Genomic DNA, 57671 nt, shown 5'->3' on the forward strand with positions numbered 1-57671 from the left:
GAAGACGCTCGAATTGTGAATCCGATAGCCAAAAGTGATGAGTGCTCATCAGAACCTCCTTGTTCATGGAAGGTCTGAATCAGATTTGCAGCGCCAAGGGAACCCAGTTTATGGGTCCTGAGCCTAGATAACTTCATTCTCTTTTAGACATACATTTTCTCTTCAGTTTCGTGCGTAACAACGCGCATTTGCTGTCAGGTTTTTAATGTCATGGTGACATTCTAGCGATTGCCGGTGAGAAAAGATCACCCTAGCCTGCTTACCGACGAGAACCATTGGTAAGGGAGATGGCCATGCAAATCGCGGTGCTGACATTTGATGGCTTCAATGAATTGGATTCATTCATCGCGGCTGGCATATTGAACCGGATGCGACCACAGGGGTGGAAAGCTTTTATCACCTGCCCTTCAGAAACCGTCACCTCGATGAATGGCGTCACTATTCAAGCGGAAAAGCCGCTGGAATTTGCTGCACAGGCCGATGCGGTCCTGATCGGCAGCGGCATGAAAACCCGCGACATCGCAAAAGACGCCGCCCTGTTGGCGCAAATCCAGCTGGACCCGACCCGTCAGTTGATTGGCGCACAATGCTCGGGAACGCTGCTGTTATCGAAATTAGGATTGTTGGGGGGCCGGCCCGCTTGCACCGACCTGACCACCAAGCCTTGGGTGATCGAGGCCGGCGTAGAGGTTCTGGATCAACCTTTCTATGCCGATGGTAACATCGCGACAGCGGGGGGATGCCTGGCATCCCAGTATCTGGCGACCTGGATTCTGATGCGGGGCGCTGGAACCGACGCTGCGAAAGCGGCGATCCACTATGTCGCGCCCGTTGGACAGAAAGAAGACTATGTGGCGCGCGCCATCACAGCGGTCCAGCCTTTCCTGCCTGTTCAACAGGCTGCCGCTACTCATTGAAGACTTTCTGGGCGGTGCGGAAACATTCCAGGGCCTGGGGAACGCCGCAATAAATGCCAACAACATGAATGATGGCCCGGATTTCTTCCTTTGAGACACCATTGGTGATCGCGCCCCGGCAATGGATTTCCCATTCGTGCATTTTGCCAAGCGCCCCGATCATCGCCAGGTTCATCATAGAACGGGTCTTGGCGTCGATCACCTCATCACCCCAGCCAAAGCCCCAGCACCAGGCGGTCATCGCCTCCTGAAACGGGCGGGTAAAATCATCTGCGGCGGCCAGGTTCTTATCAACATAATCCGCCCCCAGCGTCGCGCGACGTTTTTCCAGTCCCTTTTTGAACAGGTCTTCATCCATGGTCTTTCCTCCTTACCGTACTTCCGCCAACAGATCGTCAGCGCCCTGGACCAACAGTTTTAAATCCATCCCGCAGGCAACAAACAGGAAGCCCCAGTCGATATAGCGCTTCGCATCTACCGCAGTCGTCGCCAGAATACCAGGGGCCTTGCCAGCGGCGCGGATTTTTTGTGCGGCTTGTTTTATGACCTCCTGCACCTCTGGATGACCGGGATTGCCCAGATATCCCATAGAAGCGGACAGATCCGCAGGCCCGATAAACACACCATCCACACCCTCGACCGAAGCGATCTCTGATATCTGCCCCATTGCCTCCATGGTTTCGACCTGAACCAGGATACAGATTTGATCATTGGCATTCTGGGCATAGTTCTGAATGCGACCATACGCACTGGCGCGATGCATCCCGCCGACACCGCGAATACCGTGCGGGGGATAGCGACAGGCACGCACCGCGCTCTGCGCCTCTTCAGGTGTTTGGACAAAGGGCAGCAACACAGATTGCGCACCGATATCCAAAACCCGCTTGATCATCACAGGGTCATTCCAAGCGGGCCGCACCACAGACGTTGCCGTACCCGCTGCAGCGGCCTGCAGCAAGGGTTGCTGATCGGCAATTTCAGACGGGGCGTGTTCACCATCAAATAATATCCAGTCAAAACCGGACCGGGATAGTATTTCAGCGACAATCGGGCTGCACAGGCTGCTCCACAAGCCACGCTGCAATTGTCCTGCCGCAAGGGCTGCCTTAAACTTATTTTTCTGAATGTCCATTGTCTTTCCTCCCCGATCTCAGCCCCAGCATCCCTGTCAGGCCGTTACAAAAGTTGTGCCGCTAACGCCATTGATCCAGGCTTGGACCCTGCGTAGAGTTATTCGCAGCGGCGATAAACGTCGCATCGGGACACAATGATGCCTGTAATAGAAGATCGCACGCTAATTTGTTCACATAGCGTGAACATATTGGCCAAAACAAGCAGCCAAATCGGGAGAGAGAGTCATGCCTGACCTAGGAACACGCACATCGATTTATCAACCGGAACAACCCGGTCGTATTTTTCCGGAAGAACCTAAATTCAACTCCCCCGAAGAATTGCGTATGGATCGCAAGAAACGGCTTGTCGCTGCCTGTCATGCCTTTGCCGAACACGGGCTGGATTATGGGTTTGCCGGTCATCTGACCGTGCGCGACCCGGAACACCCGGAGCTTTATTGGACAAATCCAATGGCGGTCCATTTTGCCCAGGTATCCATGTCCAACCTGATCCTGGTCGATCATGACGGAATGGTTATCGAAGGTGATTATGCGGTCAACCGGGCGGGCTTTGTCCTGCATGCTGCGATCCATGCCGCCCATCCCGATATTCTGGCAATGTGCCATGCCCATTCAATCTATGGCACTGCCTTCGCGGCCCTGGGTCGCCCGCTGGAGCCGATCACACAGGATGCCTGTGCCTTTTTTGAAGACCACGCGGTGGTTCTGGAAGAGGCCGGACAGGTGGCCGTCGAGGCCGATGCCGGGGCCAATTTTGCCAAGGCCTTTACCGGTGTGAAGGCCGCGATCCACCAGAATCATGGCCTGCTGACCGCCAGCCGCCACAGCATCGATTCCGCCGCCTTCTGGTTCATCGCACTAGAGCGGTGCTGCCAACAGCAATTGCTGATCGAAGCGACCGGCCATAAGCCCATTCATATCCCGGAAGACCGCGCCCGCTATAGCCGCGAACATGTCGGCAGTGAATATATCGGCTGGCTGCACTTCCAACCCCTTTACGAAAACATCCTGGCCACGAAACCGGAAATGTTCAACTGACCCGGCAGGCCATTGCTTAAGGAGACATAAATGCGTGGCGGCGTTATTGGTGTGGCCCAAATGGGCCCGATTGCTAAAAGTGAATCCCGCCCGCAGGTGGTCAAGCGACTGATCGAAATGCTGAAAGAGGCGAAGGGGCGCAATTGCCGCTTCCTCGTCTTTCCGGAACTGGCGCTGACAACCTTTTTCCCCCGCTGGGTCTATCAATTGGGCGACCCGGAACTGGAAGCCTTTTTTGAAGCGGAAATGCCCGGCCCGGAAACAAAACCCCTGTTTGAAACGGCCGCGGAATTGGGGATCGGATTCTATCTGGGCTATGCAGAGAAGACCAAGGGAAAGCACTATAACACAGCCATCCTGACCGATGGGACCGGTAAGATCATTGGCAAGTATCGCAAGGTTCATCTGCCGGGCCATGTTGAGCCGGACCCCAGCCGCAAAGGGGAGCATCTGGAAAAGCGCTATTTTGATATCGGCAATCTGGGCTTCCCGGTCTATGAGGCCCTGGAGGGGCGCGTTGGCATGGCGATCTGTAATGACCGTCGCTGGCCGGAAACCTATCGCGTCATGGGCCTGCAAGGGGCCGAGTTAATTACTCTTGGCTATAACACCCCGGTCGGATTGGGGGAGCCGTTTCAGGCTGAGGCCCTGGCTAATTTCCACAATTCCCTGACCATGCAGGCCGGGGCCTATCACAATGCCTGCTGGGTTGCCGCTGCTGCGAAATGTGGCAATGAAGAAGGCTTTGAGATGATTGGCCAGAGCATGATCATTGCCCCGACTGGCGAGGTTGTAGCGCAATGTTCCAGCCTGGAAGATGAGGTGATCAGCGCCCGCTGTGACTTCGACCAGGCACAATATTTCAAGCGGGAGATTTTCAATTTCGCCCGCCATCGCCGCCCGGAAGCCTATGGATTGATTACAGAGCGGGTCGGGGCCGGCGACCCTTTGCCACCCATCGAAAGTTTCTAAGGGGATATCATGCCACGCACAGTTTACATCAACGGCAGCTATTGCGCGCCGGAAGACGCCACGGTGTCCATCTTTGATCGGGGCCTGTTGTTTGCCGATGCGATCTATGAAGTCGCTGGGGTCATCAATGGCAAGCTGCTGGATTTCGCGTCCCATATGCAGCGGCTGGATCGGTCCCTGGATGAAATGCGGATGCCTGCCCCCCTGACCCATGACGATATTCTGGGCGTAATGCGCGAATTGGTGAAACGTGATCAGGTGGAGGAAGGCCTCGTCTATATGCAGATCAGCCGAGGCTCCACCGGGGATAGGGATTTCCTGCCACCGGAAGGCATGAAACCCACGGTTTTCATGTTTGCGCAGCACAAGAGCGACGTCACCCGCCAGGAATTCCAGGACGGCATCAAAATGATCAGCGCGCCTGATATCCGCTGGGGCCGCCGCGATATCAAAACCGTTGGCCTGATGGGCAGCGTCTTTGCAAAATGGACAGCAAAAGAAGCGGGCGGTGCGGAGGTCCTGATGCATCAGGATGGCTATGTAACCGAAGGCGGCGCGACCAGCTTCTATATTATCAAGGACAACACCATCATCACCCGCCCCCTATCGAACGACATTCTGCATGGCTGTACCCGCAAGGCACTGCTGAAAATCCTGGAAGACGGGGATATCGGACTGGATGAGCGGCTGTACACACTCGACGAGGCACATAGTGCCGATGAAGCCTTTATCACTGGGGCTTCCACCTTTGTCTGCCCGGTGGTGCAGATTGATGAGGCGGTTCTGGGCACCGGCAAACCCGGCCCGGTCACGCGCCGCCTGCAAGACATCTATATGGATTTCATCCACAAGGACGCGATCTAAGAACAAGGTGTCTTTCACTAGTGTGGTGCGCGGTTATTTGGGATCGACCAGGACGCTGTTTGCGGTGCTCCGGTTAGGAGCGTTTCGCGAACCGATGCGGGGCATCGCAAGCGGAAGGCGACGCGGCCCGGAGCGCCGCAAACAGCGCCTTTGGTCCCTTTATCGGCCCGTCGGACGGCGTCGAGAGCGTTTGACCATGAACCACATCGCCTGCACGCTCTCTTCTAGCCGACAGGCCGATAAAGAGATCCTGGTGATTCCAAATAATCGCGCACCACACTAATGTCTTGAGAATGATAATTTACACCGCTTTTCTTATGGATTGCGATTGCGGAACTGTCAGTGTGTCGTCTGTTTTCTCTAACGCTCTCAACCGTCACCATATGAGGGTTCCTTGGCCTCACATTCCTCCGATTACGATTACATTATCATCGGGGCTGGATCAGCTGGATGCGTCCTGGCAGACCGCCTGTCAGCAGATGGTCGCTATACTGTCTGCCTGTTGGAAGCGGGGGGTACAGACCGGCGATTTTGGGTCACCGTCCCTCTGGGCTATGGCAAGCTGTTCTATAACAAGGCCGTAAATTGGTGCTACACGACCGAACCCAGCAAAGGCCTGGGTGGGCGTCCTGATTTCTGGCCGCGCGGGAAATTACTGGGCGGGTCCAGTTCGATCAACGCCATGGTCTATATCCGCGGCCAACAGCAGGATTTCGATGGTTGGGCAGAGGCTGGCAATCCCGGTTGGGATTGGGACAGTGTGTTGCCCATCTTCAAGGAAATGGAAACCTATGATGGGGGGTCCAATCACTTTCGCGGGGACAAGGGGCCTTTGCATGTATCCCGCGCCGATCGGGATGCCCATCCATTATGCGCCGCCTATTTCGAGGCCGGTCAGGCGTTGGGCCTGCCCCTGAATGAGGACTTTAACGGACCCAGCCAGGAAGGCGTCGGCTTCTATCAGGTAACGACCCGAAAAGGCCGCCGCCATTCCTCAGCAAAGGCCTTCCTGCGTCCCGCCATGGGTCGCAAGAATTTGACCGTACTGACCGGGGCTCAGGCGAAACGCATCCTGTTTGACGGCAAACGAGCGACCGGCGTGGTGTTTCAACAGGGTGGGCAGGAAAAGACCCTGCATGCCGGGCGGGAAGTTATTGTTTCCGCCGGGGCGATCAACTCCCCCCAATTGCTGCAATTGTCTGGTGTCGGGCCAGCGGATTTGTTGCGCAAGCATGGCATAGACCCCGTGCTGGACCAGCCGCAGGTCGGGGCAAATCTGCAGGATCATCAGGGACTGAACATCACCTTTAAGGCCCGCATCCCGACCTTGAACACAATCCTGCGGCCCTGGTGGGGTAAGCTATGGGTTGGCATGCGCTATCTGCTGACGCGGTCTGGCCCGTTGAGCCGAAGCATCAATCAGGCGGGGGGATTCTTTCGCACTAATCCCAGCCGCAACCGCCCGAATATGCAACTGTATCTGCAGGCCTTCTCGACGCTTCAGCCCCGGCTGGGGGAGCGGCCATTACTGACGCCAGATCCGTTTCCAGGGTTTTCGCTGGGCCTGTCAAACTGTCATCCGCGCAGCCGGGGATATCTGGAAATCACGTCCAATGATCCCTTTGCCCCGCCGCGCATTGTCGCCAATCCCTTCGAGGATGAGGAAGACATGCAGGAAATGCTGCAAGGCGTGAAATTCGTGCGTCAACTGGCCCAACATCCCGCCCTGGCCGCCCTGATTGAGGATGAAATTGTCCCCGGCCCACAGTGCCAAAGCGATGAGGACCTGATCGAAGATATCCGCCAGCGCGGCGGCACGGTCTTCCATCCCAGCGGCACCTGTCGCATGGGTCCCGACCCCGCCGCCGCCGTTGTGGATTCGCGGCTGCGAGTCCATGGATTGCAGGGATTGCGGGTCATCGACCTGTCCATCTATCCGACAATCATTTCCGGCAATACAAATGCGTCTGCGATGATGATCGGCGCAAAAGGAGCGTCAATGATTCTGGAAGACGCACAAGGATAACGTCCGGGACGATCAGTCTTGAACCAGTGAACAGAAGGGATGGAATTCTCCGGTCAGTCCCTTTGGTGCTATTTTCCGGATATCGCTGACGATCCCAATACTGGCGCGGGCGTCTTTCAAGGTGAAGCCATTCCCAGCAAAGACTTCTTCATAGCTTCTGGTATGCAGATCCACGAAGCCTTCTGAAAATTCAATCTCTTTGCCTTCAAGGGTCAGGGATCTGTGGGTGGTTCGTCCCGCTGCCTTGGCAGTATCCGGTAGGTATTTGGAATTGATCGACAGGAACCAACGGACCCGCGCCCGTTCAAATTCCAGATAGCCTGCCGCGACATCGCCTGAATGGATATGCACGTCATTCTTCGTCACATCGCCAAACACCCAGGCCAGCATGTCAAAGAAATGAACGCCAATATTGGCCGCAATGCCGCCTGATTTATTGTCCTGACCCTTCCAGGAGGTAAAGTACCAATGCCCACGCGACGTGATGTAGCTGAGATCGACATCAAAGATCTGATCTTTTGGGGCCGCCGCAATTTGTGCTTTCAACGCCTGAATCTGCGGGTGCAGGCGCAGTTGTAAGATACAATTGGCCGTGCTGTTAAACTCACTTTCAATATCGATCAGCGCTTCCAGGTTCCAGGGGTTCAGCACAACCGGCTTTTCACAGATCGCATTCGCCCCATTGCGCAGCGCGAATCGAATATGGGCGTCATGCAGATAGTTGGGCGAGCAGATTGAGACATATTCAATACGCTTACCGTTGCGGCGCAGCTTGTCAAAGCCCCGGTCGAACCGCTCAAACTCGACGAAGAAATCTGCATTCGGGAAATAGGAATCGATGACGCCAACACTGTCATTGGGATCCAGGGCGATCAACAAATTGTTCCCCGTCTCCTTGATCGCGCGCATATGGCGGGGCGCGACATAACCAGCCGCCCCAATCAACGCAAAATTCTTAGCCTCGGAACTCATTTAGGCCTACCCTTCCACAAAATACTGACAATACCCAACCCTGCCACAATAGAGAGGAGCATCACATATCCTCTCTAACCGGTCATGAGCATCGATACGAGAAAATCCGTTGTCTGTGCCTGCCCCTGTTTTCATACAAGGGTCAGTCACTCCTATATCAAATCCTGAACCGGTAGCTCAAACCCTAAGCGTCGAGCGTAAACCAGCTTTGGCAAGATATCACGGTAAGAGAGGTCGTCTTAAAAATTCCGGTTGGCACTGCCGCCGTCGATTGTGACGATTGTGCCGCTGATATAGCGGGCGCGGTCAGAGGCCAGGAAAGTGACAAGATCTGCCACTTCTTCAGGCTTTGCCATGCGCCCGAAAGGCAGGTTCATGTCGGCCAGGATCTCCGCCCCCCGATCGGGCGTGCCAAACCGGGTCTGGCTGTAGGATCGCACCATGGTTTCCGCCCGTTCTGTGGCGGTGACACCGGGATTTACGCCTAGAACGCGCACCCCAAAATCGGGTGACTTTGCGCCCAATGCCTTGGTCATGGCCATCAGGGCCGCATTGCCGCTGCTGCCCATGATGTAATTCGGATTCACGCGCTCGCCAGAATTGCCGATCACATTGACGATGACGCCCGATCCCCGACGTTGCAGAGCGGTCAAATACAAACGACACAGATTGATATAGCCATAAACCTTCAGGTCCCAGGCGCGTCGCCATTGATCCTCATCCGCCGCGTCTAATGACCCCGCCGGTATCGCCCCGGCATTGTTCACCAGGACGTCGATTTCCTCGTGGGTTTCATGCAGTTTATCCTGATCGGCAGATTGGGACAGATCCCCGCTGAATACAGTGACAGAACAGGAAAATCGCCGCAGCAATTCAGCCTTAAGGGTGTTCAATGCCACCCCATCCCGTGCCACCAGGATCAGATCACAGCCTTCCTGAGCCAAAGCCACAGCAATGGCACGACCGATCCCTTTGCTGGCCCCCGTGATCAAGGCCGTCTTACCCGCCAGGTTAAGATCCATCTCCGTCCCCTAATGCAGTCAGCCTTAAGACGCGGTGCAATCCAGCACGACCATCTTTTCGATCTGGGTCGCCATGAATGTCTTCATCGCGACATGATTGGGGTCGATCTGATAGGCATCATGATGGGCTTCGCTTTCAAACCGCGCCAGAATGGCATAATCGTACCCTTGGGATCGGGTCGCCTTGTTCGTCGCATAATCATAAGACAGCACGCCGGCGCAGGCCTCTTGTATGGCCTGGCAATACTCCTGAACCTTTTCATGAAAGGCCGCATCCGCACCGTCGCGATATTTCATCATAACGACGTGATAAAAGACTGACATAGGAATTCCCACCTCTAGAGACTGTTAATTGAAGCCAATGCGTTTCCGGATGCGACCCAATAGACCCACAATGCCATCCCGGAAGACCAGGACACACAGAACAAACACCACCCCCTGGATGATGAAGACCCAGGATCCAAACGGTGCCAGATAGTTCTGTAACGCGACATAAGTGAACGCGCCAACCACGGGTCCCATAGCCGTCCCAATGCCACCCAAAAGGGTCATCAGCACCACCTCTCCCGAGGCATGCCAATGCACATCCGACAGGGATGCGATCTGAAACACGATGGCCTTCAATGCCCCGGCCAGTCCTGACAGGCCCGCGGATAGGGTAAAGGCCAGCAATTTGTAATTATCAACCTGATACCCCAATGACACCGCCCGGGGTTCATTATCGCGAATGGCGCGCAGCACTTCCCCAAAGGGGGAGGATACAATCCGCTGCATCATGAAGAAACAGACCAGGAAAATCGCCAGCACGACATAGTACAGAACCAGGCTGTCCGACAGATCAAACAGGCCGAACAGGACACCGCGCGGAATGGCCTGCAAACCATCCTCTCCACCGGTCTGGGGTGCCTGCAAGGCAACGAAATAGACCACCTGTGACAAGGCCAGGGTTATCATTGCGAAATAGATGCCTTGGCGTCGAATGGCCAGCCAGCCGACAATCGTGCCCAGAAAAGCCGAAGACAGGGTGGCGATCACTAAGGCCAGTTCAATGGGCAGGCCCCAGACCTTCAACGCATGCCCCACGATATAAGCCGCCGCCCCGAAAAAGGCCGCATGACCAAAAGATAGCAGCCCCACATAGCCAATCAGCAGATTGAAGGCCATGGCGAACAGGGCAAAGCACAACCCCTTCATCAGGAAGGTCGGGTACAGCACTGCAGGTGCCAGACAGGCCAGCAGGATCAAAGCGCCTGTAAACACTGTCCGCTGCATCGTGCCACGACGTGGATTTGCCGCCGGGCTGGAGAGATTGACCTGGTTCATTGCTTCCTCCCAAACAGTCCAGCGGGCCGGATCAGCAGAATGGCCGCCATGAATATAAAGATCACCAGTTGCGAGGCCGGCGGGTAGAAGACCTTGGTCAGTCCCTCTACAACCCCGAGCGCAAAGCCGCTGACGATGGCGCCCATGATCGACCCCATGCCGCCAATCACCACGACGGCAAAGACAACAATGATCAGATTGGACCCCATCAAAGGATTGACCTGATAGATCGGGGCCGCCAACACACCGGCAAAGGCCGCCAATCCAACCCCCAGGGCATAGATCAGCGTGATCAGTCTGGGCACATTGATGCCAAAGGCCTTGGTCAAAGCCGGGTTTTCCGTCGCCGCCCGCAATGTGGAGCCAAGCTTCGTGCGCTCAATCACATACCAGACCAGGAAACAGACCACGAAGGAAACAACCACGACCCAACCGCGATAGATCGGCAGATACATGAATCCCAGATTAACCCCACCCGATAACGTCTCTGGCAGGTTATAGGGAATACCCGATACGCCATAGCCTTGACGGAAGCCACCTTCGATGATCAGCGCCATACCATAGGTCAATAACAGGCCATACAGATGATCCTGTCGATAGATCTGCGATACAAGTGTCTTTTCCAGGAATATGCCAATCAAGGCGATGATGCCCGGCGCGAACAGCAACGCCCCCCAATAGCCAATCCCCAGATGTTCCAGCAACAGCCAGGCGACAAACGCCCCAGCAGTATAGACAGCCCCATGGGCAAAGTTGATGATGTTCAGCAATCCGAAGATCAGTGCCAAACCCAAGCTGAGGATCGCATAGAATCCCCCATTGATCAGACCGATAAGAACTTGCCCCAGCAAGGCCTGGATCGGCACACCGAAAATATCCATATCCACGCCCCCCCTTAAATGCCCAGATATTCGTGCAATCGACCGCTTTCACGTCCGATATCGGAATTGGCTATCTGATCGATCACCTGTCCATGTTCGACGACGTAATGACGATCAGCCACGGTCGCGGCGAACCGGAAATTCTGTTCAACCAGCAGGATCGTATAGCCACGGGATTTCAGCGTTTTCAAAACCCGCCCGATGGCCTGAACAATGACGGGGGCCAAACCTTCCGTCGGCTCATCCAGCAACAGCAAGCGGCAGCCCGTGCGCAGAATGCGGGCGATGGCCAGCATTTGCTGCTCCCCACCAGACAGGTTGCCACCGCCGCTGTTCAACCGTTCCGCGATATTGGGGAACAGCTCAAATATCTCGTCAACGGTCATACCACCCGGTGCGATCACTGGCGGCAACATCAGGTTTTCCCGGACGGTCAGCGATTTGTATATCCCGCGTTCTTCCGGGCAATAGGCTATACCCATGGGACTGATCATATGGGCAGGAACAGACAAAGCGGATTTGCCATTGATTTCAACCATGCCCGTGCGCGTTTCAACAATCCCCATGATCGATCGCAACGTCGTCGTCTTGCCCGCGCCATTGCGCCCCAGCAATGTCACAACCTCGCCTTCGTTCACATCGAATGTCATGCCATGCAGAATGTGGGATTCCCCATACCAGGCTTGCAGATTCTCAACCTTCAGCACGGCCGATTTGTTGGAGGATGTATCACTCATAGTCACCTCCCAGATAGGCTTCCACGACGCGCTTATCGGTGGAGACGCTGGCATAGTTGCCTTCCGCCAGAATTTCACCCCGTTGCAGGACCGTGATCGTGTCAGACAGATCCGCCACGACGGACAGGTTGTGTTCCACCATAATGACCGTGCGGTCGGCCTTAAGGGCATGAATCAGCTTGCTGATACCGGCGATATCTTCCTGACCCAGGCCCGCCATTGGTTCATCCAACAGCACCAGTTCAGGATCCAGGGCCAAAGTCGTCGCCAATTCCAGCGCACGCTTTCGGCCATAGGCAAGATCGGCCGCCCGGATATCGCGAAATTCCGTCAGGCCAACGGCTTCCATCAACTCAGTGGCCCGTGCATCGGTCGATTTCAAACTGTCCAGATGCCGCCAGAACTTATACGACAAACCCAAAGGTCGCGCTAAGGCGACACGCAAATTTTCAAACACCGTCAGGCCAGAGAACACCGCCGAAATCTGAAAAGACCGAACCAGCCCCTGCCGCGCAACCTGCACGGGGGTCTTATTGGTAATCTCTTTGCCCTTGAAAAAGATCTGCCCGCTGGTTGGTGGCATAAATTTGGTTAGAAGATTGAAAACTGTGGTCTTGCCTGCGCCATTGGGGCCAATCAGGGCATGGACCGTGTTGGAGCGAACCTTTAGGGCAACATCCTTGACTGCCGTAAAGCCACCAAAGGCCTTCACAAGGCCTTGTGTTTCTAAGATATAATCTGACATGACGGCCTCAGAACTTCGCCAGAAGGCCGCCGTCGATTGTCAGCACCTCCCCATTTACAAAGTCGCCAGCCTGGCTGGTCAGATAGATCACAGCCGGGCCAAGCTCTTCAGCCTTGCCCCAGCGTCCCAGCGGCACGTCGCGTTTGATGTAATCCTGAAACTCTTCATTGGATTGCAGCGCCGTGGTAAATTCCGTCTGCATGAAGCCTGGTGCCAGGGCGTTGACTGTAATCCCCTGACCCGCATATTCCACCGCCAGCGCCCGGGTCATTGATGCCAAGCCACCCTTCACCGTCGCATACAGAGAGATGGCGCCACGCGATGCACGGCTGGCAACGGACGACATCATGACGACGCGGCCAAAGCCATTCTTCTGCATTGATGGCAATGCCGCCCGCAACACATGGAACGCCCCGTTGATATGGACATCAAACAATGAGTCCCATTCGTCGCGGGTATAGTCATGAAAAGGTTTGCGATTCTGATTGCCGGCATTGCTGACAATGATGTCCAAATGGCCGTGCTTTTCGATAATCGCCTTTACGCCTGCATCCGCAGCCGCCTCATCAGAGACGCTGAACACGGCAGGTTCCGCTGAAAATCCTTGATTACGAAGCGCGGCAACGGCTTCGTCTGCGGCTTGCGCGCCAACATCGTTGATCACAACATGAGCACCTGCTTTGGCAAGCGCCTCAGATATGGCAAAGCCCAATCCCCGTGCAGCGCCGGTCACAAGAGCAACACGCCCTTCCAACCCGAATGTACGGCGCAAATATTCTGCGTCGATCATAATCTGGCGTTCCTTCCTATATAGCGGCGGGCATTCATGCCCATCCATCTTGGCAATTCGTTAAGTCATTTGCCTTAATCTCACTATATAAGATTTTTATGAATTATTGCAATATGAATTTTGAATGGGTTTATAGAAAGAAATCAAATATTAATGCGTTCCCGCCGCCAATCGGCGGGGGGATCGCGACGCCTGATTTCCGCCATTCGTGACAGACATCACCAGATCCAAACGCTCTGATATCTCCGCCGCTGCGACTTTTACCGCAGCCCGCAATTCTTCAATACGGGTGTCTTTCAAGCCCGCGCGCGACACGATGAAAGACAGGCTGCCTGTGACATCCCCCTGACCCAGGAAAATCGGCGCACCAATTCCCACCAAAGTGTTATCGATTTGTCCAAAAGACACACAACTTCCATCCCGCCGCATTGCCTTCAGGTTGCCACGAAACTCTTCCCACGTTTCGCCCAGGCCAGAATCCGCAATCTCCTTTGCGTGATTCAACAGCAGGTTCTTTTGCTGATAGGTTGGCAGATAGGCTAGGATCATCCGGGCGGTCGCACCGCGAAACAGCGGCATCGGGCGGCCGCGTTCATAGCTGGACTGGACCTTCGCATCGATCCATTCCTGATGAACGCACATCACCTTTTCACCATAGAAACTGCACAGCATCAGATTGGCCTGATACTCATCACAAACACGCGACATAACATCACGCGCCGCCGCCAATAGCGGATCACACAGCCGTATTTGCCGATCCAGTTCAATGATGCGCGCGCCCAGAACATAGGCCCCGCCAGCCGCTGGTGCCAACAGACCCGCATCCACCAGCGCCTTAACATAGCGATAGGTGGTGGCGCGGGATCCACCCATTTCTGCTTGCAGGGCGTCAACGGTCCAGGCCGGGGTTTCCGTCGTGAAGTAATCGAGAATTCCCAACATGCGATCAGCGCTGCTGCCCCGCCGCGCTGCCGTATCGTCCATCTTAGTCGCCAAAATGATAATTCCTTAAGAAGCCATTCAAAAACATCTGCCCTAACCGCAGGGCCCAATCATTCGAATTTTGCATCATAGAGTATTATTTAGCTGAACCGACACTTCTGTCCACTTAATGCAGGAAATATCCACCATTCACATCCAGTGTGACACCCGTCATATAGCATGAAAGGTCGCTGGCCAGAAACAGGCATGCTTTGGCAATGTCATCGGGACTTGCGAACCGTCCCAGGGGAATTTGATCCAACAGCATTTTTTCCCAATCCGGCCCGAATTTGCCGCGGGTCATGCTGGTATCGACTATTCCAGGCGCCAGGGCATTGACGCGTATCTTTGCCGGGCCCAATTCCCGCGCGGCCCCTTTGACCAACCCCAGAATTCCGGCCTTTGATGCAGCATAATGGCTGCTGCCCAACAAGCCACCGCCGCGCATTCCCGCCATGGAGGATATGGCCACAAAACTGGCGTTTCTACCCTCTGTCATAGCAGGGATTGCGGCTTGCAGAAGATTGAAAGTTCCCCCCAGATTGACATCAATCATGCGATGCCAATCGGCGTCGGTAATGTCACTCAGGCGGGTTGCATTCACGATCCCTGCGCTGTTGACCACGCAGTCCAGGCCGCCCAACAGGGCAACAGCTTGGGCAACCGCAGTCCGAACCGCGCCTTGGTCAGAGACATCACAGGCAATTGCACCCAAGGCCCCCATCTCTGTCGCTGAGGACTGGACGGCGTCCTGATCCATGTCAATCAGAACAACCTGTGCACCATTTGAAAGAAAAAGTTGAGCGACCGCCCAACCGATGCCGTCCTTTCGGGCGGCACCGGTGACGATCGCTCTAGTCTGAGGCAAGAGGGTCATGAAGAAAGTAAACCCTTACTTCTTGACCAACGGGCACTCGCTTTCAGCCAAGGGACGGAAAGCTTGCTCACCCGGAATGGTGCGCACGACGTTATAATAATCCCAATCGCGCTTGGAGTCGGATTTGTTCTTCACGCTGTAGAGATACATATCGCGGATCACGCGGCCATCTTCACGGATATAGGCATCCTTGGTGAAGAAGTCGTTGATCTTCGTGCCTTTCATTTTCTCCAGAACCGGGCCACTGGCATCGGTACCGGCAGCCTTGACGGCCTTCAGGTAATGCATAACAGCCGCATAATCGCTGGCATGCAGCATGGTCGGCATCACACCGGTACGCTTGTAGAACCGTTCAGACCAGGCACGGGTTTCGTCCGTCTGATCCCAATAGAAGGCTTCCACCAGGTTCACGCCTGCGGCCAGATCCAGGCCCAAGGAATGCACATCGGTCAGGAAGAACAACAGGGCCGCCAATTTCTGACCAGATTGGGTAATCCCGAATTCATTGGCCTGTTTGATCGAGTTCACGGTGTCGGCACTGCCATTGGCAAGACCGATAACCTGTGCGCCCGAAGCCTGAGCCTGCAAGAGGTAAGAAGCAAAATCAGCGGTGTTCAGCGGATGCTTCACTTCACCAACGATGGTGCCACCATTGTTTTCCACGACCTGTCCGGCATCTGCCCGCAGCGCATGGCCAAACGCATAGTCACTGACCAGGAAGAACCAGCTCTTGTCACCATTTTCCAGCATGGCCGTGGCAACACCGCGCGCCAGGGCATAGGTGTCATAGGTCCAGTGAATACCATTCGGAGAGCATTTCGCCCCCGTGAGAGCCGATGAGCCAGCACTGGTGAAAATCGCAATCTTGTCCAGATCACGAGTCAAATCGTTCACACCAATAGCAATTGCCGAATTCGGCACATCGATGATCAGATCAACGCCTTCACTTTCATACCATTTGCGAGCGATATCCAGGCCGATATCAACCTTGTTCTGGTGATCGGCAGAGACAACTTCAATCTTCTTGCCAAGAACCGTACCACCGAAATCTTCGACCGCCATTTCCGCAGCGATCACGCCATTGGGACCAGACAGATCGGCGAAGCTGCCGGACTGGTCATTCAACACGCCGATTTTAATGACGTCATCAGACACTTGCGCCTGAGCGCTTCCAACAAAAAGGGCCGTAACAAGGCCTGCATATAGGGCTAGTTTACGCATAGTTTCCTCCCATCTTTTTTGATTTGGGTGTTTTAATTGAACTTTTTCTGTGGATCAGGGATGGTCCTGGACCAACTCCCTACTCCAACTTCTCTCCAGCGAACTGCTCTAAAAAGACGTTCGGTCGCAGGAAGAAGGACAGGACAAGAGCGCCATTGGGTGAATAGGCATAGTGCTGGTTGCCTTTTGGGCGCCAGACATAATTACCTTCACTGACAGTGCCTTCATCATCTTCGATGGAGCCGGATAGAACATAGGTTTGTTCCACCTCAACATGTTCATGCAGCGGCAAGCGCGTATTGGGTTCCCAACGGAACAATGCCGTCAGAAGTCCAGCTTCCTTGTCCTGCATCAGAATCTTCATATCGATCCCGGGCACCTGGGTTGGTTTCCAAGACAAATCGTCCACGGTCACATATCGGGAATCAAGCGGCGTCAGTTTTTCCTGACCAGCCAGACCGGGCGTTTCAATCGCCATAATTTCCTCCATAATCCGCGCTTAAGCGCGTTCTTACTTACTTTATAAATTAAGGTTATCTCACATTATGGGATTTGTCTATAAAATCTTATTTTGAGATATACGGCGTTCAAAGGCAATTTACCCCCACAGGGCAATCCTGTGGGGGGCACTGAAACACCCGCTATTTCAATAATTGAAAAGACCTGGTCCGCCTAGAGGGCGGCCATAACCGATTTCATGGAGACCATTCCTTTAACCGCCCCCTTTTCATCCCGGACCAGAAGCGCGCCATCCCCTTTGGCAAAGCTTGGGAAGCATTCTTCAAGGGACAATGTTTCCAACACGACCGGTGTCATTTCCTGCCTTGTGGCGCAATCGTCAATACAGCTTGGCGTCAGGGTGTTTTTCATATCCGGGCTGAAAACCTGCACCGGATCATCATCCCGACACAGGGCGACACCGGTATCACGATCCAGGATTTCCTGGCACTGGCGATAATTGGCATTATGCAGGGACATCATCTCAACCGGCTTCATCAACGCGCCAATCTTAACGACCCGGCTTCGGTTCACATCCTTCACAAAACGACGCACATAGTCATCCGCTGGATTGATCAGAATATCGGCCCCTTTGCCAACCTGCCGCAATTCTCCATCCTTCAGAATGGCAATTGTATCACCAATGCGCAGCGCTTCATCCAGATCATGGGTGATAAACAGGATCGTCTTATGCAACCGGGCCTGCAGGTCTTTCAATTGATCCTGCATTTCGTTTCGGATCAGCGGGTCCAGGGCACTGAACGCCTCGTCCATCAACAGGATATCTGCATCCGTCGCCAATGCCCGGGCCAACCCGACACGCTGTTGCATGCCACCCGACAATTGGCTGGGATATTGATTGGCAAATCCGCTCAACCCGACCAGCTCTATCTGCTCCCGTCCTTTTTCAAGGGCCGATTTCCGATCCATGCCACTGATCCGCAGACCATAAATCACATTCTCCAGGACGGTCTTGTGCGGCAATAAGGCAAACCGCTGAAACACCATGGATATCTTATGCCGCCTGAAATCCCTCAACTCCCGTGTGCTAAGGCCCAAGACATCAACACCATCAATCAGAATGCGCCCGGCTGTCGGTTCAATCAGGCGGTTGAAATGGCGGATCAATGTAGACTTCCCGGAACCGGAAAGACCCATAATGACAAAGGTTTCCCCCGCCGGTATCTGCAAACTGATGTCCCGCAGCCCGATCACATGATCGCTTTGTGCCAACAGTTCCGATTTGCTGATTGTTCCGGCCTTGACCTGTTCCAGAACACTGGCCGGGTCGGGACCGAAGATCTTATAGATATTGTCGACCTGGATTTTTATGTCTTTTGTCATGACCGTTATGATTCCAGCTTCAGATGACGTTGAACCCGACGGCCATAGGCCTGGGCAATGCGATCAAACACGATGGCCAGAAAGACAATTCCCAGACCAGACAACAGGCCACGGCTGACTTCCAGTCGCTGAATGCCCTGCAGCACCTGATATCCCAGTCCACCAGCCCCGATCATCGACGCGATCACGACCATGGACAGCGCCATCATCGTAGTCTGGTTGATGCCTGCCATGATGGTTGGCAAAGCCAGGGGAATTTGCGCCGTCAGCAATCGCTGGCCCGGTGTCGCCCCAAAGGCACTTACTGCCTCAATAATCTCGGCATCCACCTGCCGTATGCCCAGATTGGTCAATCGGATGACCGGCGGAATGGCAAAAACGATTGTTGCCAGCAGGGCCGGAATTTTACCTGGACCGAACAACATGACAAAGGGGATCAAATACACAAATATTGGCATCGTTTGCATAATGTCCAACAAAGGCAACGCGACCGATTGCATCACATTGGATCTGGACATGGCGATTCCGACAGGAATGCCGATCAGGACTGCCATCAGGGTTGCCGTCAGCATCAGCGCGATCGTTGCCATCGCCGGTTCCCAGATCCCCACCACGCCGATCAGAAACAGCATCACAGCTGTGCCCATCGTCGCGGCCCAACTGCGCGCCGCCCAATAGGTCGCCCCACATAACAAAATCAGCACGACATACCACGGCAACCACAACAGGAAGCTTTCAATACCAGACAGCATGCGCAGGACCGGCAGGAATGCTATTTCCAGCGCCTCGCCATAATTGATGACGACCTGGTTAAAAGCGTCATCGATGAAGATACGCAGCGCTCTGGTATCAATAATTTCAGGGAAATCCTGGGTCACGATCCTATTCCTCTAAAAACGTGGGGCCCGAAAGATCGAGGCGGGCTTCAGTTAAAACCCGCCTCAATACTCTACATCATTGTCCACCTGGTTCAGCGTGAAATACTCGGCGACCGTTACAGGGACGCTTTCACTTTATCCGCTACATCTGCGGGCACCCATTTGGTCCAGATCGGCTCATAATTCTTGAAGAAATATGCCGCGACTTCTTCCGGGGAGGCCTTGTTGTCATCGCCCCAGGCCAAGACCTTGCTGATATCCGCATTCGGAACCTGCAGCTTGGACAGGAATTCGGCCACATTGGGGGCCTTGTTTTTCAGTTCCGTCACGACGGCCACGGCCACTTCGCCAACAGCCCAACCCGACACCTGAGGATCCGCACAATTCATATCCGTCAGACATTTGAATTTGTCGGCGTCATAGGCAGGCATTTCCAACTTGACCAAATTGTATTTCCCAATCACGTCGGTCGGGCCCCAGTAATAGCCGACTATTGCCTTGTCACGGGTAACCTGGCGCGCAAAGGAGGCTTTCAGATTTGCTCCCGACCCCGGCGAAAACAGCTCGAAAGTCTCGCCCAGCCCCAAAGCCTTGAAAAGATTGTTGGTGATGATTTCACATCCCCAGCCTGGAGGGCAGCCATACAGCCGTCCCATATCCGGATTGGACACATCCGCGAAGACTTTCGCATTTGCTTTCAAATCCATCACCGAGCGAATTTCAGGATGTTCTTTTGCAACATAATCTGGAATCCACCAGCCCTCTTCACCGCCGCTTTCAAAAATGTCACCCGCCTTATAGACATTGCCTTTTTCCATCATCTGTTCCCAGATGGAGGCAGCGGTCGAAACCCACAGTTCCGGTGCGATATCAGGCTCACTTTTTGACAGCATCGATGTTGCGGTCGGTACGGTATCGCCCGGCACAACCTCTGTCGTGCAGCCATACCCGTCCGCCAGAATCTTATTGGTGATATGCGCCAAAGTGCTGGCGGATAGCCAGGTCATCTCTGCAATCGTAATTTTGTCCGTGGTTCCGCATTCCGTTGCAAAAGCCGGTGTCGTCGTGCCAAGGGCTGCGGCCACAAGTGCCCCAGCGAAAATCGTTTTAAAACCCTTCATCGTCTCAATCCCCTTGCAATACCTGTTCCCATGCGCCCGCCAGAACAGCAGACTTGTTTGCTTGCAATAAGGATGACCCATGAATTTATTTCAGACAAATCGAAATAATTTATTTTAATTTCAGATTTATTGAAATAATGAGAATGCCGGACAAATCACCCTGTGACACTGTCCAACCGTCGAAAACCCCAACCGTTGAAAACCACAGCGCATTCCGAGAACTCGAACTCTCGCGCTACAACAATCGGCAATACGTGCCACGCATTCATGCATGGCGATACTCTAATCATTATCGGTCAGGCCTGCCCCGGCGCCGCGCTGGCGTGATTCCGCCGTTGCAGGGACATAGGTTAAGGCCGCACGTTCAGTCAGGGACCGGATTAATGCAGGGGAGATATCCACACGCGTTGTCCGGGGGGTATGAATTCCCGGCGGCGCGCCAGAGCCCCGCACCATCGTTACAACAGCATCACCGCCACCGCTCAAAATGCCGGTAACGGTCATTCCATCAGGGTCAAGGACCGCGTGGCAGCCATTTAAGAATTCAATTCGGATCTGCGTACCGGTCTGAGCTGAAACAACACCGGCCATGCCCAGAAACAACAGGGGGGCATCCATGATCTGAACAGTCTGAGGGTTATCAATTCCGCGGGCAATGACCTGATCCAGAAGCGACGGCCCCTTCCAAATCACACCCCTGGATACCAGGCCCTCCCAGACAGCAGCGGCCCCATCCTGACCGTGGCAAATCAACCAGGTTCCTGCTGCGGCGCAGTCTTCCGCCAAGCCCATGGGCAGTCCGGATCCTCGCGCCGCTTTCAGCATCAGGCTGGAAATCTCATTCAATGAATATGTCATGGGTTCAGCGCCAGAACAGGCAGCCACCAATCATCACAAGCCGCTGCGCCTGTTTGGATATCCTCAGCCAGCGGTGCGCCTTGATACAGGGTGATACGAGTCCACCGATCCGATTTTGGATCGAATTTAGCCGCCCCGAAGAAGGCCAGCTTGCACCGCAGCATGTCGATAGGGCGACATGCCTGGCCGATCAGATTGTCCCGGATTTCAGAATATGGATAGCGCATCATCGTCTGAACCCGTCGCACACAATAGCGATGTTCCGGGTGGATTAACAGAAACTGCGCCACAGTGTGGCCCGGTATTGCCGCCTGTAAATCTCTGTATAGGGCCTGTATCTGACGGGCGATATCCAGCGGCAATTCCCTATCCGCACCGGGCTCTTCCTCCCGCAGCCCAAGGCGCGGCTCCAGCTTTTCTTCGGACACATACCAGAATTGGCTGGTAGACACCGGGGTCTGAAAATCAATCTTCAGTGCCCAAATGCATCCTGTCTGCACATACTCTTGCAGCACTTCCACCGTCATTGTGGGGTCCAGGCGAGGAGTATGGGAGCTGTCCATACACTCCGTATACCCATCAACCAGATCACCGTGGGGTTCCAGAATCAGGGCCACAACCAGTTCCTGACAATCCAGCCCCCAGTTTTCCGACAATGCCATCAATCGGTCCCAGGGATAGGCGTTTCCCAACAGCCAATCCAACGTCACGATTTGCTGTAATTCTTGCCATTCCCGACGCAGAACCGTGATCCGGTTCATATGCTGTTCATCTGGAACTACCCATTGATCCAGGTGCCGCGCAACCCGTGCAATCAATGAAACACAGTCTGCACGGGTCGCTTCTGTTGTCGATTCCAGCCCTCGAACCTCCGCCAGGGCGGTTTCCCGGGCAAGAATCCAGTTGTTCATCAGGATTGGATGGCTGACCAGAAACGGTGCCATGCCAAGACCTGTCGAATTGCCAATACCCAGGGCCCGCCTGAAGGCAGGGGATAATGACACCGCCGTATCGGGTGCCCGACAGGCGGCGATGTGACTGACCAGATCATGAGTAAATCCACGGATCAGCCAGACTGTCAGCATTTCGGCCTGGAACGGCCCGGCCAGGGCCGGTCGATCTTGAATGACCGCCCGATCCGCAATGCCGAATTTTCCATTCCCATAAACGGCCGTTGTACGCATCAGATAGCCGGTTGCCGACACCAGGTCCACCGCCGGTTGCTGTCCAGCCGCCAGACACTCCACGACATGATTAAAAAGTCGGACAGATTTATTGGCCCGGCTTAAGACCAGGTCCGTCTCCTCAAAGCGCCCGGCTTCCTGACGAGGAGCATTCTCCTGCAGTCGATCCAGGTCTGCCCGAGTCGGGGTGCCATCAAACAGAACATAAGAGCTGTCCCAGGCCTGTGCGATTACACGATCGGTTCGATCTTCATCCGCCAGTTCGGTGGAAAAGGCGACCAGACTGTATGTATGGCCCGACAGGTGAAGCGAATATACCGCGCGCCCATATCCGGCCGCATTCATCTCCCAAACCGGTCGTGTAACCGTGACCTTCTGTGCCGCCATACGCCGTATCAGGGCTCGCATAAAGCTCAACCGGGTCGGAAAGGATGCCCCCATACGCGCCAACCGCATCACAGTGTCCGGATCGCGCAAGGCCTTTGGTTGCTGGACGGGAACGTGGGCTGGCGATGGATGCATTATCCCCTCGCGACCCCAATGGGGGTATCTTCGAAGGACGCATTCCCTGAAGCGGCGCTTCCAAAAGACAGATCAAAGAATCGAAGCCAGTTTTCCCCCATCAATCCCGCCACTTCCCCATCATTAAACCCGACAGCTTTCAGTCCTTCGGCAACATTCAGAAAATCACGATTATCAGAAAACCAGCTGGGTTGATCTGGAAAGCCCGGGCTCTTGGCGCTGCCTTCCCCATAATCAGTTTGTTTGGACCATCGCCCATTGCGCATCCAGGTTACAACGGAATCCGGCTGGGACTGACACAGGTCTGATCCCAGCCCCAGACTTGCGACACCATATCGACTGGCCGCTTCTGCCGCCATGGTGCAGAAGTCATCCAGGGGGCAATCACTGCCCTGCCTGAGGTGATGGGGATATAGGGAAAAGCCCAACATGCCGCCTGATTGCGACAATGCTTTCAGAACATCATCGGTTTTATTGCGCAAAGCCCCATGCCACCAAGCAGGATTAGCATGGGTGATCGCGATGGGACGTGTTGAAATTTCGATTGCTTCCAGGGTAGAGCGTTCCGCTGAATGGCTCATATCCACCACCAGACCAACCCGGTTCATTTCGCCGATCACTTGCCTGCCAAATCGGGTGATACCGGTATCATTCACTTCATAACAGCCTGTCGCCAGCAGAGACTGATTATTATAGGTCAACTGCATGAACCGAACACCCAACTGATGGCAGATTTCCACCAGACCGATATCACTTTCAATGGGGGAGGGATTCTGGAAGCCAAAGAAAATAGCCGTGCGCCCCTCTGCCTGCGCGCGCCTTATATCGTCGCCCGTGCGGCCCAGAAAAATCAGGTCAGCGTGTTGCTCAAACAAGCGGTTCCAATGGGCAACCTTTTGGACCATTTCCTGAAACGTCTCGTGATAGGCGATCGTCACATGGACGGCACTAACACCCCCTTCCCGCATTTCACGGAAAATAGACTCCGACCAATTGGAATATTGAAGACAATCAACAATCAGCATCGACGGTTTTAAGGGCATAGACATCACTCCGGCTCGCCCGCTCGGATATAAGCGGTTTTCACTTGCGTATAGAACTCTGCCGCTGCACGCCCCTGTTCTCTGGGGCCAGAGCTGGAATTCTTTCTGCCTCCAAAGGGAACATGATAATCCGTCCCGGCGGTTGGCAGGTTCACAGTGACACACCCGGTTTGAATATGTCTCCGAAAATGGGTCGCGCGCGCCAGGGATGCGGTAAAGATACCCGCGACCAATCCATAATCAGTGTCATTTGCGACGGCGAGTCCTTCTTCATAGGACTCAATTCTCTGGACCGCTGCGATTGGCCCAAACATTTCTTCGCGATTGAACGGCATATCATTGGTCGATTCGCTGATCAGGGCTGGGGTCATATAAAAACCATCCTGTTCCAGGGTTATTCGCTCCCCACCATAAACGATCCTGGCCCCCGACTGCTTGATCTGGCCCATCCAGCGCAGATTTGCCGCCAATTGCGTATCACTGACGACAGGTCCCATCTGAGTCTGTGGTGCCAGGGCAGGCCCGACCTTCATGGATTTTAGGGCGTCCGCCAGCCGGTCGACAAAAGCGTCATGAACCGCACTGTGGACCAACAATCTGGACGATGCCGTGCATTTCTGACCGGTTCCTGAATAGCCCCCGCTAACGGCAGCGGCAACGGCAAGATCCAGATCCGCATCATCCATCACCAGCAGGGCATTCTTAGAGCCCAGTTCCAACTGGTACTTCCCAAGATTTCCCGCCACGGCAGCGGCTACCTGTCGCCCAACGGCGTAGGATCCTGTAAACGTGACGGCATCCACATCCCGATGCCCGACCAGGGCGTTCCCAATCGCAGCGCCAGGCCCCATCAGCAATTGAAACGTGCCCACAGGCAAACCAACCCGCGTCAGTATTTCCGCCAACGCCCAGGCGGAAGCCGGGGTTTGGTTTGCCGGCTTCCAGATCACGGCATTGCCATAGGCCAAGGCCGGGGCGATCTTCCAGCTTGCCGTTGCAATTGGAAAATTCCAGGGGGAAATCACCGCAACGACGCCCATAGGCTCCCGCCGGATATCAATCTCTATTCCCGGGCGCACGGAATCCGCTGTTTCCCCAATCTGTCGCAGGACTTCGGCGGCATAATAGCAGAAGAACTGTCCGGCACGAAAAACCTCGCCCTTACCTTCCGCCAGCGGCTTTCCCTCTTCCCGACTTAACAGGCGACCTAATTCTTCCGACCGATCCATTAATTCCCGACCGACTGCATCCAGCACCTGTTGCCGCTGTTCCAGACCAGTCTTTTGCCATTCGCGCTGGGCATTCTTGGCAACCGCAACCGCATGATCAAGTTGCGCGGCAGTCGCCTGAGCATAAAGGCCGATTGTATCCGTCACATCAGATGGATTGATGTTGGCGATAGGGTCCGCACCTGGCACCCATTCGCCCCCGATCAGATTGTTGTATGTCTCTGCCATGACCTTCCTTTCAAAATACGAAAATCAAAATCGGACAAGAAACAACTTCAATCAAACCGAAATTTCTGTTACTTATTTCAAAATAACTGAAGTTCGACATCATGATCAAATTAGAAGCTTTGCGTGTTTTTGTTACTGTCGCGGAATTGGGGAACATTCGGGACGCCTCTGACCGATTGGGCCGCACGGCGTCAGCCATCTCCATGACCTTGAAGCAATTGGAGGAAGAACTTGGCAATCCGCTATTTGAAAGTGACCGCAAGAACAGCCTGACCGCACTGGGTCAATTCACATTGGAAACCGGGCGCGAACAGATCCAGAGTTATGACAAGTCCATTCGAATGATACAGGACTATGCCCACGACAAGATCGGCCATCTGGCGCTTGCTTCTGTGCCGTCTGTTGCGGCTAATCTGATCCCGCTTTTGCTACCACGCTTTATCAATGAACGACCCGGCATCACCGTCGAACTGTTCGACCTGGACAGCCGTAATGTCTGTGCCATGGTAGAATCCGGACAGGCGGATCTGGGTATTGCCAGCACACCAAAGGCATCCGCGCCTGTTGCCTTCACGCCCCTGTTCCGGGATCGGTTCAAAGTGATCTGCAACGCTGAGTCTGACCTGACGGCGATCACGGGGCCTTTGCAATGGCGTAATCTTCAGGAACAGGCCCTGATAAAAAACGGATCATCCGACGCCATCATGGCCCCGCAGTTCCTGCAGTTGACGGAAAAATCGACGATGGTGGTCCGGAATGTCACGTCCCTTTTCGCCCTGGCGAAGGCCGGTGTCGGGATCACCCTTTTGCCAGCGCTGACCACCCTGAACCTGCCAGAGGGTATCTGCGCCTTGGATCTTGCCGACACATCGGCAGAGCGCGTTGTCGGCCTGTTGGAGCGAAAATCCGGCTTTCTAAGTCCTGTTTCCAGCTCTTTTAAGGCCTTCCTGCGCATGAACCTGAAGACACTGGCCAGCGCGCTTTCCCCCCACCAGCAGGAAAGCTTCGTGATTGTCTGAACCGGAGAATTAACCGATAGCGGCAGATTAGCTTTGGCGTTCGAATGACACACATGTGCACGGCAAAGCCGCAAACGCGACAGCCGGATTCCGGGTCTTAACGCAAAAAGCGAAACGCAATCGCCGAACCTTAAACAAGGTCCTCGATATCGACATCGGGGCCGACCGGCACGCCATATTCCCGCTTAGACGTGCGAATCCCGATGGCAGAGCGCACATTGGCAACATTCGGGGCGGCGGTCAGTTGGCTTGTCAGAAAGCGATTATAGCTGTCCAGGTCCCGGGCAACGACCTTCAATAAGAAGTCCGTATCACCCTGTAACATGTGACATTCCCGAACCAGGGGCCAATCCGCCGCCATTTCTTCAAATTTGCGCAGGTCGCTTTCAGCCTGGCTGACCAGTCCAACAAAGGCGAAAACTGTAACGTCAAAGCCCAGCATTTCCCCATCAAGATCTGCATGATAGCCCCGGATAAACCCGGCTTCTTCCAACGCCCGCACGCGACGCAGGCAGGGCGGTGCAGAGATTCCAGCATTATGGGCCAATTCAACATTCGTGATCCGACCATCCGCCTGAAGATCACGCAGGATTTTCTTATCAATTTTATCCAGTTTTGCCCGTCGCATTCATGCACCGTCCTATTGGAATTTTACCGCTTACCAAGATAACAAGAATTACCCTTTTTGCCCCGTTCGCGCAATATTATTATCTATCTTATTCATAACAGATATCCAGCCAGAGATACTTGCCCTGCCATGGCAGGCGGGGCATAACCGCTGATATGATAACAGATAACGCCCCTTTTGGCCCGCAAGCGCCGACCTGTTGTTGGGTTCTGACCGATGGTCGGGCCGGCAACCGATCCCCTGCGCGCGGCCTGGCGGAAGCCGTGGGCCTGCCGATTGTGGAAAAGGTCATTACACTGGCCAAGCCATGGCAATGGCTGCCCGCCAACTATTGGCCAAAATGTCTGATTGGGAAATACATGGGGACCCGCCCTGCAGCTTCCGACCCGCTGATGCCCCCCTGGCCTGCGCTTATTATTTCCTGTGGACGCCGCAGCATCGGTCCATCCCTTGCGATAAAGCGCCGCAGCAAGGGCCGCACCAGCATTGTTCATATCCAAAATCCGCGCATGAATACCGATGCCTTCGATTTGATCGCTGCGCCAGCCCATGATGGGATCACAGGGGAAAATATCGCCGTGACGATGGGATCGCTGCATGGCGTGACCCGCGCGAAACTGGATGAAGCCGCCACCCACTGGCAATCCAGACTGTCGCATCTGCCGCAGCCCAGAATTGCTGTCCTTATTGGCGGCAGCAACAGCGCCTATCGACTGGATGCAGAAACCGGCACGCAAATCGCCCAGGATCTGGCCAGTTTGGCCCAAACTTCCGGCGCAGGTCTGATGGTCACGACATCGCGCCGCACTGATCCCACCGCAATTGCTGCCATTCGCACGGCCCTGGCGGGCGCCCCTGCGGTGGTCTGGTCCGGTGATGGAGAAAACCCCTATTTTGGGTATCTGGGATTGGCGGAACGGATCATTGTCACCGGGGATTCCGTAAATATGGTATCAGAGGCCGCAGCCACAGGTCGTCCGGTTCAGGTCATTCATCTGCCCATTACCGGCCGCGCCACGAAATTTGAACGCTTTCATCGCGCCATGGAAGACGCCGGGGCCACGCGCAAATTTGAAGGCGCATTGGTTGACTGGGAATTTAACGCCCTAAATGATACCCTGTCCGTGGCGCAACGGGTCAGAGAAATCCTGCGGCGCAAAGGGATTGATACGCCAGAAGCATCCTGAGTGCTGAATGCGACACGGTGTCAAGTGGACATCTCTGCACGATGCATTGATAAGAGGAATGGCTTTAAACCCGTGAAATATTAGGGGTATTTTGAAATGGATGCCATAACACTCGCCCGCATGCAATTTGGTGCGAATATCTCATTCCATATCCTGTTTCCGACGATCACCATCGCGCTGGGTTGGGTGTTACTGTATTTCAAAATGGCCTATGCGCGCAGCGGCGACAGCAAATGGATGGATGCCTATTTCTTCTGGGTAAAGATTTTCGCACTGTCCTTTGCCATGGGTGTCGTTTCCGGCATCACGATGAGCTTCCAATTCGGGACCAACTGGCCCGGATATATGGAGCGCGTCGGCAATATTGCAGGCCCTTTACTGGCCTATGAGGTTTTGACGGCCTTTTTCCTGGAGGCCGTGTTCCTGGGAATCATGCTGTTTGGGTTCAGCCGTGTTTCCAATCGTGTCCATACGATTGCGACGTTCCTGGTCGCCTTTGGCACCACGGTATCTGCCTTCTGGATTATCGCACTGAATTCCTGGATGCAGACCCCGACAGGGTTTGAGATGCGCGACGGCGTCGCCCATGCGACGGACTGGTTTGCCATCGTCTTCAACCCCTCCATGCCCTATCGGCTTGTCCATATGCTGCTGGCCTCAGGCTTGACCGTCTCCTTCCTGATTGCCGGCCTATCTGCATTCCGATGGTTGCGCAGCGATCGCAGCCCCGGCAACCGCGTCGCCCTGAAAACCGGCACCACATTGGCTGCGATCCTGATCCCCATCCAGATTTATGCAGGCGATCTGCACGGCTTGAACACGCTGGAACATCAGCCAGCCAAGGTCGCGGCGATGGAAGCGAACTGGACCACCCAAAGCAATGTGCCGCTGGTGCTGTTTGCAATTCCAGATCAGGAAACACGCGAGAACAAGTTTGAGGTCGCAATTCCCAACGGGGCCAGTCTGATCCTGAAACACGACCCTGATGGCGTTGTTCCAGGCCTGAATGATTTTGTCGCCGCCGATGGGACAATTAATCATCCCCCGGTCGCCCCTGTCTTTTTCGCCTTCCGGATCATGGTCGGCGTTGGTCTGGCCATGCTGGTCGTTTCCTGGTTTGCGACATGGTATCTGCGCAACGGTCGGGATTTGCGGCCCTGGTTGGCCTGGATCCTGGTCGGGATGGCGTTTTCCGGTTGGATTGCGACCCTGGCTGGCTGGTACACAACAGAAATTGGGCGCCAACCCTGGCTGGTCACCGGTGTTCTAACGACCAGTCAGGCCGCGTCTGACGTTGCCGTTGGAATGATCGCCAGCACATTTATTGCCTATCTTGTGGTCTATGCAGGGCTGATCATCGCCTATATCGCGACGCTGATGTATGTCTCTGACAAGGCGGCCAGGCAATCCTCTGGTGCCCAATCCGATAAAGGGTACCAACCGGGCTTCTCATCCTCACCAGCGGAGTAGGCATTATGGGCGATTTATCCGATCCGACTGTTTGGCTGCCGCTTGTTTTTGCGGGGTTAATGGGATTGTCGATCCTGATCTATGTGGTCCTGGATGGGTATGACCTGGGCATTGGCATGTTGATGGTCGTCGCAGAGGATGATGAAAAAGACCGCATGATTGCCTCTATTGGACCCTTCTGGGATGCGAATGAAACCTGGCTGGTCCTGGCGGTCGGTCTGTTGCTGGTCGCGTTCCCCGTCGCCCACGGAACAATCCTGACCGCCTTATATCTGCCTGTCGCATTGATGCTGATCGGGTTGATATTGCGGGGCGTCGCCTTTGATTTCCGCGCAAAGGTATCGCCGCCGAGAAAGCCCCTATGGAACTTCCTGTTCTTTCTGGGGTCGCTGGTCACCGCCTTGTCGCAGGGTTTCATGCTGGGCATGTATGTGATGGGGCTGGATTGGACCCTGGCCCATGTCGCCTTCGCGGCGCTGATCGCCTGTTGTCTGGCGGCCGCCTATATGACCATCGGATCCACATGGTTGATCTATAAGATGGAAGATATCTTGCAGAAAAAGGCCGTTACCTGGGCCAAACGGACGCTGATTTTTACTGCCCTTGGTATGGGGACGATATCCTTGGCAACCCCGCTGGTCAGTCCGCGCATTTTTGACAAATGGTTCACCTTCCCGGAGATACTGGCCCTGGCGCCCTTGCCTTTGGGGGCGGGTGCCCTGTTCCTGGGGCTGGTTCTGATTCTGCGTAAGCTGCCAAAAGACAAGGACCGGCATGCCTGGCTGCCGCTTTTTCTGACCGGCAACATCTTCGTGCTGGGGTTCCTGGGGCTGGCCTATTCCTTCTATCCCTATGTCGTGCCTGACAAACTGACGATTTACGAAGCCGCCGCCGCGCCGGAAAGCCTGATGATCATTCTGATTGGCACATTGTTCGTGCTGCCCGCCATTTTGATTTACACCGCCTTCGCGTATTACGTTTTTCGCGGCAAAGCGAGGGACTTAAGCTACGATTAGGGCACGTTTTGCAGGCGACGGCCACAGCCGGTATAGGTCGTGTCATCCACCGTCAGCGTCACTGTCAGGGGGGAGTATTCCCCACTCATCGGATCGCGGCATCCATCCTCGCGATAGGCGATGGTGATGCGATGAGCCTGTGTCTCAATCGTCAGGGGATAGATTTTCAGGCGCGGGGGTGGCGTCTGAATAATCCTGGATCCATAATCCAACAGGATGAAGACACCCCGCTCCTGATCTAATTCCAGCAACCAACCTGGTTCATTGCCGACGGCGCGCAAATCGACACCCCGCACCGCCGCGCCACGCCAGGGGGTATCGACCAACTGCCCCTTGCAGTCTTTCAAGGGCATACCTCGGGCGCCTTCAAACAAGGCCTCCCGGCCTTTCATGAATAGCAGATTTCCGACCCCATCCTGATACTTCTGGCCGGATGCGGAGGGCACTAATGGCAAAACAATCTGCGATCCCAGGTGCAGGACCCGCGCTTCATCATCCCCCAATTTGACCTCGAAGGCGCCATCGGGACAGCGATAGGCGAAATAAGTGGGGGGTGCATAGGGCAAACTGGCGGGCATTCCGGCACAGCCCAACAGCAGGCTTATCAGTCCAGAGATCAGCGCAAGTCGGACCATTTATCCTGCCTGATCAATCATTGCGACGCCCGCGCCCTTTCAAGACATTGAACAGGACAGAAATCAGCCATAACGGAATGACAATGACGGCCCCGATGACAATGTAACCGGCGCTCCATTCAATCGCGCCCTTGGCCATGTCATAGATCCGACGGACGGTCTCGCCAAAGTTATTAAAAATGTCTTCCGGCGTGACATCAAATTGCACCAACAGCCATCCAATGATGAAGCTGATCACCGCCAGTTTAAAAAGTGTCGACAGTATCCGGCTTAAATCAGGGCGCATGGTCGTCCTTTCACAGAAAAGGGGGTCCAGACACACAGCCTGAACCCCGATACCCTTACTGTCACAAACTGATTTCGGCAAGTCTGCAGCGTGCCGAAGCTATGCTGACATATCCTGCCCCGCCAGTGCCTGATCAATCAAGGCGATGGTTTCCGGCAGGCCATACAGCGCAAAGAACGAGCCAATGCGCGGCCCCTGTTCCTGACCCAGCAGAATCTGATACTGCGCCTTGAACCAGTCACGCAGGTTTTCATATCCGTGGCGTTTACCAACTTCATAGACTTGGGTCTGAATTTCCTCTGCGGAGGCCGTTGCATCAAAGCCAGACAAAACGTCGCGCAAATCCATTAAGGCAGCTCGATCATTTTCCTCCGGCACTTTGAACGTCTTATGCGGCTTCACAAAATCTTGGTAATAACGAATAGCGAAACCCACCAACTGATCCAAAAGCGGATCATTTTCCGGGGACGCCTGTGGTGCATAGCGCGTGATAAAGCCCCACAACACATCCTTGTCTTCTGTGTTACAGACCGCTGCCAAATTCAGCAGAAGGCTGAAACTGACCGGCGGTACATCCTTGGGCACATCCCCCTGGTGGATATGAAACGCGGGATTCTCCAACTGCTGTTCGGGCGTTTCCTCCGGAAATTTTGCCCGGAATGTCAGGTAATCATCCACGGCCTTAGGGATGACGTCGAAATACAGACGTTTGGCCGTGCGGGGTTTTTGGAACATGAACAGGCCCAGGCTTTCGTCGGGCGCATAGGCCAGCCATTCTTCCATCGACAGGCCGTTTCCTTTGGATTTGGAAATCTTCTGTCCCTGATCATCCAGGAAAAGTTCATTGATCTGGGTCTCGGGCGGCGGCGCACCCAAAGCCTGGCAAATCCGGGTGGACAGCTTGACAGAGTCAATCAAATCCTTTCCAGACATTTCGTAATCAACGCCCAGCGCATACCAGCGCATGCCCCAATCCGGTTTCCATTGCAGTTTGCAACGCCCGCCCGTGACCGGTGTTTCCACCTCGCGCCCATCGGGATGGCGATAGACGATGGTCCCCGCCTTGGCATCCGTATGCAGCACGGGCACCTGATAAACTTCATGCGTATCCGGATCGACCGGCAGAAAGGGGGAATAGGTTTCCCGTCTTTCGTCGCGCAGAGACGGCAGCATGATCTTCTGGATCGCCTCATAACATTCCAGCATGCGGATCAGGGCATCATCGAACCGGCCAGAGAAGTAATATTCCGTCGAACTGGCAAATTCATATTCAAAGCCAAAACCATCCAGAAAATCCCGCAGCCTGGCATTGTTATGGGCTCCGAAACTGTCATGGGTGCCAAATGGATCGGGCACTTTGGTCAGGCGCTTGTTCAACGCGGCCGTCAGCATGTCCTGATTGGGCACATTGGTCGGCACCTTGCGCAGCCCGTCCATATCGTCGGAAAAGGCCAGCAATTTGGTCGGAATATCGCTCATCAATTCAAAGGCACGGCGTACCATGGTCGTGCGCAGCACTTCCCCAAAGGTACCGATATGGGGCAGGCCCGACGGGCCATAGCCTGTTTCAAACAGAACATAGCCTTTTTCCGGCTGCTTATTCTCATAGCGTTTCAACACTTTGCGCGCTTCTTCGAAAGGCCAGGCTCGGGCATTGAGGGCTCTGTCGCGCAGTGTTGTTGTCATCGCTTTTTCTCATTCTGTTAAGGATAATGGGCATAATGCGCCAAACGCGCCGGAAACTAGGCTTGGCAGCCCGGTTCGTCAACTATGGGGCTATAGATTGCTATGCAGCCCTGGATTCCCGCCTTCGCGGGAATGACGAGATTTATATACCACCGCCCCCCAACAGCGGCAGGCGAAAGTGATGCAGGCCGCCCCGGTCACCTGCCTGTGCGGGAACGTCAGGATTTGTGTTGTGCGCCACCGTCACCCCGGACTTGATCCGGGGTCCAGAGCGGCAGCCGCCGACCTATCCGGCAGGAATGGAATTATTCGGAGACCAGACCCAGGTCAATTTCCAGGGCGGCGCACAGCATTTGGCCGATCAGGATATGCATTTCCTGAATACGCGCCGTTGTATTGGACGGCACGATGATCATCGGTTCTGCCAGTCCAACCAGTTTACCGCCATCGCGCCCGGTCAGCGCCGCGGGGGTCAGGCCTTTGCGGCGCGCCATTTCCAGGGCAAGGGTCACATTCGGACTTTGCCCTGATGTGGTAATGCCAACGGCCACATCCCCGGCCCGGCCAATCGCTTCAATCTGTCGCGAAAAGACGTGATTGAAGCCCATATCATTGCCAATGGCGGTCAGGGCAGACGTATCAACGCTGAGCGCCAGGGCCGAAATGGGCGACCGGTCCGCGCGATAGCGCACGGCCAGTTCTGTCGCCAGATGCTGGGCATCCCCGGCGCTGCCACCATTGCCAAAAAACAGAATCTTGCCGCCCCGGCGAATACAACTGGCCCAGACGGACAGCATCTTCGCCATATCCTCACGGCATGCCTCATGTGTCCGCGCCAGGACAGAGGCATGTTCGGCAAATTCATCGTCAAAGAAGGTCTCAGAAACGCTCATGCGCGCAGATTACTCTGCGTCTGCCGTGCGAACAAGTGCCGCTTCACGCTGAAACAGGGCTGCGTCAAAAGCGGCCAATTGGCGTTGCACGCGCCCATACAGCGTGTCGGCCGGATAGTCGCCGGACTTACCCGACTTTCCAATCTTAAGCCCGGTCATAAGACTGGCGGCTTCTTCCACCGTCTGGACGGTATGCAGGTGGAATTTACCTGCGGCAATGGCATCGCGCACAGCATCATCGACCACCAGCCCATCAGCCACAGAATCCGGCACGATAACCCCCTGACTGCCGGTCAGACCCCGTGCCGCACACAGCTTGAAGAACCCTTCAACCTTATGATGAACACCGCCTACCGCCTGGGCATCCCCGCGCTGATTGACCGATCCGGTAATCGCAAGATCCTGTCGCAAAGGGGCACCCGCCAGATCTGATAGAACGGCAATCAGTTCCGCCATAGAGGCACTGTCCCCTTCTACACCGCCATAATTCTGCTCAAAAGTGATGGAGCAATTAAAGGATAGGGGCGCGGTACGGGCGAATAGGCCGGAAAGATAGCCCTGCAACACCAAAGCGCCCTTTTGCTGGATAGGGCCGCTCATCGCGATCTGGCGTTCAATATTCAAGACACCGTGACGCCCGACACTGGCCCGGGCCGTGATGCGCGACGGGCCACCAAAGGCGTGATCACCGGTGTCGCGGACTGTAAGGCCGTTAATTTGACCAATCACCGATCCTTCGGTCGCGATCATCACCACGCCACGGTCAATCATATCCTGACTGCTGACCTCAACACGGTTATTGCGTTGCTCCTGTTCCCGACGCGCCTTGATCAGGTCCGCCTCTGTCAGGGCCCCCTTCCCCGATGTCCGGGCAGCGGCTTCTGATATCAGATCATCCAGCAATTCAAGGCTGGCAGACAGGCGGGTCCGATCGCCGATCATGCGCGCCGCAAGCCCCAGCAAATAAGAAATCGCCCCGTCCTTCAGCCCCCGGCCGGTCTGGGCCTTGGCCCGCGTCTGCAACACGGTGCCATAGATCGACAAATTCGCTGCACTGGCGGGCATATCCTGGGCGATATCCGCCTTCACCTTAAACAAAGCGCGAAAATCAGGGGAGGGAGAATATCCACCATAATACAGTGCAGGCGTTCCCACGATAACCACCTTCAACGACAAAGGAATGGCCTTTGGCGAGGGCGCGCCTGTCACCGGCATGGCCTTCTGGCGGTGGCGTTCTTCAATGCGGATATATCCATCCCGCAGGGCAGATATCAACGCCTGCCAACTGCCAGGCAGCGCCGCCAGTGCATCGGCACGCAATACCAGCACCCCGCCATTGGCCCGATGCAATGCGCCCGGCCGGATCAGGGTGAAATCCGTTTCCAGATGGGACGCGCCGGGCCGATACTGAATTTCGCCAAACAGGTTCTCATAATCAGGGGTCGATTCCAGTATGACCGGCGGGCATTTGGTATCGCCATTATCGACCAACAGATTAACCGCATACCGTCGTTCTGGCTTTTCCACCGCAATGGGCTGCCCCTGAGGGTCGACCGCAGGCCCGAAGCTGCGCAGGTGATCCAGAATATCCTGTTCCAGTTCAACGAACCATCTATTCAGCCCCTGTCCAGAAAACTGCGCAATCAAAGGTCGCAACAAAATATCGCAAGCATCGCGGGCGACATCCTGTGTAATGTCGCCAATCGCCTGCATGAGGCCGGCACGATCCTGAGTGATTTCCTCATTGATCGCCTGTAACTTCGCAATCAATTGCTTGGCATTGGCGGTCATCGCCTCCCGATCTTCCGCGGGGACTTTATCCCAGGGCAGCGCGGCCCCCTGAGGATCCACCGGGGCCAGGGCCGGTCCCTGTTCGCCCTGGAATATGCCCAGACCAAGCTGAGCTGCTTCCTGCCGCAGGCCAGCCAGGGCAGCTTCCGCCTTTTTGGTCAAACGCTGTGTGACGGCCTGAACACGCGCCTGATAGGTCTCCCCCTCGAATGTCTGTTTCAGGGCGGTGCGTAGCTGGGCGATGAAATGTTCCATCGACTGTCGCAATTTCCTGCCAGATCCAGCAGGCAGTTCGAAGGGTTTGGGCCGATGTGGGCGCAGAAAATTGTTTAGATAGACCCAGTCGCTGGCCGGCTTTTTCGACGCGTTGCAGTCACGCAGATAGGCCAGGGTTTCCGTCATCCGTCCGGCCCGATCCGGCCCCAGAACAAAGATATTGAAACCGGGCGTTTGCATCGACAATCCAAAGTCCAGGGCAGCGCGGGCGCGCTCATGGCTGGAAAGATCGAACAAGGTCGCCGCCTTGCGCGCCTTCCATTTAAAGCGCGGAATACCAACCTTGTCGGCTTTCAAACTGCGCGCGACCATAAAATCCTCCACCAGAACAGACTGTCTAAACACATAACACTGTCACCTTGATACACTGGCAGGCTAGGCCGTTACAGCACATTGGAAAAGCCGGATATTTTGACACAGCCAGGTCGTGCAGAAAGTCTTGTCTGTTCGATGGCATCGGATACTGTCGGTGTCATGACAGTGACACTTGATCAAATCTATCGTTTTCCCGTTAAGGGAATGGGGCCGGACCCTTTGGACAGCGTCGCCTTGCAAGAGGGCGATGGACTGCCCTTTGACCGTCATTGGGCGGTTGTGCATGGCTCCAGCAAGGTCGACCCCGCCGCCCCGACCTGGGCAAAGAAGGCGAATTTTCTGTGTCTGGCCCGGGATGAAAAACTGGCGCAACTGGATATCGCTTTTGATGAAGAAACCCGCACCCTGACGGTTCTGCGCAAGGGAAAACAGATCAGCCGCGCCAGGCTGGACGACCATATGGGGCGAACCCTGTTACAGACATTCCTAGCAGGCTTTATGCCCGACGGCCCACGGGGCAACCCGAAGGTTGTTGAGGCCCCGCAAGGTGTTGCCTTCACCGATGTCGAAGCCGCTAAAGTTTCGATCATCAACATGGCCAGCGTCCGGGATATTGAGCGTGTAACGCGCGAACCCGTTGACCCGATGCGGTTTCGCGGCAATCTGTATCTGGAAGGCCTGGATGCCTGGAGAGAGTTCGACTGGGTCGACAAGCAAATTCAAATCGGGGACTGTGTCTTACAGGTTCTGGAGCGCATTGACCGCTGTGCGGCAACCAATGTCAATCCACAGACCGGCACCATCGATATGAACATCCCGCTGAGCCTGCGAAAAGGCTTTGGTCACATTGATTGCGGTATTCATACGAAGGTTGTCCGCAGCGGCACGATCAAGCTGGGCGATACGATCACTGTGCTATAACGCATCATGCGGTCGCATGAGCGGAAGAAAACCACGCATCATGCGGTCGCATGAGCGGATGGGGTTGTTACCCTTCGATCTCTTCCCGCAGAATTTCCAGTTCCAGCCATTTTTCCTCTGCCACGGCCAGGGCAGATATCGTTGTTTCCAGAGCCTTTGAGGATTTTTCCGCCAATTCCCGTTTTTCTGTAAAAACTTTAGGGTCAGCCAATACGGCCTCCAGCTTAGCCTTCTGAGCGCGCAGGGTTTCAATCTGACCCGGCAAGGTTTTCAGGGCTTCGCGCTCTTTCATCGAAAACTTGCGCTTGGCATCGGATGTGGTGGCCGACAGCATTGGTTTCGCCGCTGATTTGGTGGATTTCTGGGCCGTTGCGTTTTCTTTGATATCGCGAATGGCGCTGCCACGCTGGTCCAGCATATCGCTATAGCCGCCCGCATATTCCTGCCAATGGCCCTTCCCTTCGGCAACCAGAACCGATGTGGCGACACGATCCAGGAAATCGCGGTCATGGCTGACCAGAATGACGGTGCCTGGATAGTCGTTCAGCAACTCCTGCAACAGGTCCAGGGTTTCAAGGTCCAGATCATTGGTCGGTTCGTCCAGGATCAACAGATTGGACGGCCGCGTCAGCGCCCGGGCCAGCATTAATCGCCCCCGCTCTCCCCCTGACAGCCGCCCAATGGGCTGGCGCGCCTGTTCCGGGGTGAACAGAAAGTCTTTCATATAGCCGATGACATGGCGGGATTGACCGTTCACGATCACCTTGTCGCTGTCACCGCCGGTCAGGGCATCCTGCAAGGTGACATCGGGTTCCAGTTCCGCGCGGCGCTGATCCAATGTCGCAATCTCCAGCGCGGTGCCCTGAATGGCCGTGCCACTGTCTGGTGCCAGTTCTCCGGTCAAAAGCTTCAACAGGGTCGTTTTGCCCGCCCCATTCGGCCCGATGATTCCCAACCGGTCGCCCCGCAGCACCCGCAGCGACAGGTCTTTAACAATCGCGCGGCTGCCAAAGGATTTCGACATATCCTCGGTTTCCATCACCCGCTTGCCAGAGGTACCCGCATCCCCGGCGGCCAGCGTTACCGTGCCCTGGGCACGACGATAGTCACGCCGGTCCTGGCGCATGCTGACCAGATTGCCCAGGCGTTTCTGGTTGCGCTTGCGCCGGGCGGTAACGCCATAGCGCAGCCAGTCTTCTTCCATTGCAATCTTGCGATCCAGCTTATGTCGGTCCCGCTCTTCTTCCTCCAGCGTCTGGTCGCGCCAGGCCTCAAAGGCTTCGAAACCACGATCCATACGCCGGGCGCGACCCCGATCCAGCCACAAAGTCGCTTTGGACAATCGTGTCAGAAAACGCCGATCGTGGCTGATCAGGATCAGGGCAGAGCGCAAGCCCAGGATCTCTTCTTCCAACCATTCGATGGCTTCCAGATCCAGATGATTGGTCGGCTCATCCAACAGCAGGATATCGGGCTCTGCGGCCAGGACCCGCGCCAGGGCGGCGCGGCGGGCCTCTCCTCCAGACAGGGTCATCGGATCTTCTGCCCCTGTCAGGCCCAAACGCTCCAACAGATAGGAAACGCGATAGCCTTCCATGTCCAGATCCAGCCCATCCTGGGCATACTCCAGCACGGTCTTATATCCAGACAAGTCCGGTTCTTGCGGCAGATAGCGCACCGTCGTTCCGGGATGAACCCACCGCTTGCCGGAATCGGGCTCAATCTGTGCTGCTGCGATTTTCAACAGGGTCGATTTGCCAGACCCATTACGCCCGACCAGGCACAGGCGTTCGCCCGGTCCAATGGACAGGCTGGCCCCATCCAGCAGTGCGTGACCGCCAAATGTCAGGTGAATATCGTCTAGTGTCAGGAGTTGTCTTGCCATGCCCCGCGATGTACGCGCCCCGCCACAACTCGGCAAGCGAATTGAGGGGGATTTTATCGGAATTTACCGGATTATAACGAAAGCTCTTCCCAGCGGCGCAAATATATCCGGAACCAGGGGGTAAACGCCTGGGGTGTTGCGGATACTTCGGCGCACAGATGATCCAGGGAAACCCATCGAGTCTCGCTGACTTCATCAGGATTGATAGCAAGGGTGATACGTTTTGGATCCGCCTGCCCACGAAACACAACGACCTGTTCATGCTCCCACAGGCCGCCGCCCACATCCGCGCGATACTCGACAGTTGTCCGGCGTTCCAGGGGAATCGTCAGGCCCAATTCCTCCCGCATGCGCCTTGCTGCGCACTCCTCATGGCTTTCCCCGAAATGTGGATGGGTGCAGCAGGTATTCGCCCATAAGCCACCGCAATGATACTTTTCCGCTGCCCGCCGCTGGATCAGCAATTCCCCTGATAGAGAGAAGACAAAGGCCGAAATCGCCTGATGGAACACACCCAAGCGATGGGCCTCCATCTTCTCAATCGGATATAGCGACTGATCCGCCGCAATCGCGGGGATCATCCCGGATGCGCGCACAGCGCCTGATTTGGGCGGAACATAGGTCACGCCGTTGCCCGGTTCAGGCCCATCTGGGACCAGATTTCTGACAGGGCATTGATCAGCTTATCGATATCCTCATTGGTATGCAGCGGAGATGGGGTAACGCGCAAACGCTCCGTTCCCCGGGCGACGGTCGGATAATTGATCGGCTGAACATAAATGCCATGTTCATGCAGCAATTGATCGCTGATCTGTTTACACAGAACCGGATCCCCCACCATGACCGGCACGATATGGCTGGGATTGGGCAGATGCGGCAGACCCGCGGCATCAAGGCGACGGCGCACCAGGGCGACACGCTCTTCCTTGCGGTGCCGCTCGATCTGGCTGACCTTTAAATGCTTCACACTGGCGCGCGCACCAGCGGCGATTGCCGGCGGCAGGGCGGTTGTGAAGATAAAGCCTGCGGAAAAACTGCGGACAAAATCACACAGGGCTTCCGACGCGGCAATATACCCCCCAATCACCCCAAAGGCTTTGGCCAGGGTACCTTCGATCACAGTCAACCGATGGGCCAGGCCTTCCCGTTCTGATATGCCGCCGCCGCGCGGACCGTACAGGCCCACCGCATGCACCTCGTCCAGATAGGTCATGGCATTGTATTTATCGGCCAGATCACAGATTTCCTTGATCGGTGCGATACAGCCATCCATTGAATAGACACTTTCAAAAGCGATCAGTTTGGGACGATCCGCTGGCAGGGATTTCAGCACCCGTTCCAGATCCGCCACATCATTATGTTTGAAGACGACCTTATCTGCGCGAGAATGGCGGATGCCTTCGATCATCGACGAATGGTTCTTTTCGTCTGATATCACGATGCAGCCTGGAATTTTTGAGGCCAGCGTCGACAGGGTCGCCCAGTTCGAGACAAAGCCCGATGTAAACAGCAGGGCGGATTCCTTGCCATGCAGATCGGCCAATTCCTGCTCCAACAATACGTGATAGTGATTAGTGCCGGAAATGTTCCGGGTGCCCCCCGCACCCGCGCCGCATTTGTCCATCGCCTCGTGCATGGCATTCAGAACCGTCTGATTCTGGCCCATACCCAGATAGTCGTTGGAGCACCAGACCGTGACGTCGCGCTCTCCGTCTTCGGCATGATGCGTGGCCCGGGGAAAGTTCCCACGTTGGCGTTCCAGATCGGCAAAGATCCGATAGTTCCCCTCTTCGCGCAAATCGCTCAAGGCATCCTGGAAATAGCCTTCATAATCCATGGTTCAACCTCCCACTCGGGTTCTTGGGCCTTATCTGGCCTGTGTTATCCCTCTACGGCGTTCCCGCAACAGTGGCGTTGCGTTTCACAGTGTCGGGAGCCGGTTCCACCGGCCGGGTTTCTGACTTGGGCGAAATTGCCCATTTCCAAAGGGCTGCGTCCTGAATGGGCAGCACCAGCAACCAATGTTCCAGCAAGGCCAGCGCCATCATGGTGCCGACCAGCATCGCGGCTGTGATCTGAAACGCACTGCCATGAGCACCATGATAGATCAACGCGGCCAACACTGTTCCCGCAGTGACAGACAGGGCAAAGAAAGCGGAGATACGCCGGGTCCCAAAGTAACTTTTCAGGTAAGCCAGATGCGGTGGCAAAAGATCAGCGGCCAAATTGGCAACGCCAAAAAAGACATTCAGTTTCGCACTGAGCCGCATGATCCACAAAACGCCAAATGTCCACCATGCAACGCGATTGGTACCATTCTCTGACAATAGAATGATGACCAGCCCGGAGACCAGAATGGCCAACTCGTGGTACAGCACCGTCCCCGCCGCCAACAGGAATTTCTTCCCCGCGCCAGTACCCTTGGGCAATGCATGTTGAACCGGACCAGTGACATAGCCCAGAAGGAACATAACCTCGTTCCAGGCCCAGATTCCCAGACCACAGCCAAAGGCCAGATAAGCCCCGGCAACCGTTGTCATATCCCGGGTCAACCAGACGCCGATAAGGCTTGCAAATAGAAGGACGGTAACACCGATCAGAATCCAACCCCGTGCCTTGGGCGCGCGACCATCGGTCATAAAGACCAGTCCAGTGGAAAACCACCAGATGAAGACCGCAAAAAACAGAGGGATCAGATATGTGTCCATCCTGTCTGTAACCTCCTACCAGGCCGGCTGCATGCGGCTGGTTTCCGGGATTTCGTTGCTGATCGTCGGCAACATATACAGACGCGCAAAGGTCGCAGCCGCTGCCAGGGTCAATGCTGCCTTCTTAATCCGTCCAGCCCCCTTCATCCGGTCATTCAGCACCCGCAGACGCTCAAACCCTGCCCGAAGTTTCGGATTGTCCGTATCCAGTGTGAAGGGAAAAACCTGCTTGGTGATTTCAGAGCAGATATTGAAGACTTTGTAGTCATACTCGGTTGGGTCAAGTTGCGCCGCCTTATGGAATTCCGGGCGGTTGTGATCGCGTACATACATGGTCGCGTAGACCGCCATCAGGAAGAATCGGATCCACAACTTGTTGTGGCCTTTCAACAATTCCGGTTGGGAACGCATCAACAGGGCAAAAGCCTCCCCATGGCGGAATTCGTCATTACACCAGCGCTCAAACCATTTGAAGATCGGATGGAAGCGCAGTTCCGGATGCCGTTCAAACTGGCGGAAGATCACGATGTAACGGGCATAACCGATCTTCTCTGACAGATAGGTGGCATAGAAGATGAATTTGGGCCGGAAATAGGTGTATTTCTTCGCCTTGGTCAGGAAGCCCAGATCAATCCCGATATTATATTCTTTCAGCGCGTCATTGATGAAACCGGCATGGCGGCTTTCGTCCCGCGCCATCAGTTTGAACAATTCGCACATATCCGGATTGGAACCACGCTTGCGCATTTCCGCATACAGGATGCAGCCCGAAAATTCCGACGTCATGGAACTGACCAGGAAATCGACGAACTCTTTGCGCAAGGCTGGCGGCAGATCGTCCAGACTGGGCGCTTCCCAGTTTTCGTCCTTCTTGAAATGCAGGCGGTTCGGGTCGCTGCGCATTTCCGCGATCAGCGCATCCCATTCCTTGCGCACTGGGGTGACATCCATCTTGTCCAGAGCATCGAAATCCGTGGTGTAAAAGCGCGGGCTCAACACCGTTGATTCCTTGGCGATATTTAAAGTGTCATCGGTCGTGATCGACATGCTGGTGATGGTCATTATGCATCTCCTGCTGAAAAGCTGACTTCCAAAAGCTCCAGGCATTCAAGACGTCCTGTAAGCTTGGTCCAGGCGCGCTCCACCCGTCCGGCCCGTTGTACTTCCGCTGTCCGAAACAGAGTGAATTTGGACCCGTAAGGGGCAACGATCTTGTCCCCCAGAACACGCACCGTATCCCCTGGACCGACGGGCACATTCGCCTTCAAATCGACATGGGCATAGACACCATCAAATGTGTTTTCGACATCCACGACACAGGGCACTTCTGACACAAGGCGCTTAAAGAAGTGCGGGTTTGCAGCGGGTTGAGGGTCTAAATCAGGGCTCATCTCAGTCTCATCCTTATGACGCGTGGGCAAAAAACAGGCGGCTGAACGCTTGTGCATTTGTTGGCCCGAAAGCGTTCAGGAACACTTCCCGATTGGTCTGTGGGTCCGACAAGATCAAGGCGCCATCTGCCGTCAGGATCAGGTGAAACGGGGGCGTCGGGCCAATTCCCATCGACCGGCGCTCTCTGGCAAACCCCCGCAAGACACCTCGCACGAAGCCATCTTCCTTTGGCTCCACGGCGGTAATGATGGCAGAGGTTTCACCATCCAGAACAGCAATCGCGCCATTGGGTTGATCCGCAAATCCAATGGCGCGGATACGGGTTTCACCCGCCTGGATGATTTCTTGAATATCCGCGTCACGCTGGGCGGTGGTCTGATGCTTCTGATAGCTGGACCAGGCCGATAGGATAAGTGTCAAAGCCACCATCACCGCGACTGCGATCAACAAGGGCCGCGGGACGGCGGTGTCATGATGATGATGAACTGGCTTCATCGGATCGTTCCTTTAGCGTGACGCGGAGTCATCAAGCTCTACTCCGCTGGTTCCGGCATCATGCCTGGCGCTTGCTGGGCTTCTGTCTTCTCTTCCATGAAGGTGACAGGGTTGCCAGCAATCGCGTCAGCCAATAGCTGTGCCACTTTTTCTGGATTCTTCACTGCACGCAGCATTGGCTGCGGACGAGCAAATTTCATCGGACGAACAAAGGGCCACATGTGAATATAGCCAACCCGATGCTGTCCCCCGAAATCCAGAGGCAGATCCCCTGTCCCATCCCCGCAAATTCGCATATCTGCAGATTTAACGAGAGAGAATGGCAAATTAACCGTCAGCGTCAGGGCCATGCCGAACCGCATCACCAGTCGCTTTGACGTGATCGTGTAGACCGTGGTGCGGGCATAGAACCATGCCAGCAAACACAGAACACCAACCGTCACCGCCGCGATGGGGGCCATCATCGCAAAAGTCCTGCCGACATCTGCCAATGTCTGCCCATCATGATACCCAGAGGCCGCGCCCCAGGCCAGCAGGATGGCGAAATAGATCGCAACCTTTCGAACATGAAAGACGCGATAGGCAAGCCCGGTCCAGCTCGGCTTGCCCCGCCACAGGATGCGCTCATCCTCCGGCGGGGCTTCCGGCAGGCCCTCTACGGGTTCAAACTCGTGCTCGCCAATGACAGGGGCCGATTTCATAGCAACGGCTCCGACCGGGACGGCGTCGCATACAGGGTGCCGCCGCCATAGAAGCCACAGATCTTATCTTCTTCCAGGCGTGTCACCACATCTGGATTCTTGGTCGCGGGAACCTGAACGAAATGTCCACCCAGGATCGATTTGACCTTGATCTGCCGGCGCTTGGCATCGACCCGCGACAGGGTCATCGGCAACAGACGCATGCCCGCACCTGGGACATCGACTTCCAGATAACGAATGATGTATTCGCCGGTATCGACCCAGATATCGGCAACCGTGCCACCAACAACGCCATCGGCCCCGACAACATCCATGCCACGGGGATCAGGATCATCTTCATCCACATGGAAGCTGCCCGCGATCCGCAGCGGCTTCAGTTTTGGAGACCCGTCGATCGCGGCGTCTGGAATATCCTGACGCTGCGCATAGGCAGCGGGACCAACCCCGTCGACCATCGGATTGCCGGTGGGAACCAGGGGTGCACCAGGATGACCGGCCGACGGCTTGGCTGCTATCGGGCGATCATCAGACAGGCCATTGGGGGCCATCACCGTAGACCCATCCGCCATACGGAAGGTCTTGGGGGATGGTACATCGGGATAACCCCGACTGGACGCGCGGGGATTGCGCTCCGTCAGATCATTCTGCAGCGGATAACCTTCCCGCTTGCTTTCCTGATGCAGATGGAGAACCAAAAATGCAAAGAATACCCAGAATACATACAGCACGATCTGCGCTGCATCGATGTATCCTGTTATCGCTCCGACTTCCATGGGAAACCTCCCTTTCTTTATGGTCTAAGCCGCTCTCGGCTAGCCCGGAAATTGAACCAGGCCAAATTTTGTTCCAACAGGTACGGACTTTTCAGACCGGTAATTGACCAACGGCCCGATCGCCGCCAGCGTGGCAAACAACAGCAAAATTTCTAAATGATAGACGACCGAATACCCCACCGACGGATCGGTCAGGGCCACACCCAAAGCACCCTTGGCAGACAATGTGCCGACAAAGTCCCGCAATGCCCCGCCCAGGAAGGCGGCGACACCGGTTGCGGTCGCGGTCACCGCGCCCCAAGCCCCCAGCGCCAGACCGCTGTAGCCATCCCGTGCAAGGGCCATCGCCGCCGTTAATGTTCCTGTGACAAACAGCCCGCCGCCCACACCAATCATAAACGTGCCGATGCGGAACAAGGTCGGCGAATGAAACGGCGCAGAGAAAATTACAGCGGAAAAGGCAAAAACACCTATTACCGCACCGAACCCAGCCAACCGATGCACGTCACCGCCCTGGCCCAATTTGCGTGCCGAATAGGCCAGACCCAACAGGGTCCCCCCCGCCAGCAATGCCGTCAACAAAGTGGTTGCACTGACGCTGAGACCCAGGATTTCGCCGCCATAGGGCTCTAACAGGATATCCTGCATACTAAAGGCGGCGGTTCCCAAACCAACCGCAATCAACAGACGCTTCACCCGACCCGCCGCCAGAAATTCGTTCCAGCTTTCCTTAAAACTGGGGCGTTCCAGATCAGGTGCGGTTTGTGCCGGATCGCGGGTTTCCTGTTTCCAGACCGCAATCAGGTTCAAGACGACGGTCACCGCCGCTGCGCCCTGAACCAGTTGGATCAGCAGTTTTGGATTATAATTCTGCAACAGAAAGCCATAGACCAAAGACGCCCCGACCATGCCGACCAACAGCATGACATACAGCAGCGCCACAACGCGGGGGCGCTTGTCTTCCGGGGAAATGTCTGTCGCCAGCGCCAGACCGGCAGTCTGGGTCGTATGCATGCCCAGGCCAACCATCAGGAAGGCCAGGGCTGCGCCAACGACGCCAAGCTCCTGCGGCCCGCCGCGCACATCACCCGACAGAACCAACAGTGCGAAGGGCATGATCGCCAAGCCGCCAAACTGCAACAGCGACCCGTACCAGATATAAGGCAGGCGCCGAACGCCCAGATAGGATTTATAGGTATCGGACTTAAACCCGATCAAAGCCCGGAACGGGGCAACCAATAGGGGCAGGGAGACCATCACCGCCACAACCCAGGCCGGCACATTTAATTCAACGATCATTACGCGGTTCAATGTCCCGGTCAGCAGCACGGCTGCCAATCCAACGCTGATCTGAAACAGGGATAAGCGCAACAGGCGACCCAGTGGTAGTTCCGTTGAGGCGGCATCCGCGAAAGGCAGATATTTTGGTCCTAACTGAGACCAGAACCGCTGAATCTTTTTGACCCGGCTGCGTTTCATCGCACCACAAGCTCCTGTGCGTGGGACATGTAAAATCCGGTCGTAACCCGCAAATCACGCCCAGTGCTCCATCCCTGAATTTCAGGACGGGCCAGGAATAACTGACGGATTTTGGTGTTGCTGATCGGCTCAATGAAGGGTGCGCGGTTGCCTTGCGGAAACATCCGCCCGACCGCATGCATCACTGTCAGCATCGGGGTGCGCGGCGCATGGGTGAACAGGATCGACTTGCGTGTGCGCTTGGCCAAACCAGCCAGCATCGCTGCCATATCTGCGGCCTTATAATGGATCATACTGTCCATCCCGACGACATGATCAAATGACCCCAGATCAGGGGACAGCATATCGCCAGACAACCAGGCCACGGTGCCCGCCAGATCCGTCGGTGCGCGCTCCCGCGCCAATTCCACCAGGGTCGGGGACAGATCAATTGCCGTCACATCCGCGCCCCGTCTGGCCGCCTCTATCGACAGAGCACCGGTGCCACAGCCTGCATCCAGGATTGTCACACCAGTCAAATCTTGTGGCAACCAGGACAGCAGGGCATTGCGAATCTGATCCCGACCAGCCCGAACGGTCGCGCGGATCTTGCTGACCGGGGCATCGGTGGTCAGCTTCGCCCAGGCTTCAACCGCAGTGCGATCAAAATAGGTCTCTAACTGACCCCGGCGTGCAATATAGGTTCCGGTTTCCATTGGTCCGGCCTTTCTCAATCAAAGCCCAGAAAGTCAAAAATATCGCGGTCCTTCATCGGGATCGCATCCAGCGGTTCCACCCCGGCATACAAAGTAGCAGCCAGCTTCATATACTCGTTCTGAACCGCCTCAAGTTCCGGCGATGGTTCCATTTCAAACAGCACACTTTTCTTCAATCGGCTGCGACGAATGACATCCAATTGTGGGAAATGGGCCAGGGTCTTCAGGCCCACGGCCGCGTTGAAGCGGTCTATCTCATCGGTGGCATCGCTGCGATTGGCGATGACGCCGCCGACGCGAACATCATAATTCTTGGCCTTGGCATTGATCGCCTGGACAATGCGGTTCATCGCAAAGATCGAGTCAAAGTCATTCGCAGTCACGATCACCGCGCGTTCGGCATGCTGCAGCGGCGCGGCAAATCCGCCGCAAACCACATCACCCAACACATCGAAGATCACCACATCGGTATCTTCCAGCAGATGATGTTCCTTCAGCAGTTTTACGGTCTGGCCGACGACATAGCCGCCACAGCCGGTGCCAGCGGGCGGGCCACCGGCCTCCACACACATCACACCGTTATAGCCTTCGAAAACGAAATCTTCGATGCGCAGCTCTTCGGCATGGAAATCAACCTGCTCCAGCGCATCAATCACGGTGGGTTGCAGTTTTTTGGTCAGGGTGAAGGTGGAGTCATGCTTGGGATCACAGCCGATCTGCAGCACCCGCAGGCCCAGCTTTGAAAAAGCAACCGACAGGTTGGAAGATGTCGTTGATTTCCCAATCCCCCCCTTGCCATAGACGGAAAAGACCTTGGCCGTGTCAATCTGCATGGCCGGGTCCAGATGCACCTGAACGCTGCCATCGCCATCCATGCCACGGCGCAATCCTTGAGGCTTGGCCACCGTCGATTTCGCTAGGGTCGATCCGTCGCGCTTCATTGTGTCGAGTACAAAACTCATGCCGCTGCCTCCGCGTTAATGCCTTCGAGCCGGTCTTCCAACTCGTCTCCCGCTGCCTGAAGGGCAGCGAGCGTTTCGGGATCTGGTGTCCAGTAATTGCGCTCATGCGCTTCCAGCAGACGGTTGGCGACGCGCGCCGATGCCTTTGGATTAAGCTCCGCCATCCGGCGACGCATGTCTGGATCCAGGACGTATGTTTCTGTGATCTGTTTAAAGACCCAGGGGGTGACTTGACCGGTCGTCGCCGACCAGCCCAGTGTGTTGGTGACGCAGGCTTCAATCTCGCGCACGCCTTCATAGCCATGCTTCAGCATGCCTTCATACCAGGTCGGGTTCAGCATGCGGGTGCGCGCTTCCAGGGAAACCTGTTCCGTCAATGTACGGATTTTGCCGTCATTGCTGGTCTGATCCCCGATATAGACGGGAATGCCCACGCCGCCGGAGGCGGTTTTTGCGGCCCTGGTAATGCCGCCCAGCGTATCAAAGTAATGATCGATGGTGGTCACACCCACTTCCACCGATTCCAGATTTTGATAGGCCAGTTGCACACCGGCCAGCATCGTATTCATCAATGCCTTTTGCGGCTGCGGGCTGCCATTCACGCCATAGGCGAAGCTTTTATGTTCCGTGAACATGGCGCCCAGTTCGCCTTCGTCCTGCCATTGGCCGCTGCCGACCAGACCATTAACGTTGGAACCATAATTGCCATCGGAATTGCTGAACACGCGCAGGGCTGCCGTGTCCATGTCGCAGCCCTTTTCCACCTGATAGGCCAGCGAATGCTTGCGAACGAAATTCATATCCAGCGGCTCATCCGCCTTGGATGCCATAAGGGCTGCTTGCGCCAACAACTTGGTCTGCAAGGGCAACAGATCCCGGAAGATGCCAGACAGGGTCATAACAACATCAATCCGGGGACGCCCAAGCTCTTCCAGCGGGATCAAAGAGGCCCCAACCAAACGCCCGAAACTGTCAAAGCGGGGTTTAGCCCCAAACAATGCCAGGGCCTGACCAATCGGCCCACCTTCGCTTTTCAGATTGTCGGTACCCCACAGAACCATGGCGACCGATTCCGGGAAGCCATTGCCGTCAGCCACATGGCGTTCGATCAAGCGTGTTGCTTGCCGCGCCCCATCTTCAACCGCAAAGGCGCTGGGCAGGCGGAAGGGGTCGAAGCCATGAAGATTCCGCCCGGTTGGTATGATTTCAGGCGTGCGCAGGATATCGCCTCCCGGAACAGGCCGCACATAACCGCCGTCCAGGGCATGGATTAGGGCACCCAGTTCATGATCTTTTGCCAGCAGAGCATTTGACCGAACCAAGCCCGCCAAAGCCGCCATTTCTTCAGCGGATCCAGATAATCCGGCCATTTTCGCCGCCGCCTTGGCATCCGCCCCGGCAACAATCGCCTGAATGGCACTGCGCGGCAGGGCCTGGTCATAGGCCGACTGGCTCATCAATTCCAACAGATCTATACGGGCGTCTTGTGACATGCCCTGGCCGACAATATGCAGACCATCCGGGATCAGGGTCGCTTCCAATTCCCGCAACCGGGTCTGTAATTCAAAGATTTCCGGTTCGGAGGAAACGCCCCACTGTGGGTGGTCTTCCGCCAGGTCCAGGGCGACAGCCTGACTTTGAATGATTTCCGCCAGACCCATGCGCGATTCGACGTCATCTGGATGTGACGACCGCCACCGATCCAGCGAGGCCTTCAAATCGATCAGCCCTTTATACAGACCTGCCTTATGTACCGGTGGGGTCATATAGCTGATCAACGTCGCAGCGGACCGGCGCTTGGCAATCGTCCCTTCTGACGGGTTGTTTGCGGCATACAGATAGAAATTCGGCATGGACCCGATCAGCCGTTCCGGCCAGCAGGTTGCCGACATGCCCGCCTGTTTGCCCGGCATGAATTCCAAGGCACCATGGGTGCCAAAATGCAGCGCCGCATCGGCCTGGAACTCTTCCCGCAGATAGCGATAGAAGGCGGAAAAGGCATGGGTCGGGGCGAAGTCTTTTTCAAAGAGCATCCGCATCGGATCCCCTTCATAGCCAAAACCCGGCTGAACCGCGACCAGGACATTGCCGAACTGCATGCCCAGCACGAAAAGGGACCGACCATCGGTCAATTGCCGACCCGGCGCGGGCCCCCAACAGGCTTCGATCTGTTTCAGATAGGGTTCATTCCGAACGTGATCATCGACCGATATCGTCGCATGGACATTGGCATCGGTTCCGTATCTGTCGCTGTTCCCGCTGAGAACCAGTGCGCGCAGGGCGTCGGCATCCTGAGGCAGATCGCCCACTTTGTATCCCTGGGCCTTCATTTCCGTCAGCGTGTTGAACAGGGATTCGAATACAGACAGGAAGGCCGCAGTTCCCGTCGCCCCGGAATTTGGGGGGAAATTGAACAGAACAACCGCGATTTTCTTCTTCGCCCGTTCGGTCTGGCGCAGGGATACGATCTTTTCGACCCGGCGGACCATGACATCGACCTGGACCGGATCAGCGACCATGGAACTGCCGCCTTCCACTTCTCCACCGCGGCGCCCGCCATAGACACTGGGCGCGATCACACCATCCAGTTCAGGGATCGCGACCATGATCGTTGCCTCAAATGGCATCAATCCCTGATCCGACCCACGCCACTGATCCAGGGTCTGGAATTCCAGCGCATGGCCCGACAGGCAGGGTACATTTAATCCATCCAGCATTTTCGATGCGGCGACGGAGTCATTATAAGCTGGCCCACCAACCAGAGAGAACCCGGTCAGGCAGATCATCGCATCCACCGTCGCCGTGCCATCCTTTTGGAAGAACTTCTCCACCGCCGGGCGCGAATCCAGACCATTGGCAAAAGCAGGGATCGCCCGCAGACCGCGCCGTTCCAGCGCCGTAATCACGCCGTCATAATGGCCGGCATCGCCTGCCAGCACGTAGGAGCGCAACAGGATCAAACCGACGCGGCCTTTTTCGGGCACGGCCATTTCCGGCAGATCTGCAACTTCCGTGACAGTGCGCGCGCCCAATCTGGGGTGATACAGACCAACATCTGGATAATCGATAGGCGGGGCCGCCTGAACCATGCTGCGCAAGGGTAACCGATCCCCCGCCGCGCAGGTCTGGATCAGGAAGCGAACCAGGCTGGCCAGGTTCACATCACTGCAGGCCAGCCAGTATTGCATGACCATGAAATAGGCCCGCACATCCTGGGCGGAACCTGGAATATATTTCAAAATGGCTGGCAGCCGACGCAGCATCGCCATCCGGTTTTCGCCGGAATTACACAATCCGCGACAGGCCTGTTGCGACTTACAGGGGATCGGCTGATTGCATTTCCGGTCTTTCTGGCCACCGGACCCTTTCAGCTTTTTCAACAGATTGATTGCAGCTGACGGCTTTGCCTGCATGTCGAACCGGCCCAGGCGTGTCAGCTTCACGATTTCTGCCGCAGACATGCAGGCAATCATCGCATCACAATTTTCCCGGCGGGCCATCAGATCAGGCATAACGGCCTGGATCTGGTTTTCAACAAACAGCATCGCCACCAGAATGATATCCCCCGTTGCGATATCCGCCCGGCAGGATGCCAAGGCCTTTTCCGATTTGTCCCAATCAACGGCGGCATGGAATTTCAGGTTAAGGCCGGGCAATTCTTGCTCAAGGACCGGACGGGCGCGGTCCATCGCCCCGCGCAACACGCTGTCGAGGCCGATAATCACAACATTGATCGGGACGGCGTTACCGTCCGAAATGCGCTTTTGCATCATACAATGTCTCTAAAGTGATCGGGGAAATGCCCTTTTCCCGCGCGTAAAGCTCTGTGTTCTTCCGTGCCTTGCCCCGCACGAAAAAGGGTATTTTCTTCAACTCTGCTTCTGCATCTGGCAGCCAGTCTGCGGTCCATTCTGTAAGGGTCGCCGTACTGTCGCCTGCTGGAGAGGGGGAAATCGGGTCCTGGGTTTCCGGGCGCTCTTTCACCGCGCCATGTCCCAGATGCGACGCCTGCGCATCGCCATGAAATTCGAAATCTTCCCGGAACATGCCCAGCAGATGTTCTTCCAGCCCCATCATCAGGGGATGCACCCAGCTATCAAAAATGACATTCGCGCCTTCAAATCCCATCTGAGGGGAGTAACGCGCCGGGAAATCCTGAACATGAACCGGGGCGGAAATCACCGCACAGCCAATCCCCAACCGCTTGGCAATATGGCGCTCCATCTGGGACCCCAGAACCATTTCCGGCTCCAGCGCTTCGATGGCAGCTTCGACTTCCAGATAATCGTCGCTGATAAGTGCTTCCAGACCGTATAGTTTCGCGGCATCACGGACATCGCGCGCCTGCTCCCGGCTATAGGTGCCCAGACCCACAACGTTAAAGCCGAATTCCTTATCTGCGATACGAGCAGCAGCAATGGCATGGGTCGCATCACCGAAGATGAAAACCCGCTTGCCGGTCAGGTAATTCGAATCCACAGACCGGGAATACCACGGCAGCCGTGTCGGGGATTGGGCCAAAACCTCACTTGGGTCGATATCGGCTATTTCTGCGACTTCCGCGATGAAATCGCGTGTTGCGCCAACGCCAATCGGCACCGTCCGTGTATAGGGTTGCTTGAAGGTGCGGTGCAGCCATTTCGCTGCTGTTTCAGCGATTTCCGGATACAGTACGACGTTGAAATCCGCATCACCCAAATTCTGAATATCAGCCGCAGTCGCATCCATTGGCGCGACGCATGCAACCTCTACCCCCAATGATGTCAGCAGCCGCGTGATTTCGGTTATGTCATCGCGGTGACGGAAACCCAATGCCGTTGGGCCCAGCAGGTTACAGCGTGGGCGCTGTCCCTGTGGGCGTGCAGGGCGCTGCCAACCGGCTTCCGGGGCCTTCGCCCCGGCAAGTCCGCGCACCAGATGATAAAAGGTTTCCGACGCGCCCCAGTTTTCCTTACGCTGATAAGATGGCAGTTCCAGGGGAACCACAGGAATGGGCAGATTTAGGGCTTTCGCAAGACCCGCAGGATCGTCCTGAATTAATTCAGCGGTGCAGGAAGATCCTACCAGCATAGCCGCTGGCTTGAACCGCTCATAGGCCTCGGCCATGGCAGATTTGAACAGTTCCGCTGTATCCGTTCCCAGATCGCGGGCCTGGAACGTCGTATAGGTGACCGGCGGGCGTTTCTGGCGGCGTTCAATCATCGTGAACAACAGATCCGCATAGGTATCCCCCTGCGGCGCATGCAGAACATAATGAACGTCCTGCATTGCAGTTGCGATGCGCATTGCCCCAACATGGGGCGGGCCTTCATATGTCCAGACGGTCAGTTGCATCGCGTCAGACCTCCAGCCGGGTGCGGCGCACCAGGGGGCGCGCGAAAAGTTCTGCCAGATCGCCCGCCTGCTCAAAGCCCTGGATCGGCGTAAAGACCAGTTCGATGGACCATTTCGTAGCGCGGCCTTCCGCCTCTAACGGGTTGGCCAGACCAAGACCACAGACGATCAGGTCCGGATTGCTGTCGCGGCATCGGTCCAATTGCTTCTCAACATCCTGCCCTTCGCTCAACTGCACACCCTCCGGCAACAGATCAAGTTCCTGTTCCAGGTGCTGGCGATGCAGGAAGGGGGTACCGACTTCGATCAGTTTCATGTCCAATTCACGGGCCAGGAATCGGGCCAGCGGCGGCTCCAATTGAGAATCCGGGAAAAAGAAAACACTCTTCCCGCCCAGCGTTTTCTTCTGGCGGTCAACAGCAACCCGGGCCCGTTCCTGCCCCGGTGCGACAACCTTCTGGAAATGCTCCGGATCGACAGCAAATGCCTGTGCCGCAGCTTTCAGCCACCGCGTTGTTCCTTCCGCGCCCAAAGGGAATGGCGCTGAAAGTCGTTTGGCGCCGCGATCTTCCAATATCCGACCGGTATCGCCCAAAAAGGGCTGGGCCAGAAGATATCGGGTATTGGGGCCAACCGGCGGCAGATAGCGGCTGTTGCGCGGCGGCAGAAAATAAACAGGACCAATCCCCAATTCTTCGAACAAACGACGGAATTGATCTTCCACCACATCCGCCAACGACCCCACGATCATCAACGAGGCGGGCGCATCGGCGTCTTCCATCGGCAATTCCGGAACCAGAGAGGCCAGACAGGCGTCTTCCCCCTGAGTGAACGTGGTTTCGATCCCACTGCCAGAATAATTCAGGATTCGGACATCTGGCATATATTGGCGCGACAACCGTTGCGCCGCGCGGGACAGGTCCAGCTTGATCACTTCTGAAGGACAGGATCCGACAAGGAACAGCAGTTTGATATCCGGGCGGCGCTGCAACAGGCGCGTTACCACCCGGTCCAATTCTTCATTCATATCGGCCAGACCGGCCAAATCCCGCTCGTCAATGATCGCCGTACCAAACCGGGGTTCCGCAAAGATCATCACGCCGGCGGCTGATTGGATCAGATGCGCACAGGTTCGCGACCCGACCACCAGAAAGAAAGCGTCCTGGATTTTACGATGCAGCCAGACAATTCCGGTCAGTCCACAGAAGACTTCCCGCTGCCCCCGCTCCCGGATCACAGGCTTTTCTGAATCCTGCCGAAGTGCGGGTGCCGTGGTGCAGGCGATTGGTTGGTCCAGAACAGAACTGCTCATAAGGCTATCCTCAACTGATCGGGGAAAGCCTTATTCGTGTCTGTTTCAGTGCGTGCCGGTTGCGCCTGAAGTCTTGCATGCTGAAGGCGCGCGGCCCGCAATTTCCAGATGAATTGCGCGGCGTTGATGACGTAGGTCGCATAGGCCGCCAAAGCCAGAAGCATCAGCTCAAAAGGCGTTGCCAGACCAAAAAACACCATTGCCAGATAGGCAGTGTGCAACGCCAGCACCAACATGCTGAACACATCTTCCCAGAAGAAAGCCTTGGCAAAAAGCCATTCACCGAACACGACCTTTTCCCAGATCGATCCGGTAATCATGATTGTGTATAGCGCGAAAGTCTTGACCACGACGGACGCGGTGGCGATCTCATAGCCCTGCCCCGTCGCAAGATAGGCGAGAACAAAATACAGGCTGACCAGGAAGATAACGAATTGCGCTGGCGCCAGAACACCTTGGACCAGCGTCCAAACCGACGCATCACGACGTTTGCGCTGTTCTGGCGTGTAAAGCTCCCGCACCACCCTATTTGGCTTATAGCCTGTTTTCATCGGCCTGCTTCTCCTGCATGTCGCCTTATTACCGACAAGTCTAAATCGGAATAGGCGCGAGTGTCAATTAAAGTTGACGTAAAAGAAAACTTACATTCTGAATTTTATTGGTGTACAGTCGACAGACAGCGCCAAAGGGAGGCGCCCGTATCGCGTTTTGGTAGGACTGACGGCATTAAAATTCGGGTGGATGACGTTATAGGACGGCTTGTTAGGAAGTCTAAGAAGGCGCGCCACCAGAAATTTTCGTCACGGATGACGATTCAGGAAAATCCTGCTTCTGCATTCACCATAAAGTGTGGTTAACTAATTACTGGAAACGAACGCGGATTGGGAAAGAGGTTGCCTGACACAGGCAATTCCTGGAAAACAGCCCCGAAAAAATCAGGCTGACCCAGGAAAAATACAACCCGACCAATTCAAACAGCAGTGATTGGCAGACCATGTTCCCGCTCCCGGGGCGCGATTCCAACTATACGGGAGGTCAGAAATGGCGAGCCTAATGCTGCGTAGCACGATCGCACAAGACGATCGAGTAGAAGGCCGATTTGGCCTTGGGGGGATCGCGGTAAACCGCGATAGACGACGGGTGACGACATCAAATAATGGTGCACAGAAATCACGCCTAGATCTTGTCATTGAAGCAGAAATCATTCCGCGCCTGATGGTCGCGCATAGTGTATCGGTTGGCGTGGAGGCCTATCAGGATCCGCCAGTGGCGGCCACTCTGGACGACGCAGAGATAAAAGACTTTTGTCAATTGATCTTGAAACAAGAGGTCCCCATCGCCTTCTCTTACATAGAGGCGATACAGAGCCAGGGGATGAAGCTGGAATCGGTTTTCCTGGATTTACTGGCCCCGGCGGCAAGAAATCTGGGGACAATGTGGGAAGAAGATACAGTCAATTTTGCGGATGTGACGGTTGGGCTGTCCCGCCTGCAACAGATTCTAAGAGAGTTGAGCCCAAGCACAGACACCACACTGGATGAGCTATCGGTTGGGCACCGCGCCTTATTGGCATCGGTACCGGGAGACCAGCATACATTCGGTGTCTTTATGGTGGAGGAATTTTTCCGCCGCGGTGGCTGGGACGTCGTGACATGCGTTTTGGAATCGTCAGAAGAATTACTGGAGCTGGCCTCTATGGAAGAATTCTCCATTATTGGCTTTTCCACCGGACGAGACGATTTGTTGGATCAACTTGCATCGGATGTCCGTAGTCTTTATAGGGTTTCCAAGAATAGAGATGTTCGAATACTTGTAGGAGGCCGTTGTTTCCGCGATGACCCGGTCTTGGTGGAGAGAATTGGCGCAGATGGAACTGCTTCTGACGGTCGGGAAGCCGTCTCAATCGCAAATGCACTTTGTGGCGTAGCAATGCGAGGGTAATGGTGGCGAAAGCCATCACAAGAAAAGGGTTGAGGATGGACACGCGAGCAGACAGCAGCATGAATGGCGGAACCCCCTCCGCCAAACCCATGCTGCTAAGCCTTAACCCACAACAAGCCGGGTCCGTTGTCGCCGCTGCGGCCGATATTACATTGGTGATGGACAGCGATGGCACGATTCGCGATCTGGCAGGCGGCTCAGAAGACCTTACCCAATTTGGTTTTGATCAATGGCTGGGCAAATCTTGGTTTGATGTTGTCACTATTGAAAGCAAACCAAAACTGAAGGATATGCTGGAAAGCGCTGCAAATGCTGCGGCACTGAGATGGCGACAAATCACCCATAAGACAGACAATGGTACGGAAATTCCCGTCCGGTATGCCACCATCTCGCTGGGGGATGGTCGGGTTCTGGCAATTGGCCGCAACATGCAGGCCATGGCGGAAATGCAGCAACGTCTGGTCGAA

Annotated in this window: 55 protein-coding genes (1 of these 55 running past the window's edge); 12 read left to right on the forward strand and 43 right to left on the reverse strand. The window is 55.6% G+C overall.

Translation table 11 applies throughout. The features are described from left to right. The first annotated feature begins 293 nt into the window (after nucleotides 1-293). Nucleotides 294-917 carry a DJ-1/PfpI family protein gene (locus tag ACOSDM_RS13105; protein WP_420724991.1) on the forward strand — a complete coding sequence of 208 codons (624 nt, stop codon included), beginning with the start codon at nucleotides 294-296 and terminating at the stop codon, nucleotides 915-917. Here the strand turns inward: ACOSDM_RS13105 and ACOSDM_RS13110 are convergent. Together ACOSDM_RS13110 and ACOSDM_RS13115 are read right to left on the reverse strand one after the other, a co-directional pair. Beyond that, on the reverse strand, nucleotides 907-1275 hold the full coding sequence (locus tag ACOSDM_RS13110; RefSeq protein ID WP_420724992.1) for a carboxymuconolactone decarboxylase family protein: 369 nt from the start codon (nucleotides 1273-1275) through the stop codon (nucleotides 907-909). The genes ACOSDM_RS13105 and ACOSDM_RS13110 overlap by 11 nt on opposite strands. A 12-nt stretch (nucleotides 1276-1287) precedes the next feature. Further along, on the reverse strand, nucleotides 1288-2049 hold the full coding sequence (locus ACOSDM_RS13115) for an HpcH/HpaI aldolase family protein (protein WP_420724993.1): 762 nt from the start codon (nucleotides 2047-2049) through the stop codon (nucleotides 1288-1290). 226 nt (nucleotides 2050-2275) lie between these two features. Here ACOSDM_RS13115 and ACOSDM_RS13120 point away from each other — a divergent pair, with 226 nt between their 5' ends. From ACOSDM_RS13120 to ACOSDM_RS13135, 4 genes are all read left to right on the forward strand, one after another. Next, a complete protein-coding gene (locus ACOSDM_RS13120; RefSeq protein WP_420724994.1) occupies nucleotides 2276-3088 on the forward strand; it encodes a class II aldolase/adducin family protein in 813 nt (270 codons plus the stop codon). Between the two features lie 30 nt (nucleotides 3089-3118). Next, entirely contained in the window at nucleotides 3119-4060 is a 942-nt protein-coding gene (locus ACOSDM_RS13125) for an N-carbamoyl-D-amino-acid hydrolase (protein ID WP_420724995.1), read from the forward strand. Between the two features lie 9 nt (nucleotides 4061-4069). Then, nucleotides 4070-4924, forward strand: a complete 855-nt coding sequence (locus ACOSDM_RS13130) for a D-amino-acid transaminase (RefSeq protein ID WP_420724996.1) — start codon at nucleotides 4070-4072, stop codon at nucleotides 4922-4924. A 394-nt stretch (nucleotides 4925-5318) separates the two neighbouring features. Continuing rightward, on the forward strand, nucleotides 5319-6950 hold the full coding sequence (locus ACOSDM_RS13135) for a GMC family oxidoreductase (protein ID WP_420724997.1): 1632 nt from the start codon (nucleotides 5319-5321) through the stop codon (nucleotides 6948-6950). Nucleotides 6951-6962: 12 nt separating this feature from the next. On the opposite strand, the gene ACOSDM_RS13140 is transcribed toward ACOSDM_RS13135, so the two are convergent. From ACOSDM_RS13140 to ACOSDM_RS13230, 19 genes are all read right to left on the reverse strand, one after another. Next, nucleotides 6963-7922 carry a Gfo/Idh/MocA family protein gene (locus tag ACOSDM_RS13140; RefSeq protein ID WP_420724998.1) on the reverse strand — a complete coding sequence of 320 codons (960 nt, stop codon included), beginning with the start codon at nucleotides 7920-7922 and terminating at the stop codon, nucleotides 6963-6965. A 239-nt stretch (nucleotides 7923-8161) separates the two neighbouring features. Then, nucleotides 8162-8944, reverse strand: a complete 783-nt coding sequence (locus tag ACOSDM_RS13145; protein ID WP_420724999.1) for a short-chain dehydrogenase/reductase — start codon at nucleotides 8942-8944, stop codon at nucleotides 8162-8164. Nucleotides 8945-8968: 24 nt separating this feature from the next. Continuing rightward, complete coding sequence (locus ACOSDM_RS13150) at nucleotides 8969-9268, reverse strand: Dabb family protein (RefSeq protein WP_420725000.1); 300 nt, start codon at nucleotides 9266-9268, stop codon at nucleotides 8969-8971. A 24-nt stretch (nucleotides 9269-9292) separates the two neighbouring features. Then, a complete protein-coding gene (locus ACOSDM_RS13155; RefSeq protein ID WP_420725251.1) occupies nucleotides 9293-10216 on the reverse strand; it encodes a branched-chain amino acid ABC transporter permease in 924 nt (307 codons plus the stop codon). A 47-nt stretch (nucleotides 10217-10263) separates the two neighbouring features. After that, nucleotides 10264-11148: a branched-chain amino acid ABC transporter permease gene (locus ACOSDM_RS13160; protein WP_420725001.1), complete on the reverse strand. Its 885-nt coding sequence runs from the start codon at nucleotides 11146-11148 to the stop codon at nucleotides 10264-10266. 14 nt (nucleotides 11149-11162) lie between these two features. Then, on the reverse strand, nucleotides 11163-11885 hold the full coding sequence (locus ACOSDM_RS13165; RefSeq protein ID WP_420725002.1) for an ABC transporter ATP-binding protein: 723 nt from the start codon (nucleotides 11883-11885) through the stop codon (nucleotides 11163-11165). Continuing rightward, nucleotides 11878-12630, reverse strand: coding sequence for an ABC transporter ATP-binding protein (locus ACOSDM_RS13170; protein ID WP_420725003.1), 753 nt, complete (start codon nucleotides 12628-12630; stop codon nucleotides 11878-11880). Before ACOSDM_RS13170 ends, ACOSDM_RS13165 begins: the two co-directional genes overlap by 8 nt. A gap of 7 nt (nucleotides 12631-12637) precedes the next feature. Then, complete coding sequence (locus ACOSDM_RS13175; RefSeq protein WP_420725004.1) at nucleotides 12638-13420, reverse strand: SDR family NAD(P)-dependent oxidoreductase; 783 nt, start codon at nucleotides 13418-13420, stop codon at nucleotides 12638-12640. Between the two features lie 150 nt (nucleotides 13421-13570). Continuing rightward, complete coding sequence (locus ACOSDM_RS13180; protein ID WP_420725005.1) at nucleotides 13571-14416, reverse strand: IclR family transcriptional regulator; 846 nt, start codon at nucleotides 14414-14416, stop codon at nucleotides 13571-13573. A 112-nt stretch (nucleotides 14417-14528) separates the two neighbouring features. Further along, a complete protein-coding gene (locus tag ACOSDM_RS13185; protein WP_420725006.1) occupies nucleotides 14529-15278 on the reverse strand; it encodes an SDR family NAD(P)-dependent oxidoreductase in 750 nt (249 codons plus the stop codon). Nucleotides 15279-15293: 15 nt separating this feature from the next. Next, nucleotides 15294-16499 (reverse strand): ABC transporter substrate-binding protein, encoded by a 1206-nt coding sequence (locus ACOSDM_RS13190; protein ID WP_420725007.1) that lies wholly within the window; start codon nucleotides 16497-16499, stop codon nucleotides 15294-15296. 79 nt (nucleotides 16500-16578) lie between these two features. After that, nucleotides 16579-16977 carry a cupin domain-containing protein gene (locus ACOSDM_RS13195; RefSeq protein ID WP_420725008.1) on the reverse strand — a complete coding sequence of 133 codons (399 nt, stop codon included), beginning with the start codon at nucleotides 16975-16977 and terminating at the stop codon, nucleotides 16579-16581. A 194-nt stretch (nucleotides 16978-17171) separates the two neighbouring features. Then, nucleotides 17172-18341: a quaternary amine ABC transporter ATP-binding protein gene (locus tag ACOSDM_RS13200; protein ID WP_420725009.1), complete on the reverse strand. Its 1170-nt coding sequence runs from the start codon at nucleotides 18339-18341 to the stop codon at nucleotides 17172-17174. Nucleotides 18342-18346: 5 nt separating this feature from the next. Beyond that, nucleotides 18347-19219, reverse strand: a complete 873-nt coding sequence (locus ACOSDM_RS13205) for an ABC transporter permease (RefSeq protein WP_420725010.1) — start codon at nucleotides 19217-19219, stop codon at nucleotides 18347-18349. A gap of 116 nt (nucleotides 19220-19335) precedes the next feature. Then, nucleotides 19336-20340: an ABC transporter substrate-binding protein gene (locus tag ACOSDM_RS13210; RefSeq protein WP_420725011.1), complete on the reverse strand. Its 1005-nt coding sequence runs from the start codon at nucleotides 20338-20340 to the stop codon at nucleotides 19336-19338. Between the two features lie 282 nt (nucleotides 20341-20622). Then, the gene (locus tag ACOSDM_RS13215; protein ID WP_420725012.1) at nucleotides 20623-21198 is read right to left on the reverse strand and encodes a DUF3726 domain-containing protein; all 576 of its coding nucleotides are present in this window, start codon (nucleotides 21196-21198) and stop codon (nucleotides 20623-20625) included. Continuing rightward, complete coding sequence (locus ACOSDM_RS13220; RefSeq protein ID WP_420725013.1) at nucleotides 21195-22904, reverse strand: hypothetical protein; 1710 nt, start codon at nucleotides 22902-22904, stop codon at nucleotides 21195-21197. Before ACOSDM_RS13220 ends, ACOSDM_RS13215 begins: the two co-directional genes overlap by 4 nt. Further along, the gene (locus ACOSDM_RS13225; protein WP_420725014.1) at nucleotides 22904-23947 is read right to left on the reverse strand and encodes a membrane dipeptidase; all 1044 of its coding nucleotides are present in this window, start codon (nucleotides 23945-23947) and stop codon (nucleotides 22904-22906) included. The genes ACOSDM_RS13220 and ACOSDM_RS13225 overlap by 1 nt, the downstream gene beginning before the upstream one ends. A gap of 5 nt (nucleotides 23948-23952) precedes the next feature. After that, the gene (locus tag ACOSDM_RS13230) at nucleotides 23953-25404 is read right to left on the reverse strand and encodes an aldehyde dehydrogenase family protein (RefSeq protein WP_420725015.1); all 1452 of its coding nucleotides are present in this window, start codon (nucleotides 25402-25404) and stop codon (nucleotides 23953-23955) included. Nucleotides 25405-25505: 101 nt separating this feature from the next. On the opposite strand from ACOSDM_RS13230, the gene ACOSDM_RS13235 reads away from it, so the two are divergent. Next, the gene (locus ACOSDM_RS13235) at nucleotides 25506-26423 is read left to right on the forward strand and encodes a LysR family transcriptional regulator (protein WP_420725016.1); all 918 of its coding nucleotides are present in this window, start codon (nucleotides 25506-25508) and stop codon (nucleotides 26421-26423) included. Nucleotides 26424-26553: 130 nt separating this feature from the next. Here ACOSDM_RS13235 and ACOSDM_RS13240 read toward each other — a convergent pair whose 3' ends face one another. After that, the gene (locus tag ACOSDM_RS13240) at nucleotides 26554-27051 is read right to left on the reverse strand and encodes an Lrp/AsnC family transcriptional regulator (RefSeq protein ID WP_420725017.1); all 498 of its coding nucleotides are present in this window, start codon (nucleotides 27049-27051) and stop codon (nucleotides 26554-26556) included. A 155-nt stretch (nucleotides 27052-27206) separates the two neighbouring features. Between ACOSDM_RS13240 and ACOSDM_RS13245 the strand changes: the two genes are divergently transcribed. From ACOSDM_RS13245 to ACOSDM_RS13255, 3 genes are all read left to right on the forward strand, one after another. Then, nucleotides 27207-28238 carry a mitochondrial fission ELM1 family protein gene (locus tag ACOSDM_RS13245; protein ID WP_420725018.1) on the forward strand — a complete coding sequence of 344 codons (1032 nt, stop codon included), beginning with the start codon at nucleotides 27207-27209 and terminating at the stop codon, nucleotides 28236-28238. A 96-nt stretch (nucleotides 28239-28334) separates the two neighbouring features. Then, the gene (locus ACOSDM_RS13250; protein ID WP_420725019.1) at nucleotides 28335-29708 is read left to right on the forward strand and encodes a cytochrome ubiquinol oxidase subunit I; all 1374 of its coding nucleotides are present in this window, start codon (nucleotides 28335-28337) and stop codon (nucleotides 29706-29708) included. A 5-nt stretch (nucleotides 29709-29713) separates the two neighbouring features. Then, complete coding sequence (locus ACOSDM_RS13255; RefSeq protein WP_420725020.1) at nucleotides 29714-30724, forward strand: cytochrome d ubiquinol oxidase subunit II; 1011 nt, start codon at nucleotides 29714-29716, stop codon at nucleotides 30722-30724. Here the strand turns inward: ACOSDM_RS13255 and ACOSDM_RS13260 are convergent. From ACOSDM_RS13260 to ACOSDM_RS13280, 5 genes are all read right to left on the reverse strand, one after another. Beyond that, the gene (locus tag ACOSDM_RS13260) at nucleotides 30721-31359 is read right to left on the reverse strand and encodes an MliC family protein (RefSeq protein ID WP_420725021.1); all 639 of its coding nucleotides are present in this window, start codon (nucleotides 31357-31359) and stop codon (nucleotides 30721-30723) included. The genes ACOSDM_RS13255 and ACOSDM_RS13260 overlap by 4 nt on opposite strands. Before the next feature lie 13 nt (nucleotides 31360-31372). Continuing rightward, a complete protein-coding gene (locus tag ACOSDM_RS13265) occupies nucleotides 31373-31645 on the reverse strand; it encodes a DUF6460 domain-containing protein (RefSeq protein ID WP_420725022.1) in 273 nt (90 codons plus the stop codon). A 99-nt stretch (nucleotides 31646-31744) separates the two neighbouring features. Next, the gene (locus ACOSDM_RS13270; protein WP_420725023.1) at nucleotides 31745-33331 is read right to left on the reverse strand and encodes a lysine--tRNA ligase; all 1587 of its coding nucleotides are present in this window, start codon (nucleotides 33329-33331) and stop codon (nucleotides 31745-31747) included. 305 nt (nucleotides 33332-33636) lie between these two features. Then, a complete protein-coding gene (locus tag ACOSDM_RS13275; RefSeq protein WP_420725024.1) occupies nucleotides 33637-34224 on the reverse strand; it encodes a D-sedoheptulose 7-phosphate isomerase in 588 nt (195 codons plus the stop codon). A 9-nt stretch (nucleotides 34225-34233) separates the two neighbouring features. Next, a complete protein-coding gene (locus ACOSDM_RS13280; RefSeq protein WP_420725025.1) occupies nucleotides 34234-36636 on the reverse strand; it encodes a Lon protease family protein in 2403 nt (800 codons plus the stop codon). A gap of 105 nt (nucleotides 36637-36741) precedes the next feature. On the opposite strand from ACOSDM_RS13280, the gene ACOSDM_RS13285 reads away from it, so the two are divergent. Continuing rightward, nucleotides 36742-37527, forward strand: coding sequence for an MOSC domain-containing protein (locus ACOSDM_RS13285; protein ID WP_420725026.1), 786 nt, complete (start codon nucleotides 36742-36744; stop codon nucleotides 37525-37527). Between the two features lie 67 nt (nucleotides 37528-37594). Here ACOSDM_RS13285 and ACOSDM_RS13290 read toward each other — a convergent pair whose 3' ends face one another. The 16 genes from ACOSDM_RS13290 to bchF form a co-directional block, all read right to left on the reverse strand. Next, a complete protein-coding gene (locus ACOSDM_RS13290; protein WP_420725027.1) occupies nucleotides 37595-39412 on the reverse strand; it encodes an ABC-F family ATP-binding cassette domain-containing protein in 1818 nt (605 codons plus the stop codon). 71 nt (nucleotides 39413-39483) lie between these two features. After that, the gene (gene idi, locus ACOSDM_RS13295; RefSeq protein ID WP_420725028.1) at nucleotides 39484-40038 is read right to left on the reverse strand and encodes an isopentenyl-diphosphate Delta-isomerase; all 555 of its coding nucleotides are present in this window, start codon (nucleotides 40036-40038) and stop codon (nucleotides 39484-39486) included. Next, entirely contained in the window at nucleotides 40035-41249 is a 1215-nt protein-coding gene (hemA, locus tag ACOSDM_RS13300) for a 5-aminolevulinate synthase (protein ID WP_420725029.1), read from the reverse strand. The genes idi and hemA overlap by 4 nt, the downstream gene beginning before the upstream one ends. A gap of 52 nt (nucleotides 41250-41301) precedes the next feature. After that, entirely contained in the window at nucleotides 41302-42120 is an 819-nt protein-coding gene (gene puhE / locus ACOSDM_RS13305) for a putative photosynthetic complex assembly protein PuhE (protein WP_420725030.1), read from the reverse strand. A 15-nt stretch (nucleotides 42121-42135) separates the two neighbouring features. Continuing rightward, the gene (gene acsF, locus ACOSDM_RS13310; RefSeq protein ID WP_420725031.1) at nucleotides 42136-43182 is read right to left on the reverse strand and encodes a magnesium-protoporphyrin IX monomethyl ester (oxidative) cyclase; all 1047 of its coding nucleotides are present in this window, start codon (nucleotides 43180-43182) and stop codon (nucleotides 42136-42138) included. Then, nucleotides 43182-43511 carry a hypothetical protein gene (locus ACOSDM_RS13315; protein WP_420725032.1) on the reverse strand — a complete coding sequence of 110 codons (330 nt, stop codon included), beginning with the start codon at nucleotides 43509-43511 and terminating at the stop codon, nucleotides 43182-43184. The genes acsF and ACOSDM_RS13315 overlap by 1 nt, the downstream gene beginning before the upstream one ends. Nucleotides 43512-43524: 13 nt before the next feature. Further along, entirely contained in the window at nucleotides 43525-44007 is a 483-nt protein-coding gene (gene puhC, locus ACOSDM_RS13320) for a photosynthetic complex assembly protein PuhC (protein ID WP_420725033.1), read from the reverse strand. Between the two features lie 38 nt (nucleotides 44008-44045). Then, nucleotides 44046-44708, reverse strand: coding sequence for a photosynthetic complex putative assembly protein PuhB (puhB, locus tag ACOSDM_RS13325; RefSeq protein ID WP_420725034.1), 663 nt, complete (start codon nucleotides 44706-44708; stop codon nucleotides 44046-44048). Next, nucleotides 44705-45481, reverse strand: coding sequence for a photosynthetic reaction center subunit H (gene puhA, locus ACOSDM_RS13330; protein ID WP_420725035.1), 777 nt, complete (start codon nucleotides 45479-45481; stop codon nucleotides 44705-44707). Before puhA ends, puhB begins: the two co-directional genes overlap by 4 nt. Before the next feature lie 39 nt (nucleotides 45482-45520). Next, the gene (locus ACOSDM_RS13335) at nucleotides 45521-46960 is read right to left on the reverse strand and encodes a BCD family MFS transporter (protein WP_420725036.1); all 1440 of its coding nucleotides are present in this window, start codon (nucleotides 46958-46960) and stop codon (nucleotides 45521-45523) included. Continuing rightward, a complete protein-coding gene (gene bchM, locus ACOSDM_RS13340) occupies nucleotides 46957-47655 on the reverse strand; it encodes a magnesium protoporphyrin IX methyltransferase (RefSeq protein ID WP_420725037.1) in 699 nt (232 codons plus the stop codon). The genes ACOSDM_RS13335 and bchM overlap by 4 nt, the downstream gene beginning before the upstream one ends. Before the next feature lie 14 nt (nucleotides 47656-47669). Next, nucleotides 47670-48596, reverse strand: a complete 927-nt coding sequence (gene bchL / locus ACOSDM_RS13345; protein WP_420725252.1) for a ferredoxin:protochlorophyllide reductase (ATP-dependent) iron-sulfur ATP-binding protein — start codon at nucleotides 48594-48596, stop codon at nucleotides 47670-47672. A 17-nt stretch (nucleotides 48597-48613) separates the two neighbouring features. Then, nucleotides 48614-52390: a magnesium chelatase subunit H gene (locus ACOSDM_RS13350; protein ID WP_420725038.1), complete on the reverse strand. Its 3777-nt coding sequence runs from the start codon at nucleotides 52388-52390 to the stop codon at nucleotides 48614-48616. Then, nucleotides 52362-53951, reverse strand: coding sequence for a ferredoxin:protochlorophyllide reductase (ATP-dependent) subunit B (bchB, locus tag ACOSDM_RS13355; protein ID WP_420725039.1), 1590 nt, complete (start codon nucleotides 53949-53951; stop codon nucleotides 52362-52364). Before bchB ends, ACOSDM_RS13350 begins: the two co-directional genes overlap by 29 nt. 4 nt (nucleotides 53952-53955) lie before the next feature. After that, nucleotides 53956-55263 (reverse strand): ferredoxin:protochlorophyllide reductase (ATP-dependent) subunit N, encoded by a 1308-nt coding sequence (locus ACOSDM_RS13360; RefSeq protein ID WP_420725040.1) that lies wholly within the window; start codon nucleotides 55261-55263, stop codon nucleotides 53956-53958. Next, nucleotides 55260-55814, reverse strand: a complete 555-nt coding sequence (bchF, locus tag ACOSDM_RS13365) for a 2-vinyl bacteriochlorophyllide hydratase (protein ID WP_420725041.1) — start codon at nucleotides 55812-55814, stop codon at nucleotides 55260-55262. The genes ACOSDM_RS13360 and bchF overlap by 4 nt, the downstream gene beginning before the upstream one ends. Nucleotides 55815-56304: 490 nt before the next feature. Here bchF and ACOSDM_RS13370 point away from each other — a divergent pair, with 490 nt between their 5' ends. Together ACOSDM_RS13370 and ppsR are read left to right on the forward strand one after the other, a co-directional pair. Then, the gene (locus ACOSDM_RS13370; protein WP_420725042.1) at nucleotides 56305-57204 is read left to right on the forward strand and encodes a cobalamin B12-binding domain-containing protein; all 900 of its coding nucleotides are present in this window, start codon (nucleotides 56305-56307) and stop codon (nucleotides 57202-57204) included. 35 nt (nucleotides 57205-57239) lie between these two features. Continuing rightward, nucleotides 57240-57671, forward strand: partial view of a transcriptional regulator PpsR gene (gene ppsR, locus ACOSDM_RS13375; RefSeq protein ID WP_420725043.1) — the 5' end (the start) only. It continues 996 nt past the right edge of the window; 432 of the gene's 1428 nt are visible here — the first part of the coding sequence; the start codon lies at nucleotides 57240-57242; its stop codon lies beyond the right edge, outside the window.

Source organism: Hwanghaeella sp. LZ110 (assembly GCF_048892525.1).
In the GTDB taxonomy this organism is placed as follows: Bacteria; Pseudomonadota; Alphaproteobacteria; order UBA8366; family Aestuariispiraceae; genus Pacificispira.

Bases quoted from the DNA above. Each gene is read 5' to 3' on its own strand.
- ACOSDM_RS13105 (WP_420724991.1), top strand. From the start codon at position 294: ATGCAAATCGCGGTGCTGACATTTGATGGCTTCAATGAATTGGATTCA.
- ACOSDM_RS13110 (WP_420724992.1), bottom strand. From the start codon at position 1,275: ATGGATGAAGACCTGTTCAAAAAGGGACTGGAAAAACGTCGCGCGACG.
- ACOSDM_RS13115 (WP_420724993.1), bottom strand. From the start codon at position 2,049: ATGGACATTCAGAAAAATAAGTTTAAGGCAGCCCTTGCGGCAGGACAA.
- ACOSDM_RS13120 (WP_420724994.1), top strand. From the start codon at position 2,276: ATGCCTGACCTAGGAACACGCACATCGATTTATCAACCGGAACAACCC.
- ACOSDM_RS13125 (WP_420724995.1), top strand. From the start codon at position 3,119: ATGCGTGGCGGCGTTATTGGTGTGGCCCAAATGGGCCCGATTGCTAAA.
- ACOSDM_RS13130 (WP_420724996.1), top strand. From the start codon at position 4,070: ATGCCACGCACAGTTTACATCAACGGCAGCTATTGCGCGCCGGAAGAC.
- ACOSDM_RS13140 (WP_420724998.1), bottom strand. From the start codon at position 7,922: ATGAGTTCCGAGGCTAAGAATTTTGCGTTGATTGGGGCGGCTGGTTAT.
- ACOSDM_RS13145 (WP_420724999.1), bottom strand. From the start codon at position 8,944: ATGGATCTTAACCTGGCGGGTAAGACGGCCTTGATCACGGGGGCCAGC.
- ACOSDM_RS13150 (WP_420725000.1), bottom strand. From the start codon at position 9,268: ATGTCAGTCTTTTATCACGTCGTTATGATGAAATATCGCGACGGTGCG.
- ACOSDM_RS13155 (WP_420725251.1), bottom strand. From the start codon at position 10,216: ATGCAGCGGACAGTGTTTACAGGCGCTTTGATCCTGCTGGCCTGTCTG.
- ACOSDM_RS13160 (WP_420725001.1), bottom strand. From the start codon at position 11,148: ATGGATATTTTCGGTGTGCCGATCCAGGCCTTGCTGGGGCAAGTTCTT.
- ACOSDM_RS13165 (WP_420725002.1), bottom strand. From the start codon at position 11,885: ATGAGTGATACATCCTCCAACAAATCGGCCGTGCTGAAGGTTGAGAAT.
- ACOSDM_RS13170 (WP_420725003.1), bottom strand. From the start codon at position 12,630: ATGTCAGATTATATCTTAGAAACACAAGGCCTTGTGAAGGCCTTTGGT.
- ACOSDM_RS13175 (WP_420725004.1), bottom strand. From the start codon at position 13,420: ATGATCGACGCAGAATATTTGCGCCGTACATTCGGGTTGGAAGGGCGT.
- ACOSDM_RS13185 (WP_420725006.1), bottom strand. From the start codon at position 15,278: ATGACCCTCTTGCCTCAGACTAGAGCGATCGTCACCGGTGCCGCCCGA.
- ACOSDM_RS13190 (WP_420725007.1), bottom strand. From the start codon at position 16,499: ATGCGTAAACTAGCCCTATATGCAGGCCTTGTTACGGCCCTTTTTGTT.
- ACOSDM_RS13195 (WP_420725008.1), bottom strand. From the start codon at position 16,977: ATGGCGATTGAAACGCCCGGTCTGGCTGGTCAGGAAAAACTGACGCCG.
- ACOSDM_RS13200 (WP_420725009.1), bottom strand. From the start codon at position 18,341: ATGACAAAAGACATAAAAATCCAGGTCGACAATATCTATAAGATCTTC.
- ACOSDM_RS13210 (WP_420725011.1), bottom strand. From the start codon at position 20,340: ATGAAGGGTTTTAAAACGATTTTCGCTGGGGCACTTGTGGCCGCAGCC.
- ACOSDM_RS13215 (WP_420725012.1), bottom strand. From the start codon at position 21,198: ATGACATATTCATTGAATGAGATTTCCAGCCTGATGCTGAAAGCGGCG.
- ACOSDM_RS13220 (WP_420725013.1), bottom strand. From the start codon at position 22,904: ATGCATCCATCGCCAGCCCACGTTCCCGTCCAGCAACCAAAGGCCTTG.
- ACOSDM_RS13225 (WP_420725014.1), bottom strand. From the start codon at position 23,947: ATGCCCTTAAAACCGTCGATGCTGATTGTTGATTGTCTTCAATATTCC.
- ACOSDM_RS13230 (WP_420725015.1), bottom strand. From the start codon at position 25,404: ATGGCAGAGACATACAACAATCTGATCGGGGGCGAATGGGTGCCAGGT.
- ACOSDM_RS13235 (WP_420725016.1), top strand. From the start codon at position 25,506: ATGATCAAATTAGAAGCTTTGCGTGTTTTTGTTACTGTCGCGGAATTG.
- ACOSDM_RS13240 (WP_420725017.1), bottom strand. From the start codon at position 27,051: ATGCGACGGGCAAAACTGGATAAAATTGATAAGAAAATCCTGCGTGAT.
- ACOSDM_RS13245 (WP_420725018.1), top strand. From the start codon at position 27,207: ATGATAACAGATAACGCCCCTTTTGGCCCGCAAGCGCCGACCTGTTGT.
- ACOSDM_RS13250 (WP_420725019.1), top strand. From the start codon at position 28,335: ATGGATGCCATAACACTCGCCCGCATGCAATTTGGTGCGAATATCTCA.
- ACOSDM_RS13255 (WP_420725020.1), top strand. From the start codon at position 29,714: ATGGGCGATTTATCCGATCCGACTGTTTGGCTGCCGCTTGTTTTTGCG.
- ACOSDM_RS13260 (WP_420725021.1), bottom strand. From the start codon at position 31,359: ATGGTCCGACTTGCGCTGATCTCTGGACTGATAAGCCTGCTGTTGGGC.
- ACOSDM_RS13265 (WP_420725022.1), bottom strand. From the start codon at position 31,645: ATGCGCCCTGATTTAAGCCGGATACTGTCGACACTTTTTAAACTGGCG.
- ACOSDM_RS13270 (WP_420725023.1), bottom strand. From the start codon at position 33,331: ATGACAACAACACTGCGCGACAGAGCCCTCAATGCCCGAGCCTGGCCT.
- ACOSDM_RS13275 (WP_420725024.1), bottom strand. From the start codon at position 34,224: ATGAGCGTTTCTGAGACCTTCTTTGACGATGAATTTGCCGAACATGCC.
- ACOSDM_RS13285 (WP_420725026.1), top strand. From the start codon at position 36,742: ATGGCATCGGATACTGTCGGTGTCATGACAGTGACACTTGATCAAATC.
- ACOSDM_RS13290 (WP_420725027.1), bottom strand. From the start codon at position 39,412: ATGGCAAGACAACTCCTGACACTAGACGATATTCACCTGACATTTGGC.
- hemA (WP_420725029.1), bottom strand. From the start codon at position 41,249: ATGGATTATGAAGGCTATTTCCAGGATGCCTTGAGCGATTTGCGCGAA.
- puhE (WP_420725030.1), bottom strand. From the start codon at position 42,120: ATGGACACATATCTGATCCCTCTGTTTTTTGCGGTCTTCATCTGGTGG.
- acsF (WP_420725031.1), bottom strand. From the start codon at position 43,182: ATGACCATCACCAGCATGTCGATCACGACCGATGACACTTTAAATATC.
- ACOSDM_RS13315 (WP_420725032.1), bottom strand. From the start codon at position 43,511: ATGAGCCCTGATTTAGACCCTCAACCCGCTGCAAACCCGCACTTCTTT.
- puhC (WP_420725033.1), bottom strand. From the start codon at position 44,007: ATGAAGCCAGTTCATCATCATCATGACACCGCCGTCCCGCGGCCCTTG.
- puhB (WP_420725034.1), bottom strand. From the start codon at position 44,708: ATGAAATCGGCCCCTGTCATTGGCGAGCACGAGTTTGAACCCGTAGAG.
- puhA (WP_420725035.1), bottom strand. From the start codon at position 45,481: ATGGAAGTCGGAGCGATAACAGGATACATCGATGCAGCGCAGATCGTG.
- ACOSDM_RS13335 (WP_420725036.1), bottom strand. From the start codon at position 46,960: ATGAAACGCAGCCGGGTCAAAAAGATTCAGCGGTTCTGGTCTCAGTTA.
- bchM (WP_420725037.1), bottom strand. From the start codon at position 47,655: ATGGAAACCGGAACCTATATTGCACGCCGGGGTCAGTTAGAGACCTAT.
- bchL (WP_420725252.1), bottom strand. From the start codon at position 48,596: ATGAAGCGCGACGGATCGACCCTAGCGAAATCGACGGTGGCCAAGCCT.
- ACOSDM_RS13350 (WP_420725038.1), bottom strand. From the start codon at position 52,390: ATGATGCAAAAGCGCATTTCGGACGGTAACGCCGTCCCGATCAATGTT.
- bchB (WP_420725039.1), bottom strand. From the start codon at position 53,951: ATGCAACTGACCGTCTGGACATATGAAGGCCCGCCCCATGTTGGGGCA.
- ACOSDM_RS13360 (WP_420725040.1), bottom strand. From the start codon at position 55,263: ATGAGCAGTTCTGTTCTGGACCAACCAATCGCCTGCACCACGGCACCC.
- bchF (WP_420725041.1), bottom strand. From the start codon at position 55,814: ATGAAAACAGGCTATAAGCCAAATAGGGTGGTGCGGGAGCTTTACACG.
- ACOSDM_RS13370 (WP_420725042.1), top strand. From the start codon at position 56,305: ATGGCGAGCCTAATGCTGCGTAGCACGATCGCACAAGACGATCGAGTA.